The organism is Caulobacter sp. GW821-FHT09A05, assembly GCF_059418465.1.
Map to the genome: position 1 here is coordinate 1 of NZ_JBWKPX010000033.1, position 52,163 is coordinate 52,163.

General features: G+C 68.3%; 59 protein-coding genes, 2 tRNA genes and 2 pseudogenes. 53 read left to right on the top strand and 10 right to left on the bottom strand.

Annotated elements, in window-relative coordinates; genetic code table 11:
• Both AC07NX_RS22330 and rlmB read right to left on the bottom strand, forming a co-directional pair.
• Positions 1-518, bottom strand: a pseudogene (locus AC07NX_RS22330) (hypothetical protein); the annotation flags it as partial.
• 122 nt (positions 519-640) lie between these two features.
• Positions 641-1,459 (bottom strand): 23S rRNA (guanosine(2251)-2'-O)-methyltransferase RlmB, encoded by an 819-nt coding sequence (gene rlmB, locus AC07NX_RS22335; RefSeq protein ID WP_494644826.1) that lies wholly within the window; start codon positions 1,457-1,459, stop codon positions 641-643.
• A 171-nt stretch (positions 1,460-1,630) separates the two neighbouring features.
• On the opposite strand from rlmB, the gene AC07NX_RS22340 reads away from it, so the two are divergent.
• From AC07NX_RS22340 to AC07NX_RS22355, 4 genes are all read left to right on the top strand, one after another.
• A tRNA-Tyr gene (locus AC07NX_RS22340) sits at positions 1,631-1,716 on the top strand.
• Positions 1,717-1,792: 76 nt separating this feature from the next.
• Positions 1,793-1,866, top strand: a tRNA-Gly gene (locus tag AC07NX_RS22345).
• Positions 1,867-1,920: 54 nt separating this feature from the next.
• Positions 1,921-3,111, top strand: a complete 1,191-nt coding sequence (tuf, locus tag AC07NX_RS22350) for an elongation factor Tu (protein ID WP_035072114.1) — start codon at positions 1,921-1,923, stop codon at positions 3,109-3,111.
• A gap of 189 nt (positions 3,112-3,300) precedes the next feature.
• The gene (locus tag AC07NX_RS22355) at positions 3,301-3,774 is read left to right on the top strand and encodes a DUF5071 domain-containing protein (RefSeq protein WP_494644828.1); all 474 of its coding nucleotides are present in this window, start codon (positions 3,301-3,303) and stop codon (positions 3,772-3,774) included.
• Between the two features lie 9 nt (positions 3,775-3,783).
• Here AC07NX_RS22355 and AC07NX_RS22360 read toward each other — a convergent pair whose 3' ends face one another.
• Entirely contained in the window at positions 3,784-5,145 is a 1,362-nt protein-coding gene (locus AC07NX_RS22360; RefSeq protein WP_494644830.1) for a serine hydrolase, read from the bottom strand.
• A 93-nt stretch (positions 5,146-5,238) separates the two neighbouring features.
• Positions 5,239-6,906 carry an FAD-dependent oxidoreductase gene (locus AC07NX_RS22365; protein WP_494644832.1) on the bottom strand — a complete coding sequence of 556 codons (1,668 nt, stop codon included), beginning with the start codon at positions 6,904-6,906 and terminating at the stop codon, positions 5,239-5,241.
• A 132-nt stretch (positions 6,907-7,038) separates the two neighbouring features.
• Here AC07NX_RS22365 and fdhD point away from each other — a divergent pair, with 132 nt between their 5' ends.
• The 4 genes from fdhD to AC07NX_RS22385 all read left to right on the top strand — a co-directional run bounded on the left by fdhD (position 7,039) and on the right by AC07NX_RS22385 (position 12,338).
• Entirely contained in the window at positions 7,039-7,854 is an 816-nt protein-coding gene (fdhD, locus tag AC07NX_RS22370; RefSeq protein ID WP_494644834.1) for a formate dehydrogenase accessory sulfurtransferase FdhD, read from the top strand.
• Positions 7,854-10,154, top strand: coding sequence for an FdhF/YdeP family oxidoreductase (locus AC07NX_RS22375; protein WP_494644836.1), 2,301 nt, complete (start codon positions 7,854-7,856; stop codon positions 10,152-10,154). Before fdhD ends, AC07NX_RS22375 begins: the two co-directional genes overlap by 1 nt.
• Before the next feature lie 139 nt (positions 10,155-10,293).
• The gene (locus AC07NX_RS22380) at positions 10,294-11,133 is read left to right on the top strand and encodes a GIN domain-containing protein (RefSeq protein WP_494644837.1); all 840 of its coding nucleotides are present in this window, start codon (positions 10,294-10,296) and stop codon (positions 11,131-11,133) included.
• 203 nt (positions 11,134-11,336) lie between these two features.
• Positions 11,337-12,338, top strand: a complete 1,002-nt coding sequence (locus AC07NX_RS22385; RefSeq protein WP_494644839.1) for a glycoside hydrolase family 43 — start codon at positions 11,337-11,339, stop codon at positions 12,336-12,338.
• 101 nt (positions 12,339-12,439) lie between these two features.
• On the opposite strand, the gene AC07NX_RS22390 is transcribed toward AC07NX_RS22385, so the two are convergent.
• Complete coding sequence (locus AC07NX_RS22390) at positions 12,440-13,204, bottom strand: hypothetical protein (RefSeq protein WP_494644841.1); 765 nt, start codon at positions 13,202-13,204, stop codon at positions 12,440-12,442.
• A 666-nt stretch (positions 13,205-13,870) separates the two neighbouring features.
• Here AC07NX_RS22390 and rpsJ point away from each other — a divergent pair.
• From rpsJ to AC07NX_RS22530, 28 genes are all read left to right on the top strand, one after another.
• A complete protein-coding gene (rpsJ, locus tag AC07NX_RS22395) occupies positions 13,871-14,179 on the top strand; it encodes a 30S ribosomal protein S10 (RefSeq protein WP_004616952.1) in 309 nt (102 codons plus the stop codon).
• A gap of 14 nt (positions 14,180-14,193) precedes the next feature.
• Positions 14,194-14,961: a 50S ribosomal protein L3 gene (rplC, locus tag AC07NX_RS22400; RefSeq protein WP_310086988.1), complete on the top strand. Its 768-nt coding sequence runs from the start codon at positions 14,194-14,196 to the stop codon at positions 14,959-14,961.
• Entirely contained in the window at positions 14,961-15,599 is a 639-nt protein-coding gene (gene rplD, locus AC07NX_RS22405; RefSeq protein WP_145684457.1) for a 50S ribosomal protein L4, read from the top strand. Before rplC ends, rplD begins: the two co-directional genes overlap by 1 nt.
• Positions 15,599-15,895 (top strand): 50S ribosomal protein L23, encoded by a 297-nt coding sequence (locus AC07NX_RS22410; protein WP_029912290.1) that lies wholly within the window; start codon positions 15,599-15,601, stop codon positions 15,893-15,895. The genes rplD and AC07NX_RS22410 overlap by 1 nt, the downstream gene beginning before the upstream one ends.
• A gap of 3 nt (positions 15,896-15,898) precedes the next feature.
• The gene (gene rplB / locus AC07NX_RS22415) at positions 15,899-16,735 is read left to right on the top strand and encodes a 50S ribosomal protein L2 (protein ID WP_028041110.1); all 837 of its coding nucleotides are present in this window, start codon (positions 15,899-15,901) and stop codon (positions 16,733-16,735) included.
• A gap of 3 nt (positions 16,736-16,738) precedes the next feature.
• Positions 16,739-17,017 (top strand): 30S ribosomal protein S19, encoded by a 279-nt coding sequence (gene rpsS / locus AC07NX_RS22420; RefSeq protein ID WP_012285669.1) that lies wholly within the window; start codon positions 16,739-16,741, stop codon positions 17,015-17,017.
• A gap of 3 nt (positions 17,018-17,020) precedes the next feature.
• The gene (gene rplV / locus AC07NX_RS22425) at positions 17,021-17,401 is read left to right on the top strand and encodes a 50S ribosomal protein L22 (protein WP_012285670.1); all 381 of its coding nucleotides are present in this window, start codon (positions 17,021-17,023) and stop codon (positions 17,399-17,401) included.
• Positions 17,401-18,150 carry a 30S ribosomal protein S3 gene (gene rpsC / locus AC07NX_RS22430; protein ID WP_028041108.1) on the top strand — a complete coding sequence of 250 codons (750 nt, stop codon included), beginning with the start codon at positions 17,401-17,403 and terminating at the stop codon, positions 18,148-18,150. The genes rplV and rpsC overlap by 1 nt, the downstream gene beginning before the upstream one ends.
• Before the next feature lie 12 nt (positions 18,151-18,162).
• Positions 18,163-18,603: a 50S ribosomal protein L16 gene (rplP, locus tag AC07NX_RS22435; protein ID WP_012285672.1), complete on the top strand. Its 441-nt coding sequence runs from the start codon at positions 18,163-18,165 to the stop codon at positions 18,601-18,603.
• Positions 18,600-18,794: a 50S ribosomal protein L29 gene (rpmC, locus tag AC07NX_RS22440; protein WP_012285673.1), complete on the top strand. Its 195-nt coding sequence runs from the start codon at positions 18,600-18,602 to the stop codon at positions 18,792-18,794. Before rplP ends, rpmC begins: the two co-directional genes overlap by 4 nt.
• 10 nt (positions 18,795-18,804) lie before the next feature.
• Entirely contained in the window at positions 18,805-19,044 is a 240-nt protein-coding gene (rpsQ, locus tag AC07NX_RS22445) for a 30S ribosomal protein S17 (RefSeq protein WP_035080025.1), read from the top strand.
• A gap of 17 nt (positions 19,045-19,061) precedes the next feature.
• Positions 19,062-19,430 (top strand): 50S ribosomal protein L14, encoded by a 369-nt coding sequence (gene rplN, locus AC07NX_RS22450; RefSeq protein ID WP_007662742.1) that lies wholly within the window; start codon positions 19,062-19,064, stop codon positions 19,428-19,430.
• A complete protein-coding gene (rplX, locus tag AC07NX_RS22455; RefSeq protein WP_018061184.1) occupies positions 19,430-19,744 on the top strand; it encodes a 50S ribosomal protein L24 in 315 nt (104 codons plus the stop codon). The genes rplN and rplX overlap by 1 nt, the downstream gene beginning before the upstream one ends.
• Positions 19,737-20,294 carry a 50S ribosomal protein L5 gene (gene rplE / locus AC07NX_RS22460; RefSeq protein ID WP_018113051.1) on the top strand — a complete coding sequence of 186 codons (558 nt, stop codon included), beginning with the start codon at positions 19,737-19,739 and terminating at the stop codon, positions 20,292-20,294. The genes rplX and rplE overlap by 8 nt, the downstream gene beginning before the upstream one ends.
• Positions 20,295-20,315: 21 nt before the next feature.
• On the top strand, positions 20,316-20,621 hold the full coding sequence (rpsN, locus tag AC07NX_RS22465) for a 30S ribosomal protein S14 (RefSeq protein WP_018061186.1): 306 nt from the start codon (positions 20,316-20,318) through the stop codon (positions 20,619-20,621).
• 10 nt (positions 20,622-20,631) lie between these two features.
• Positions 20,632-21,030, top strand: coding sequence for a 30S ribosomal protein S8 (gene rpsH / locus AC07NX_RS22470; RefSeq protein ID WP_007662733.1), 399 nt, complete (start codon positions 20,632-20,634; stop codon positions 21,028-21,030).
• 18 nt (positions 21,031-21,048) lie between these two features.
• Positions 21,049-21,582: a 50S ribosomal protein L6 gene (gene rplF, locus AC07NX_RS22475; RefSeq protein WP_494644845.1), complete on the top strand. Its 534-nt coding sequence runs from the start codon at positions 21,049-21,051 to the stop codon at positions 21,580-21,582.
• A gap of 3 nt (positions 21,583-21,585) precedes the next feature.
• Complete coding sequence (gene rplR, locus AC07NX_RS22480) at positions 21,586-21,942, top strand: 50S ribosomal protein L18 (RefSeq protein ID WP_028041103.1); 357 nt, start codon at positions 21,586-21,588, stop codon at positions 21,940-21,942.
• 10 nt (positions 21,943-21,952) lie between these two features.
• A complete protein-coding gene (gene rpsE / locus AC07NX_RS22485) occupies positions 21,953-22,558 on the top strand; it encodes a 30S ribosomal protein S5 (protein WP_018113050.1) in 606 nt (201 codons plus the stop codon).
• Positions 22,559-22,561: 3 nt separating this feature from the next.
• The gene (gene rpmD, locus AC07NX_RS22490; protein WP_145684451.1) at positions 22,562-22,756 is read left to right on the top strand and encodes a 50S ribosomal protein L30; all 195 of its coding nucleotides are present in this window, start codon (positions 22,562-22,564) and stop codon (positions 22,754-22,756) included.
• Between the two features lie 126 nt (positions 22,757-22,882).
• Positions 22,883-23,368, top strand: coding sequence for a 50S ribosomal protein L15 (rplO, locus tag AC07NX_RS22495; protein ID WP_035080012.1), 486 nt, complete (start codon positions 22,883-22,885; stop codon positions 23,366-23,368).
• Positions 23,369-23,645: 277 nt separating this feature from the next.
• A complete protein-coding gene (gene secY, locus AC07NX_RS22500; RefSeq protein WP_494644848.1) occupies positions 23,646-25,004 on the top strand; it encodes a preprotein translocase subunit SecY in 1,359 nt (452 codons plus the stop codon).
• A gap of 131 nt (positions 25,005-25,135) precedes the next feature.
• Complete coding sequence (locus tag AC07NX_RS22505) at positions 25,136-25,705, top strand: adenylate kinase (protein WP_494644850.1); 570 nt, start codon at positions 25,136-25,138, stop codon at positions 25,703-25,705.
• A gap of 174 nt (positions 25,706-25,879) precedes the next feature.
• On the top strand, positions 25,880-26,248 hold the full coding sequence (gene rpsM / locus AC07NX_RS22510) for a 30S ribosomal protein S13 (protein ID WP_012285684.1): 369 nt from the start codon (positions 25,880-25,882) through the stop codon (positions 26,246-26,248).
• Between the two features lie 12 nt (positions 26,249-26,260).
• On the top strand, positions 26,261-26,650 hold the full coding sequence (rpsK, locus tag AC07NX_RS22515; protein ID WP_018112960.1) for a 30S ribosomal protein S11: 390 nt from the start codon (positions 26,261-26,263) through the stop codon (positions 26,648-26,650).
• A gap of 75 nt (positions 26,651-26,725) precedes the next feature.
• Positions 26,726-27,742: a DNA-directed RNA polymerase subunit alpha gene (locus AC07NX_RS22520; protein ID WP_018061159.1), complete on the top strand. Its 1,017-nt coding sequence runs from the start codon at positions 26,726-26,728 to the stop codon at positions 27,740-27,742.
• A gap of 243 nt (positions 27,743-27,985) precedes the next feature.
• A complete protein-coding gene (gene rplQ, locus AC07NX_RS22525; RefSeq protein ID WP_026176397.1) occupies positions 27,986-28,399 on the top strand; it encodes a 50S ribosomal protein L17 in 414 nt (137 codons plus the stop codon).
• A gap of 782 nt (positions 28,400-29,181) precedes the next feature.
• Entirely contained in the window at positions 29,182-30,369 is a 1,188-nt protein-coding gene (locus AC07NX_RS22530; protein ID WP_494644889.1) for a methyl-accepting chemotaxis protein, read from the top strand.
• A 10-nt stretch (positions 30,370-30,379) separates the two neighbouring features.
• Here the strand turns inward: AC07NX_RS22530 and AC07NX_RS22535 are convergent, their stop codons facing one another.
• Both AC07NX_RS22535 and AC07NX_RS22540 read right to left on the bottom strand, forming a co-directional pair.
• Entirely contained in the window at positions 30,380-31,195 is an 816-nt protein-coding gene (locus tag AC07NX_RS22535; RefSeq protein WP_494644853.1) for a DUF2705 family protein, read from the bottom strand.
• Complete coding sequence (locus AC07NX_RS22540; RefSeq protein ID WP_494644855.1) at positions 31,185-32,105, bottom strand: ABC transporter ATP-binding protein; 921 nt, start codon at positions 32,103-32,105, stop codon at positions 31,185-31,187. The genes AC07NX_RS22535 and AC07NX_RS22540 overlap by 11 nt, the downstream gene beginning before the upstream one ends.
• A gap of 180 nt (positions 32,106-32,285) precedes the next feature.
• Between AC07NX_RS22540 and AC07NX_RS22545 the strand changes: the two genes are divergently transcribed.
• The 12 genes from AC07NX_RS22545 to AC07NX_RS22600 all read left to right on the top strand — a co-directional run bounded on the left by AC07NX_RS22545 (position 32,286) and on the right by AC07NX_RS22600 (position 43,031).
• Complete coding sequence (locus AC07NX_RS22545; RefSeq protein WP_494644857.1) at positions 32,286-33,515, top strand: alkaline phosphatase family protein; 1,230 nt, start codon at positions 32,286-32,288, stop codon at positions 33,513-33,515.
• 98 nt (positions 33,516-33,613) lie between these two features.
• Positions 33,614-34,066: a VOC family protein gene (locus AC07NX_RS22550; RefSeq protein ID WP_494644859.1), complete on the top strand. Its 453-nt coding sequence runs from the start codon at positions 33,614-33,616 to the stop codon at positions 34,064-34,066.
• An 8-nt stretch (positions 34,067-34,074) separates the two neighbouring features.
• The gene (locus AC07NX_RS22555; RefSeq protein ID WP_494644861.1) at positions 34,075-34,434 is read left to right on the top strand and encodes an MmcQ/YjbR family DNA-binding protein; all 360 of its coding nucleotides are present in this window, start codon (positions 34,075-34,077) and stop codon (positions 34,432-34,434) included.
• The gene (locus tag AC07NX_RS22560) at positions 34,431-34,760 is read left to right on the top strand and encodes a metalloregulator ArsR/SmtB family transcription factor (protein WP_145684439.1); all 330 of its coding nucleotides are present in this window, start codon (positions 34,431-34,433) and stop codon (positions 34,758-34,760) included. Before AC07NX_RS22555 ends, AC07NX_RS22560 begins: the two co-directional genes overlap by 4 nt.
• Entirely contained in the window at positions 34,757-35,263 is a 507-nt protein-coding gene (locus AC07NX_RS22565) for an SRPBCC domain-containing protein (RefSeq protein ID WP_494644863.1), read from the top strand. The genes AC07NX_RS22560 and AC07NX_RS22565 overlap by 4 nt, the downstream gene beginning before the upstream one ends.
• A complete protein-coding gene (locus AC07NX_RS22570; RefSeq protein WP_494644865.1) occupies positions 35,260-36,507 on the top strand; it encodes a TCR/Tet family MFS transporter in 1,248 nt (415 codons plus the stop codon). The genes AC07NX_RS22565 and AC07NX_RS22570 overlap by 4 nt, the downstream gene beginning before the upstream one ends.
• 110 nt (positions 36,508-36,617) lie before the next feature.
• Positions 36,618-38,048 (top strand): Do family serine endopeptidase, encoded by a 1,431-nt coding sequence (locus AC07NX_RS22575; protein ID WP_494644891.1) that lies wholly within the window; start codon positions 36,618-36,620, stop codon positions 38,046-38,048.
• A gap of 105 nt (positions 38,049-38,153) precedes the next feature.
• Positions 38,154-39,521: a tetratricopeptide repeat protein gene (locus tag AC07NX_RS22580; protein ID WP_494644867.1), complete on the top strand. Its 1,368-nt coding sequence runs from the start codon at positions 38,154-38,156 to the stop codon at positions 39,519-39,521.
• 75 nt (positions 39,522-39,596) lie between these two features.
• Positions 39,597-40,898, top strand: coding sequence for a replication-associated recombination protein A (locus tag AC07NX_RS22585; RefSeq protein ID WP_145684433.1), 1,302 nt, complete (start codon positions 39,597-39,599; stop codon positions 40,896-40,898).
• Positions 40,895-41,668: a hypothetical protein gene (locus AC07NX_RS22590; RefSeq protein ID WP_494644869.1), complete on the top strand. Its 774-nt coding sequence runs from the start codon at positions 40,895-40,897 to the stop codon at positions 41,666-41,668. Before AC07NX_RS22585 ends, AC07NX_RS22590 begins: the two co-directional genes overlap by 4 nt.
• The gene (locus AC07NX_RS22595) at positions 41,665-42,498 is read left to right on the top strand and encodes an RluA family pseudouridine synthase (protein ID WP_494644871.1); all 834 of its coding nucleotides are present in this window, start codon (positions 41,665-41,667) and stop codon (positions 42,496-42,498) included. The genes AC07NX_RS22590 and AC07NX_RS22595 overlap by 4 nt, the downstream gene beginning before the upstream one ends.
• 20 nt (positions 42,499-42,518) lie before the next feature.
• Entirely contained in the window at positions 42,519-43,031 is a 513-nt protein-coding gene (locus tag AC07NX_RS22600; RefSeq protein WP_494644873.1) for a CC0125/CC1285 family lipoprotein, read from the top strand.
• Here AC07NX_RS22600 and AC07NX_RS22605 read toward each other — a convergent pair.
• The gene (locus AC07NX_RS22605; RefSeq protein ID WP_494644875.1) at positions 43,028-44,272 is read right to left on the bottom strand and encodes a hypothetical protein; all 1,245 of its coding nucleotides are present in this window, start codon (positions 44,270-44,272) and stop codon (positions 43,028-43,030) included. The genes AC07NX_RS22600 and AC07NX_RS22605 overlap by 4 nt on opposite strands.
• A gap of 278 nt (positions 44,273-44,550) precedes the next feature.
• Here AC07NX_RS22605 and crcB point away from each other — a divergent pair, with 278 nt between their 5' ends.
• The 4 genes from crcB (at position 44,551) to AC07NX_RS22625 (ending at position 48,434) form a co-directional block, all read left to right on the top strand.
• Positions 44,551-44,937 carry a fluoride efflux transporter CrcB gene (gene crcB / locus AC07NX_RS22610; RefSeq protein WP_494644877.1) on the top strand — a complete coding sequence of 129 codons (387 nt, stop codon included), beginning with the start codon at positions 44,551-44,553 and terminating at the stop codon, positions 44,935-44,937.
• Positions 44,934-45,923 carry an RluA family pseudouridine synthase gene (locus AC07NX_RS22615; protein ID WP_494644879.1) on the top strand — a complete coding sequence of 330 codons (990 nt, stop codon included), beginning with the start codon at positions 44,934-44,936 and terminating at the stop codon, positions 45,921-45,923. The genes crcB and AC07NX_RS22615 overlap by 4 nt, the downstream gene beginning before the upstream one ends.
• Before the next feature lie 73 nt (positions 45,924-45,996).
• Positions 45,997-46,203, top strand: coding sequence for a hypothetical protein (locus AC07NX_RS22620; protein ID WP_494644881.1), 207 nt, complete (start codon positions 45,997-45,999; stop codon positions 46,201-46,203).
• 134 nt (positions 46,204-46,337) lie between these two features.
• Positions 46,338-48,434 carry a putative bifunctional diguanylate cyclase/phosphodiesterase gene (locus AC07NX_RS22625; RefSeq protein ID WP_494644883.1) on the top strand — a complete coding sequence of 699 codons (2,097 nt, stop codon included), beginning with the start codon at positions 46,338-46,340 and terminating at the stop codon, positions 48,432-48,434.
• Here the strand turns inward: AC07NX_RS22625 and AC07NX_RS22630 are convergent.
• Both AC07NX_RS22630 and AC07NX_RS22635 read right to left on the bottom strand, forming a co-directional pair.
• Complete coding sequence (locus tag AC07NX_RS22630; protein ID WP_494644885.1) at positions 48,431-49,738, bottom strand: DUF1501 domain-containing protein; 1,308 nt, start codon at positions 49,736-49,738, stop codon at positions 48,431-48,433. The two genes, AC07NX_RS22625 and AC07NX_RS22630, sit on opposite strands and share 4 nt — an antisense overlap.
• Positions 49,735-51,136 (bottom strand): annotated as a pseudogene (locus AC07NX_RS22635) (DUF1800 domain-containing protein); the annotation flags it as partial. The pseudogene AC07NX_RS22635 and the gene AC07NX_RS22630, both read right to left, overlap by 4 nt.
• Positions 51,137-51,223: 87 nt before the next feature.
• Here AC07NX_RS22635 and AC07NX_RS22640 point away from each other — a divergent pair.
• The gene (locus tag AC07NX_RS22640; RefSeq protein WP_494644887.1) at positions 51,224-51,949 is read left to right on the top strand and encodes an ATP12 family chaperone protein; all 726 of its coding nucleotides are present in this window, start codon (positions 51,224-51,226) and stop codon (positions 51,947-51,949) included.
• Positions 51,950-52,163: the final 214 nt, after the last annotated feature.

The following is a 52,163-nucleotide window of genomic DNA, read 5'->3' on the forward strand; positions in this document are numbered from 1 at the left end:
GGCGCCGGCCTGGCCGCGGGTCGGGCTGCGACCGGGGCGGCGGCGGCGGCCCGAGGCGAGGCGGCGCGGACAGGCGCGACAGGAGTCGGCGCGGCATGGACCCGGCGGGCCGGAACGACCGGCGCGGGCCGCGCGTGGCGGATATGGGAACGGACGGCGGGGCGGGCGGGGGAAGGCGAGTCCTGCGGATTGGCGATCGGCGCCATGGCCGTGACCAGGGTCCCGTCGGGTCGGCGCCAGGTCTGCAGGGACGGCCCGGTCGCGACGACGGGGACCGGCGGTTCCGCGGCGCTGGGCGGGCCGCCCAGCAGGCCGTCGGCCGGCGCGCCCTCGGCGGCGGACGGCGCGTCCGTCGGACCGGGAGGCTGCGAGGTCTCGTAGCCCAATTCCGCCGGGGCGGCCGGCGGAGTCTGGACCGGCTCACGCGCGCCGCAACCGACGATCGTCAGGACGCTCGTCGCGCAGCCGGCCAGAACCACCGAACGGAGCGCCGCCGAACGGACTGTTATAGGCGCCATCGGCTCCCCCGATTTCCTGTCTTGAAGTTTCGCCAAGCTGAGCCTCGCGTCTCGGCTCGAGAAAACCACGTCGTGGCGATCAAATCAAAACGGTTAACAAGGATTTACGAACCGGTTTCTTCTCATGCGCGAACTTTCGACGCCTCATAGAGCGCCACCGCCGCCGCGGCGGACACGTTCAGGCTCTCGAAGCCGCCGGGCATGGCGATCCGGCCCATCGCGTCGCAGTGCTCGGCCACCAGCCGGCGCACGCCTTCGCCCTCCGACCCCAGCACCAGGACGGTGGGACGATCGTCCAGCACCTGGTCCAGCGTGCCCTCGGCCTCGCCGGCCAGGCCCACGGCCCGCCAGCCCAGGTCGGCCAGTTCCTCCAGCGCGCGGGAGAGATTGACCACGCGCGCGTGGGGGATCTTGTCCACCGCCCCGACGGCGGTCTTGGCCAGCACGCCGGTCAGGGCGGGGGCGTGGCGGTCCTGCAGAATCACCCCCTTGGCGCCGAAGGCGGCGGCCGAGCGGAAGATCGCCCCGATGTTCTGCGGGTCGGTGATCTGGTCCAGCATCACCAGCAGCCCCCGGGCGGGGGTTCCCAGGTCGTGGACGCTCAGCATCTCCGGCTCGTCGATCTTCAGGGCCAGGCCCTGGTGCACGGCGCCGGCCGGCAACTGACGGGCGATGTCGGCGCCCTCCATGATCTGCAGGAAGGGGGCTCGGCTCAGAGTCGGGGCGAGTCGCTTGGCGCGGTCCGGGGTGGCCAGAAGCCGTTTCGGAACGGGTCTGGCGGGGTTGGAAAGGGCTGCCTCGACGGCGTGAGTCCCCCAGATCCAGTCCTTGGCGTCGCCCTGGCCCTTGGAAAACTTGTTGTTTTCCCGAGGCTTGGAACGAAAATCACGTCCGGGCGAAGAAGGCTTTTTCCGGTCGTTGCGTTCGGAATGAGAGGACACTATAAGACGCGCTCCGATTTGGGGCCCTGAGGGTTTCCAAGAGCCAGGGCGGCGCTGCTTTAGCACCGTCTCACAGGTCTCGAGGAAGCTTTTGTTCCTTTTTCGTGACGGGCGGTCCGCCGCCGGTTTCGAGGATGGAAAGGCCGCTTTGAAGGAACTCTGTCGCGCGCTGGGGGAATGTCCCGAGTGGCAAAGGGGGGGGACTGTAAATCCCCTGGCGTACGCCTTCGTAGGTTCGAGTCCTACTTCCCCCACCACGCGCGACGAGAGCTCCCAAGAAGCCTGGGCCCCGAAGAAGCCAGACCGGGAGCCGATCGCGACCCCGCTAGCTTGGCGGGTATAGCACAATGGTAGTGCAGCAGCCTTCCAAGCTGAGGATGCGGGTTCGATTCCCGCTACCCGCTCCAGCTCCCAACACTGAAATTCCCTGAAACAAGCCCGCCGGCGCGAAGGTAGAGACGATGGCCAAGGAAAAGTTCGAACGTAACAAGCCGCACTGCAACATCGGCACCATCGGTCACGTTGACCATGGCAAGACGACGTTGACGGCCGCGATCACCATCATTCTGGCCAAGACCGGTGGTGCGACCGCGAAGAACTACGCCGACATCGACGCCGCGCCGGAAGAAAAGGCCCGCGGCATCACCATCAACACCGCGCACGTGGAATATGAGACGGCCAACCGTCACTACGCCCACGTCGACTGCCCCGGCCACGCCGACTATGTGAAAAACATGATCACCGGCGCGGCCCAGATGGACGGCGCGATCCTGGTGGTGTCGGCCGCCGACGGTCCGATGCCGCAGACCCGCGAACACATCCTGCTGGCCCGTCAGGTCGGCGTGCCGGCCCTGGTCGTCTACATGAACAAGGTCGACCTGGTCGACGACGCCGAGCTGCTGGAACTGGTCGAGATGGAAGTGCGCGAGCTGCTCAGCTCGTACGACTTCCCGGGCGACGACATCCCGATCACCAAGGGCTCGGCCAAGGTGGCCATCGACGGCGGCGACCCGGTGATCGGCGAGCAGTCGATCCTGGAACTGATGACCACGGTCGACACCTACATCCCGCAGCCGGACCGTCCGGTCGACCTGCCGTTCCTGATGCCGGTCGAAGACGTGTTCTCGATCTCGGGCCGCGGCACGGTGGTGACCGGCCGCGTCGAGCGCGGCATCGTCAAGGTCGGCGAGGAAGTCGAGATCGTCGGCATCCGTCCGGTCCAGAAGACGACCTGTACGGGCGTGGAAATGTTCCGCAAGCTGCTGGACCAAGGTCAAGCGGGCGACAACGTCGGCGTGCTGCTGCGCGGCACCAAGCGCGAAGACGTCGAGCGTGGCCAGGTGCTGTGCAAGCCGGGTTCGATCACCCCGCACACCAAGTTCGTGGCCGAAGCCTACATCCTGACCAAGGAAGAAGGCGGCCGTCACACCCCGTTCTTCACCAACTACCGCCCGCAGTTCTACTTCCGTACGACGGACGTCACGGGGATCATCAAGCTGCGCGAAGGCGTGGAAATGATCATGCCGGGCGACAACGCCGAGCTGGACGTCGAGCTGATCACCCCGATCGCCATGGAAGAGAAGCTGCGCTTCGCCATCCGTGAAGGCGGCCGCACCGTCGGCGCCGGCGTCGTCGCGAAAATCGTTGAATAACGATTTTCACGACCAGGCTTAGTGGCCAGAAACGCATGCGTTTCTGGCGCGCCAAGATCGTTGAGTAATCGATCGATCTCAGCGACCTAGCTGATCAGGCGAAGGCCCCGGAGGAAACTCCGGGGCCTTTTGCTTTGGAGTTTCGATCACGGAGAACCGATCTTTAGCCAAGCCGTGCTATGGGGCCACATGAACGACGCGCTGCAAGGCTTGTTGCCCAAGGATAAACTTGACGTGGATGCCGTGAGGCGGCTGTCCGCCAAGGGCTATCCCGCCATCGAGCCGATTCTGCCCGCCCTTCTGGAGTGGATGCAGGATTTGAATTGGCCTGTCGCACAGGCCTTGCATCCATTTCTGATCAGCCTCGGGGAACCTCTGGCGCCGCACATCCGATCGATCCTGCGGACAGACGACGACATCTGGAAGTACTGGGTTCTGATCTGCGTCGTGGCGGAGTCGCCCTCGCTGTTGTCGGCGCTCAAGCTCGAACTCGAACATTTGGCCAAAAAGCCGACCGACGGAGAACGCGAAGAACTGATCGATGAGCTGGCGCGAAACATGCTCCGGCGCCTCGACAACGGTTCAAGCCAAAGCGTCATGCCGGAGTCGTATCGGAAACATAACGAGGCGCTGCTGGGCCTGGAGCCTCACGAGCAGGACTAGGCTTGAGGTCTAAGGCTTCGCTTCTACCCTCGGCGCGGTCTTGTCCTTGCCGCCATGGTGAAGCACCAGCGCCGTGGCCGGGGCGTCACCGGTTTGGATGAAGCTGAAGGTGGCGCTGGCGGTCTTGGAGAAGAACTCGCCCGGCGCGCTGGCGTAGATCGGGAGAGGCGGTTCGTCCGGGCCCTGGCTGATCAGCTGCTCCCCCTGGCGGCGGATGGTAAAAGTGTAGGTCGGCGACAGGACGTAGGCGCCGACATAGCGATCGAGCGTCGCAGTGGACAACGCGACCACCTTCGGCGGCTGGTACGTTCCCACGCACAGTCCGGCCAGTTTTTCGGCCATGCTGTTGGACGGCGAGGCGTTGTAGTTGGACAGCACGACGGCCACCACGCCGTCCTTGGGATAGCGCACGATGCCGGTCGAGAAGCCGTTGATCCCGCCGCCGTGACCGACCCGCTCGTGGCCGGCCTCCTGGTCGATCCGCCAGCCATAGCCGTAGTGGTGGCCGTAGTCGGTGAACATCGCCTGGCGCGAAGCCGGGGTGAGGATTTTGCCATCGGCCAGGGCGCGGTCCCAGATCAGCAGGTCGTCGATGGTGGAATAGAGCGAGCCGGCCGCATAGGGCAGGGTCATGTCCAGATAGTCGGCGTTCTTCCAGCCGTCCTTGGAGCCCTGGTAGCCCGAGGCCCGGTGGCGCAGGATCATGCCGCTGACGTCGTAGCCGCTGTCCTGCATGCCCAGCGGCGCGAAGATGTGCTTGCCGACATAGTCGGCATAGGTCTCGCCCGAGACCTTTTCGATGACGTAGCCCAGCAGGATGTAGCCGGTATTGTCGTAGGCGTATTTCGCGCCCGGCTCGAACTCGAGCGGCATGTCGCGGGTCAGCTTGATGATTTCGTCGGGCGTCAGCGGCAGCTTGGAGTCCTTCGCGAAGAACGTGGGCAGGGCGGTGTAGCTGGGGATGCCGGAGGTGTGGGTCAGCAGGTGCTTGATCGTCACCTTGGCCCAGGCCGGCGGGGCGTCGGCGTAGTATTTCGAGATCGGATCGTCGACCGACAGCTTGCCCTGCTCGGCCAGCTGCAGGATCGCCGTGGCGGTGAACTGCTTGGTGATCGAGCCGAGGCGGAACTTGGTGTCGGCGGTGTTGGCGACATCCCACTCGCGGTCGGCCGCGCCGAAACTCTCGCGCCACACCGGCGCGCCGTCCTTGGCCACCAGGATCGAGCCGCTGAAGGTCTGGGCTTCCTGGTAAGGCCTGATCAGGGCGCGCGCCTGCTCGGCGTAGTCCGGCCCGGCGCAAGCGGGCGCGGCGGCGAGAGCGGGAGAGGCGGCCAGCAAGCAGGTCGCGCCGAGCACTATCGTCAACTTCATGAGATTGATCCCCTTGTCGATTGGACGATCGGCGTCCGGGCGACAAGGCGCAATTTAAGGATGCGTAATCTTGGCTTGTGGGGCGGCCGCGCTTCACGCCGTCGTCACCGGCTCGGCCAGGTAGGCGTGGATCGCGGCCACCACCTGGGCGCCTTCGCCGACCGCCGCCGCCACCCGCTTGACCGAGCCGGCCCGCACGTCGCCGATGGCGAATACGCCATGGCGGCTGGTCTGCAGGGACGGATGGCCTGGGGCCAGGTCCTGGCCGGTGCGCACGAAGCCGTGGTTGTCCAGCTCCACCCGGCACTCCCTCAGCCAGGCGGTGTTGGGCGCGGCCCCGATGAACAGGAACAGGTGGCTGATCTCGCAGCGGTCTTCCTCGCCGGTGTCGAGGTCGCGGTGGCGAATCGCGCGCAGCTGGCCGTCCTCGCCCTCCAGGGCGACGATCTCGTTGCGGGTGACGATCTCGATATTGGGCAGGCTCTTGATGCGGTCGATCAGGTAGCGGGACATGCTGGCGTCCAGGCTCTTGCCGCGGATCACCAGCCACACCTTCTTGACCTGGCTGGCCAGGTACACAGCCGCCTGGCCGGCTGAGTTGCCGGCCCCGACCAGCGCCACCTCCTGGCCGGCGCACAGCCGGGCCTCGAGCGGCGAGGCCCAGTAGTGGACGCTGCTGCCCTCGAACTGGTCCAGGTTGGCGATATCCAGCCGCCGGTAGCGGGCGCCGCTGGCGATCACCACGGTCCTGGCCTGGGTGGTCTCGCCGCTGACCAGCTTCAGGTGATAGCCGCCGAGGCCTCCGTCCTTTTTGGCGTCGCCGTCGCAGTCGAGCGTCGCTACCTCGTCGGGGATGGCCAGGTTGGCGCCGAACTTCTGGGCCTGGTTGTAGGCGCGGGCCATCAGGGCCATGCCCGATACGCCGGTGGGGAAGCCCAGATAGTTCTCGATCCGCGCCGAGGCCCCAGCCTGGCCGCCGAACGCCCGGGTGTCGAGCACCAGCACCGACAGGCCCTCCGAGGCGGCGTAGACCGCGGTGGCCAGGCCCGCGGGGCCGGCGCCGACCACGGCCACGTCGTAGACATGGTCCGGATCCAGCTCGCCGACCATGCCGATGCAGCGGGCCAGTTCGGCGTTGGACGGGTGGCGCAGCAACTGGCCACCGGGGCAGAGCACGATCGGCAGTTCAGCCTCGTCGATCGAGAAGCGCTCGATCAGCACCTTGGCGCAGTCGACGGTGTCGGGGTCCAGGTGTCGGTAGGGGTGGCCGTTGCGGCCCAGGAAGCCGGACAGGCGAATGACCACGCCGTCGGCGGCGCGGCCGATGATCACCGGGCCTCCAGCCCCCGTTTCCAGAAGTCCGACCCGGCGCAGGATCAGGGCCCGCATGATCCGCTCGCCCAGCTCGGCCTCGGCGATCAGCACCGCGCGCAGCCGATCGGGCTTGATCCGCAGCACCTCCAGGTCGGTCACGGCGTGGACGTCGACCAGGGACGGGCGGTTCGACAGCTGGGCTAGCTCGCCGATGAAGGCGCCGGGGCCGTGCTCGACGATCAGGTGGGTTTCGTCCAATGCGTCGCGGCGGGTGACCCGGGCGGCGCCCTCCAGCACCACCATGACCCCGGGCGAGACCTCGCCAGCCTTGGCCAGCACGGCGCCGGCCTTGGCGTGGGCCCTGTCGCCGAACCGGCGGATGCGGTCGATCTCCTCCGGCTCGAGGATGGGAAACATCTGGTCGCGGCGGGTGTCGATGATGGCCATGACCCTAGAGTGCTTCAGGATCGTCGTTCGGTCATCCGCCCGGCGTGACGGAATTTGAATGTTCGCGCCGTCGTGAACGGATCGAGGGCTTCGGGGTTGGAGATGGTGGCGACGAGGCGGTAGACTCCGGCCATGTCGAAAGCCGCCGCCCAACGCCGTTCCGCCGTCCAATGGCGCGTCGCGGCCGGGTCCGAGACCGTCGCCCGCGCCACGCCCCAGGAGGTCGCCGTGGGCCTGTCGTTCGACGGCCGGCCGCACACCGTGCTGATGGCCACCCCGGACGATGTCGAGGACCTGGCTCGCGGCTTCACCGTGACCGAGGCGGTGGCCCGCGCCGAGGACATTCTGGGCGTCGAGGTCAAGGAGACGGACCTGGGAATCCTGGCTGATGTCAGGCTCAGGCCCGGGGCGATCCAGCGGAAGGCGCGGCCGCGCACCCTGGAAGGGCGGTCCAGCTGCGGGTTGTGCGGCGTGCAGCGCCTGGCCGACGCGGTGCGGCCGCTGCCGCGCCTGCAGGGCGGCGCCAGGGTCACGCACCAGGCCGTGCAGCGGGCGGTCGACGCTCTGGACGACGCCCAGGCCCTGGGCCGCCTGACCCGCGCCACCCACGCGGCGGCCTTCGCGGACGGGGAGGGGACGCTGCGCCTGGTCCGCGAGGATGTCGGCCGCCACAACGCCCTGGACAAGCTGGCCGGGGCGATGGCGCGCGAGGGGCGCGATGCGTCCGAAGGCCTGGTGCTGGTCACCAGCCGCTGCTCGTTCGAGATGGTCGAGAAGACCGTGCGGATGGGGTGCGCGATCCTGGTGGCGGTCTCGGCGCCCACCGACCTGGCGATCCGTCGGGCCGAGGAGGCCGGCCTCACCCTGGCGGCCCTGGCCCGGGCGGACGGCCATACCGTCTTCACCCATGCCGAGCGCCTGCTCGACGTTGTTCCGGAGTGCGTTTGATGGCCGACGACGACGGCAAGCCGAACGTGGGCATTCCCGGCATCCATCGCTATGACGGCGCCGCCGGCGGCTGGGGCGCGCTGAAGGCGGTGGCCGGCGCGCTGAGCGACCAGGAGACGGTGATCGAGGGGGGCAAGACCCTGCTGCGCGCCAACCAGCCGGAGGGCTTCGACTGCCCCGGCTGCGCCTGGCCCGACCCCAAGCACACCTCGTCGTTCGAGTTCTGCGAGAACGGGGCCAAGGCGGTGGCCTGGGAGGCGACGACCAAGCGCGCCACGCCCGAGGTGTTCGCTGTCCATACCGTCGCCGAACTGCTGACCTGGAGCGACCACGCCCTGGAGGACCTGGGCCGGCTGACCCATCCCATGGCCTACGACCGGGCCACGGACCGCTTTGTTCCCATCGCCTGGGACGCGGCGTTCGCGCGCGCCGCCGACGCCTTGCGCGGGCTGGAGCACCCGGACCAGGCCGAGTTCTACGCCTCGGGCCGGGCTTCCAACGAGGCGGCGTTCCTGTTTCAGCTGCTGGGCCGGCGGGTGGGGACCAACAATTTCCCCGACTGCTCGAACATGTGCCACGAGCCGACCAGCGTCGGCCTGCCGGACTCCATCGGCATGGGCAAGGGCTCGGTGACGCTGGAGGATTTCGACCATGCCGACCTGATCCTCAGCTTCGGCCACAACCCGGGCACCAACCATCCGCGCATGATGACCACCCTGCGCGACGCCTCGCGACGAGGCGCGACGATCCTGGCCTTCAATCCGCTGAGGGAGCGGGCGCTGGAGAAGTTCGCCGCGCCGCAGGACCCGGTCGAGATGGCGACCCTGGGCTCGACCCCGATCGCCTCGGCCTACTACCAGGTGGCCATCGGCGGCGACGCCCTGGCGGTGCAGGGGATCATGAAGGCCGTGCTGGCCCTGGACGCCGAGAGCCAGGGGACGGTGCTGGACCGCGCCTTCATCGCCGAGCACACCGAAGGCTTCGAGACGGTCAGGGCCGTGGTCGAGGGCCTGACCTGGGACGAGATCGAGGCGGGCTCGGGCCTGACGCGGGTCCAGATCGAGGAAGCGGCCCGGGCCTATGCCGCCGCCAAGGCCACGATCCTCTGCTACGGCATGGGCCTGACCCAGCACCGCAGTTCGTCCAGCACCGTGCAGCAGCTGGTCAACCTGCTGCTGCTGAAGGGAAACATCGGCCGGCCGGGGGCGGGGATCTGTCCGCTGCGCGGCCATTCCAACGTCCAGGGTGACCGCACGGTCGGGATCTGGGAGAAGCCGTCGGCGGCGTTTCTGGACTCCATGGACCGGGTCTTCGCCTTCAAGTCGCCGCGCGAGCACGGCCATACCGTGGTGGAAACGATCGCGGCCATGGAGGCGGGACAGACCCGGGTGTTCCTCGGCCTGGGCGGCAATTTCGCGGTGGCCGCGCCCGATCCGACCCGGACCTTCGCGGCGATCCGGAAGGTCGGGCTGACGGTCCACGTCGCCACCAAGCTGAACCGGACCCACCTGCTGCACGGCGACGAAAGCCTGCTGCTGCCGTGCCTGGGCCGCACGGAGGTCGATGTCCAGGCCAGCGGCCGCCAGGCCGTGACGGTCGAGGACTCGATGTCGATGGTCCACGCCTCGCGCGGCCTGAACGCCCCCGCCTCGGCGCAGCTGAAGTCCGAACCGGGCATCATCGCCGGGATCGGGGCGGCGCTGTTCGGGCCCGGCGACATCGTCGACTGGCCCGGCCTGGCCGCCGACTACGACAGGATCCGCGACCTGATCGAGGCGGTCTTCCCCGAGGCCTTCGCCAACTATAATGAGCGCGTGCGCCAACCGGGCGGTTTCCGCCTGCCGGTGCCGCCGTCCGACCGCGTCTGGAAGACCCCCAGCGGCAAGGCCCAGTTCCTGGCTCATCGCCGCGACGGGCTGGACGCCCGGCGCGGCCAGGCCGACGTGCTGCTGCTGACCACCCTGCGCAGCCACGACCAGTACAACACCACCATCTACGGCCAGAACGATCGCTATCGCGGCGTGTTCGGCCGCCGCGACGTGGTGTTCGCCCATCCCGACGACATCGCCGCCCGCGGCCTGAAGGCCGGCGACCGCATCGACCTGACGGCGGCCTTCGACGACACCGGGCGACGCGCGGTGCGCGGCTTCACCCTGGTCGAGCGGGACATCCCGCGCGGCTGCCTGGCCGCCTACTATCCCGAAACCAATGTGCTGGTCGCGCTGGAGGACCACGACCGCCGCAGCGGCACCCCCGCCTACAAGTCGGTTCCGGTGCGGCTGGCGGCCCATGGGGGCTGAGGGGCGCGGGACCCCGACGGGACGCCGCTTCGATTGCGGCCCAATCATGACAACCGGGTCATGACCTCGAATTAAGTCGTTTCTCGATAAAGCCGCGGCTAGCCTTCCCTCAACAACGCCTTGCTTCGAGGGAACACCGATGCGCGCTCTTTTACTTCTGGCCACCGCCGCCACCGTCCTGGGCTTCGCCGGGGCCGCCGCCGCCGATCCGTCCGTGAAGATCAAGGACGCCGTGGCGCGGGTCGTCGTGGTGCCCGAGGCGCGCGGCGACGTGAAGGTCGAATTCCTGACCACCAACAAGAGCCTGCCGCTGAACATCCGCCGGGACGGGTCCGACGTGACGGTCGACGGCGGCCTGCGGCGGAACCGCATCAACGGTTGCAACACGGTGATGGGCAAGACCGTGGTCCATGTGCGCGGCGTCGGCGACGTGAAGTGGGAGGACATTCCGCAGATCGTGGTCCGCGTGCCGATGGACGCCGAGGTGGGCGCGGCGGGCGCGGTGTTCGGCAGCGTCGGCCGCACCGACCACCTGGAGCTCTCCAACGCCGGCTGCGGCGACTGGACCGTGGCCAACGTCAAGGGCAAGCTCGAGCTGAGCCAGGCCGGTTCGGGCGACACCAGGGCCGGCAGCGCCGGCTCGGCCGAGATCAACATCGCTGGCTCCGGCGACGTGAAGACCCAGGAGATCGGCGGCGACCTGGAGATCAACATCGCCGGCTCGGGCGGCGTCACGACCGCCAGCGTCAACGGCAAGCTCGAGGCCAACATCGCCGGTTCCGGCGATGTGACCGTCAACGGCGGCCGCTCGCGGTCGGTCGAGGTCAGCATCATGGGGTCGGGCAATGTCGATTTCGGCGGCGAGGCCGATGCGGTCGAGGTGTCTGTCGCCGGTTCGGGCGACGTGCGCATCGCCAAGGCCAACGGTCCGGTCCACAAGTCGGTCGCCGGATCCGGTGACGTGATCATCGGCCGCTAGCGTCGGTCCCGGGCCTACGGTCCGCTACGCGGTCCTCCGCGCGGGATGACGACAGTGGAAGGCGCGTTTCAATCGAGTCCAGACCCACGCGGCCACCGTGTCATCCCGGCCGTCCATTCGTCACGGCCGGGATGACAATAGTCTGAGTTAATGCTCTTTGGGTCGCTTCGCGGCAGGGCCGTGTTCGGATCGAAGGAAGCGGCATGAAACTGCAGATGCTGGCCCTGGCTTGCGCGCTCGCGCTGCCCGCTGTTTCGCAGGCCGCCGCGCCCAAGCCGCTCTATCGCGATCCCGTCACCGACGGCGCCGCCGACGTATCGATCGTGTTCGACAAGGCCCGCCATGAGTGGGTGATGTTCTACACCAACCGCCGCGCCACGATGAAGAGCTCCGACCCCAAGGACGTGGCTTGGGTGCATGCCACGCCGATTGGCCTGGCGACGTCCAAGGACGGCTTGGCCTGGACCTACAAGGGCGTGGCGAGGATCCCCGCCGCCTGCACGGGCCAGACCCTCTGGGCCCCGGAGCTTTATGCCGAGGGCGGGACCTATCACATGTGGCTGACCGTGGTGCCGGGCGTCTTCCATCGCTGGAACGAGCCGGGGGCCATGGCGCGGATCGTCCACCTGACCAGCAAGGACCTGAAGGCCTGGACCTGCGGCGAGACGCTGGACCTGGGCTCGGACCGGGTGATCGACGCCAGCGTAGCGAAGATCGGCGACCGCTATCGCCTCTGGTACAAGGACGAGCGCAAGGGCGCCCGGATCGTGACGGCGGAGAGCTCCGACCTGGTCCATTGGAAGCCCGCCGGCGATAAGCCGGTGGTCGACATGGCCGCCGAGGGGGCCAAGGTGTTCCGCTGGAAGGACGCCTGGTGGATGGTCGCCGACGCCTGGAAGGGCCTGATCGTGCTGCGCTCGGACGACGCCGAGACCTGGACCTTGCAGCCGAGCCGCCTGCTGGAGCAGCCGGGAACGCAGGCCACCGACACCGCCAAGGGCCAGCATCCCGACGTGGTGGTCAGCGGGGGCAGGGCCTTCCTCTACTACTTCGTCCACCAGTCCAACGAGCCGCAGGCCAAGGCCGACCCGTACTACGGGCAGCGCACCGTGATCCAGGTGGCGGAGCTGAAGGAGGCGGGCGGCGTGCTGTCGGTCGACCGCGAGGCGCCGGTGGAGCAGGGGCTGGTCGCGCCGGGGCGCTGAGGTTCGGCGAACCGCGCGTCCAAACATATATATAAAGCGAAAACGCCCCGGAGCCGAAGCTCCGGGGCGTTCCGTTGTCCGCTGATCGCGAACGGCGATCCTTAGCGGATGCCGAAGCCGAACAGGGTGTCGGCGTCGATCAGGTCGGCTCCCGAACGGTCGCGGGTCTTCAGGCTGCCGCCGAAGGTGTAGCGGAAGCCAACCTTCACGGCTTCCGAGTTCAGGTCCGCGAGGTCCTTGGACTCGGTGTGGGTGTACTTGCCGAAGGTCGACCAGCCGGTGTTGGCGAACTTGTATTCGCCGCCGATGTTGACGTCCCAGATGTCGGCTTCGTTGCCGGCGTCGCCGTCCAGCTTGGAATAGCCGGCGCCGGCGTCCAGACGGAAGTCGTCCGAGACGAAGTAGCGGGCTTCGCCGCGCACGGCGTACAGGTCGGCGTCCAGGTCGTTCGACTGGCCGTAGGCGACCAGGCCGTTCAGGGTGACCTTGTCGAAGTACTTGGAGGCTTCGCCGCCGACGGCCCACAGGGTGTCGTTCGACGGACGCGACAGGGCCGCGAAGCCGCCGACGCGCACGGTGCCGCCGGCGACCAGGGTCGTGGCGTGGGCGGCGGTCGAGGCGACGGTTTCGTCGCTGATGTCGTTGTCGTTGACCGAGACGTTGCCGTTCAGGGTGACGGTCCAGGCGCCGGTCGGGATGGCGACGTTGCCGTCGACCTTCACCGAGGTGCCATCGACGTCGACGCCGGTGGCCTTGACGTCGCTGTAGTTCACGGCGGCGCCGATCGAGCCGACGTTCTGAGCGAAGGCGGGAGCCGAGACGGCCAGCGCCAGGACGGCGGCGGCGGCGAAGAATTGGGTCTTCATAGTGGGTAATCCCCTTACTGTGTGGCCTCGATCGGCGGGCGGTCGTTTGGGGAGGGCCGCCCGTCCGTCGAGGAGCGGCGGATCTATGGAGCTTCGCCCGGGGCGGCAAGACCGTCTGGAGCGGTCAATAGAGAATTGATGCAGTTTTATGACACTTGCGAAGGCGAGTTAACGTCCCTATCGCATGCGCCCTCGCGTTCATGCTCCCACGCCGTCTTCCGAGCATGCTTCACATGACGGCGTTATATTGAAGCTGACCTGTCCCAAGTCTGGCGCCTCTCGATGGAGGCCGAGACCTGATCCTTCGTCCGGGGCGCGATACGCGCCCGGGCCAGGTCCTGGCGCTCCGGAACGTCCAGGAAGAAGGGGCGGGCGAGGGGAGGCGAACACCCCTTCGAAACCCGTCCCGAACCGCTTGACGAAACCGATTCCCGCACGTAAAAGCCCCCCTCTGTTGGACCGGCTGTGAGCTTTCGGGCTCAGACGCGGTTCGCGAACGACTGCTGATCGCGCCTTTTGGGGCGCAGTTTGCGGTCACAGGCCCTCTCGGGAGACCGGGCGGGCCAATTTGTTTTGCGGACGCTGCGTTCGGACCCCTCACGGGGACCGAGTTGGTCTTTGAAATGGTTCGAGACGCGGGCGCAGCCCACTAGGAAACCGAGCGATATGGATCGTCAGAACATCCGCATCCGGCTCAAGGCCTTCGATCACCGCGTGTTGGATCATTCCACGCGCGAGATCGTCAATACGGCCAAGCGCACGGGTGCGACGGTACGGGGCCCGATCCCCCTGCCCACGCTTATCGAGAAATTCACCGTCAACCGCTCGCCGCACGTCGACAAGAAGTCGCGCGAGCAGTTCGAGATCCGTACGCACAAGCGCGTCCTCGACATCGTTGATCCGACTCCGCAGACCGTGGACGCGCTGATGAAGCTCGACCTGTCGGCCGGCGTCGACGTCGAAATCAAGCTGTAAGGAGGGCCGAACAGATGACTCTCCCCGCTAATCGTACTGGCGTGATCGCCAAGAAGCTGGGCATGACCCGCTTCTTCGATGAAACCGGACAGCACGTCCCGGTCACCGTCCTGTCGCTGGACGGTTGCCAGGTCACGGGCCAGCGCACGGTCGAGAAGGACGGTTACACCGCCCTGCAACTCGGCGCCGGCGCCAAGAAGCCCAAGAACACCTCCAAGGCCCTGCGCGGCCACTTCGCCAAGAACGCGGTCGAGCCCAAGCGGATCGTCGCCGAGTTCCGCGTCGATGAAGCCGCTCTGATCGATGTGGGCGCGGAATTCACCGCCGACCACTACGTTCCCGGCCAGAAGGTGGACATCCAAGGCATCACCGTCGGTAAGGGTTTCGCCGGCGCCATGAAGCGCTGGAACTTCGGCGGTCTGCGCGCCACCCACGGCGTCTCGGTCTCGCACCGTTCGCACGGCTCGACCGGCAACCGCCAGGATCCGGGCCGCACGTTCCCGGGCAAGAAGATGGCCGGTCACCTGGGTCAGGAAACCGTCACCACCCTGAACGTCACCGTCTGGAAGGTGGACGTCGAGCGCGGCCTGATCCTGGTCAAGGGCGCCGTCCCCGGTTCGGAAGGCTCCTACGTCAAGGTTCGCGACGCGATCAAGAAGGCGGCTCCGGCCGACCTGCCGCGTCCGGGCGCCTTCCGCAAGGCTGGCGAGGCTCCGGCCGCCGCCGCTGAAACCCCCGCTGAGGAAGCCCCCGCGGCGACGACCGAAGAGGGCGAAGGCTAATGAAACTCGACGTCATCAAACTGGACGGCGGCAAGGCCGGTTCCGTTGATCTCGACGACGCCATCTTTGGCATCGCCGACATCCGCGGCGACATCCTGCAGCGCGTCGTCACCTGGCAGCTGGCCAAGCGCCGCTCCGGGAACCACAAGATTCAGGTCCGCAACGAGGTCTCTCGTACGGGCAAGAAGATGTACAAGCAAAAGGGCACCGGCTCGGCCCGTCACGGTTCGCGCCGTGCGGCCCAGTTCGTCGGCGGCGCCAAGGCCCACGGCCCTGTCGTCCGCAGCCACGCGTTCGATCTTCCCAAGAAGATCCGCGCCATGGCCCTGCGTCACGCCCTGTCCTCGAAGGCCAAGGCCGGCGCGCTGGTCGTGCTGGACAGCGCCGTTCTGAGCGATCCGAAGACGGCCGCCCTGCGCGCCAACTTCGATAAGATCGGCCTGAAGAACGCCCTGGTCATCGCCGGTCCGGAAGTGGACGCGAACTTCAAGCTCGCCGCCCGCAACATTCCGAACGTGGACGTGCTGCCGAACGCCGGCCTGAACGTCTACGACGTGCTGCGTCGCCAGACCCTCGTCCTGACCAAGGACGCGATCGAGGCGATCTCGGCCCGTTTCGCTGAGAAGGAAGCCGCGTAATGGCCGCTACCGCCCGCCACTACGACACGATCCTGTCGCCGGTGATCACCGAGAAGGCCACCCTGCTCAGCGAGCAGAACAAGGTCGTCTTCCGCGTGGCCGCCGATGCGTCGAAGGACGAAATCGCCGCCGCAGTCGAAGAGCTGTTCAAGGTCAAGGTCACCAAGGTCAACACCCTGGTCACCAAAGGCAAGACCAAGCGCTTCCGTGGCATCGTCGGACGCCGTTCCGACGTCAAAAAAGCCATCGTGACCCTGGCCGACGGCCAGTCGATCGACATCACGACGGGGCTCTAAGACATGGCCTTGAAGCACTTTAACCCGACCAGCCCCGGCCAGCGCGGCCTGGTGCTGATCGACCGCAGCGAGCTCCACAAGGGCCGCCCGGAAAAGAAGCTGGTCGAAGGTCTGACCAAGTCGGGCGGTCGCGGCGGCAACGGCCGCATCGCGGTCCGTTTCCGCGGCGGCGGCGCCAAGCGCCTGTACCGTCTGGTCGACTTCAAGCGTCGCAAGCAAGGCACGGCCACGGTCGTCCGCCTTGAATACGATCCGAACCGCACCGCCTTCATCGCCCTGATCAAGTATCAGGACGGCGAGCTGGCCTACATCCTGGCCCCGCAACGCCTGAAGGCCGGCGACGAAGTCGTCACCGCCGACAAGGTCGACGTGAAGCCGGGCAACGCCTCGCCGCTGCGCACCCTGCCGATCGGCACGATCATCCACAACGTCGAGCTGAAGCCCGCCAAGGGCGGCCAGATCGCGCGTTCGGCTGGCGCCTACGCCCAGCTGGTGGGTCGTGACGCCGGCTACGCCCAGATCCGCCTGAACTCGGGCGAGCTGCGCATGGTGCTGGACAGCTGCATGGCCACCGTCGGCGCCGTGTCGAACCCGGACCACATGAACGAAAACCTCGGCAAGGCCGGGCGTGTTCGTCACATGGGCCGTCGTCCTCACGTCCGCGGCGTCGCCATGAACCCGGTCGACCACCCGCACGGCGGTGGTGAAGGCCGCACCTCGGGCGGCCGTCACCCGGTGACCCCGGCTGGTAAGCCGACCAAGGGCGCCAAGACCCGCGTCAACAAGGCCACGGATAAGTTCATCATCCGTTCGCGCCACAAAGCGAAAAAGGGCCGCTAAGCCATGACCCGCTCCGTCTGGAAAGGCCCGTTCGTCGACGGGTACCTCCTGAAGAAGGCCGACGCCGCTCTCGCGTCGGGCCGCAAGGACGTCATCAAGACCTGGTCGCGCCGCTCGACCATCATGCCGCAGTTCGTCGGCCTGGTGTTCGGCGTGCACAATGGTCAAAAGCACGTTCCCGTCTCCGTGTCGGAAGACATGGTCGGCATGAAGTTCGGTGAGTTCGCGCCCACCCGCAACTTCCCCGGCCACGCCGCCGACAAGAAGGCGAAGAGGAAGTAGGCCATGAGCCAAGCTAAACAACCTCGCCGCCTGCCGGCCAATGAAGCGATGTGCAAGGTCCGCACCCTGCGCACCAGCGCCCGCAAGCTGAACCTGGTCGCCCAGTCCATCCGTGGCCTGAACGTCCAGCGCGCTCTGAACGAGCTCGAGTTCAGCCACAAGCGTATCGCTCAGGACGTCCGCAAGGCGCTGTACTCGGCCATCTCCAACGCCGAGAACAACCACAACCTCGACATCGACTCGCTGGTCGTCGCCGAGGCCTATGTGGGCAAGAACCTGGTGATGAAGCGCTTCTCGCCGCGTGCGCGCGGTCGGGCCACGCGCGTTGAAAAGCCGTTCTCCGAGATCACCATCGTGGTCCGCGAACTGGGTGAGGCCGCCTGATGGGTCAGAAAGTCAATCCGGTCGGGCTGCGGCTCGGCGTCAACCGTACCTGGGACAGCCGCTGGTTCGCCGACGGCGAGCAGTACGGCAAGCTCCTGCACCAGGACCTCGCGGTCCGTGCGATGCTGAAGAAGCGCCTGTATCAAGCCGGCGTCTCGCGCATCATCATCGAGCGTCCCCACAAGAAGTGCCGCGTGACCATCTACGCGGCGCGTCCGGGCGTGATCATCGGCAAGAAGGGCGCCGACATCGACAAGCTCCGCAAGGACCTGTCGGTGATGACCGAAGGCGAGGTTCACCTGAACATCGTCGAGATCCGCAAGCCCGAAACCGACGCCCAGCTGGTGGCCGAGTCCATCGCCCAGCAGCTCGAGCGCCGGATCGCCTTCCGTCGCGCCATGAAGCGGTCGATCCAATCGGCCGTCCGTCTCGGCGCCAAGGGCATCCGCATCAACGTGTCGGGCCGCCTCGGCGGCGCGGAAATCGCGCGGATGGAATGGTATCGCGAAGGTCGCGTGCCGCTCCACACCCTGCGCGCCGACATCGACTACGGTTTCGCGGAAGCCAAGACCACCTACGGCATCATCGGCGTGAAGACCTGGATCTTCAAAGGCGAAGTGCTGGAGCATGACCCGATGGCGCTCGACAAGCGTCTGGCGACCGAATCCGGCCCGGCCGGCGAGGGCGGCGGACGCGAGCGCGGCGATCGTCCCGACCGGGGCGACCGCGGCCGTCGCGATCGGGGCTAAGGATAGAGCGCTATGCTGTCACCGAAAAAAACCAAGTATCGCAAGCAGTTCAAGGGCCGCATCCACGGCACCTCGAAGGGCGGCACCCTGCTGAACTTCGGTTCGTACGGCCTGAAGGCCGTCGAGCCGGAGCGCATCACGGCTCGCCAGATCGAAGCTGCTCGTCGCGCCATCACCCGCCAGATGAAGCGTCAAGGCCGCGTCTGGATCCGTATCTTCCCGGACGTGCCGGTCACCGGCAAGCCGGCCGAAGTCCGGATGGGTAAGGGCAAGGGCGCCGTGGACCACTGGGCCGCTCGCGTGGCTCCGGGCCGCATCATGTTCGAAATCGACGGCGTGCCGGACGATATCGCGCGCGAAGCCCTGCGCCTTGGCGCCGCCAAGCTGCCGATCCGTACCCGCGTCGTCACCCGCATCGACGCTGGTGCGGCTCTGGAGGCCGAAGCGGCATGACCAAGATTCAAGACATCCGGGGCATGACTCCCGACCAACTCGCCGAGCAGCTGCTCAACCTGAAGAAGGAGCAGTTCAACCTGCGCTTCCAGGCGGCGACCGGTCAGGTGGAAAAGACCCACCGCGTCGGCGAGATCCGCAAGGAAATCGCCCGCATCAAGACCGTGCTGCGCGCCAAGGCCGCGGCTTAAGGAGAACGATATGCCCAAGCGTATCCTCGAAGGGGTTGTCGTCTCTGATAAGGGCGACAAGACCGTAGTGGTCAAGGTTGAACGGACCATCGTTCACCCGCTGCTGAAGAAGATCGTGCGTCGGTCCAAGAAGTACCACGCGCATGATGAGAGCAATGCGTACAAGGCGGGCGAAGTTGCCCGTATCATCGAGTGCGCTCCGAAGTCCAAGCTGAAGACCTGGGAAGTCCTTCCCAAGGCTTCTGCTTAATCTGGAAGGTTTGAACCATGATCCAGATGCAAACTAACCTGGAAGTCGCCGATAACTCCGGCGCCCGCCGGGTCATGTGCATCAAGGTGCTGGGTGGCGCGGGTCGTCGCTACGCCAGCGTCGGTGACGTGATCGTCGTGTCCGTGAAGGAAGCCATTCCGCGCGGCCGCGTGAAGAAGGGCGACGTGCTCCGCGCCGTCGTCGTTCGCGTGAACCAAGGCATGAAGCGTAAGGACGGGTCGCTGATCCGTTTCGACAAGAACGCCGCGGTCATCGTCAACAAGCAGAGCGAGCCGGTCGGCACGCGGATCTTCGGCCCGGTTCCTCGCGAACTGCGCGCCAAGAACCACATGAAGATCATCTCCCTCGCCCCCGAGGTGCTGTAATGGCTGCCAAGATTAAGAAGGGCGACCGCGTTGTCGTCCTGGCCGGCAAGGACAAGGGCAAGCAAGGCGCTGTGACCCAGGTTCTCCCCAAGGAGAACCGCGTCCTGGTGCAAGGCGTGAACCTGGTTCAACGCCACACCAAGCCGACCCAAGCCGAACCGCAAGGCGGCATCAAGAGCAAGGAAGCGGCGCTGCACGTCTCGAACGTCGCGCTCGTTGACTCCAACGGCAAGGCCACCCGCGTCGGCTTCAAGATCGAAGGCGACAAGAAGGTGCGCGTCGCCAAGACGACGGGCGAGGTGATCAATGGCTGATCAAGCTTACGAACCCCGGCTGAAGTCCGAATATCGCGCGCGCATCCGCGCCGCGATGAAGGAACAGTTCGGCTACACCAACGAGATGCAGATCCCCAAGCTGGACAAGATCGTCCTGAACATGGGCATCGGCGAGGCCGTGGCCGACTCCAAGAAGGCCCAGACCGCGCTGAAGGATCTGATGGCCATCGCCGGCCAGAAGCCGGTCGCCACGAAGGCCCGCAAGTCGATCGCCGGCTTCAAGCTGCGCGAAGGCATGGTGGTCGGCGCCAAGGTGACCCTCCGCAAGGACCGGATGTACGAATTCCTCGACCGCCTGGTCACGATCGCGCTGCCGCGCGTGAAGGACTTCCGCGGCCTGAACGGCAAGAGCTTCGATGGCCGTGGCAACTACGCCATGGGCCTGAAGGAGCACCTGGTGTTCCCGGAAATCAACTATGACCAGATCGAACAGATCTGGGGCATGGACATCATCGTCTGCACCACTGCGAAGACCGACCAGGAAGCCAAGGCTCTCCTGAAGGAATTCCAGTTCCCGTTCACCAATTAAGAGCGGGCAGGGAAACACACCATGGCCAAGAAAAGCGCCGTTAACCGTAATCTCGCGGTCAAGGCCCTCGTCAAGCAATACGCCGACAAGCGCGCCGCGCTGAAGGCGATCGCCAACGACGAAAGCCTGCCGCTGGAAGAACGCTTCGAAGCCCGCCTGAAGCTCGCGAAGCTTCCGCGCAGCTCGTCGGCTGTTCGCATTCGCAACCGCTGCGAAGTGACCGGCCGCCCGCGCGCCTACTATCGCAAGCTGAAGATGAGCCGGATTGCTCTGCGCGAACTGGGTTCGCAAGGGCAGATCCCCGGCCTCGTCAAGTCGAGCTGGTGAGGACGATCAGATGTCGATGAACGATCCCCTGAGCGATATGATCGCTCGCATCAAGAACGCCGCCACGCGCAAGCGCGCCAAGGTCGCGACGCCGGCTTCCAAGCTGCGCGCCCGCGTCCTGGACGTGCTGGCCGACGAAGGCTACATCCGCGGCTACTCGCTGGTCGAGAAGCCCGGTGCGTTCCCCGAATTCGAGATCGAGCTCAAGTATTTTGACGGTGAGCCCGTGATCGCCGAGATCAGCCGCGTGTCCAAGCCTGGCCGTCGCGTCTATTCGTCGATCAAGGACCTGAAGCCGATCAAGAACGGCCTGGGCATCTCGATCCTTTCGACGCCGAAGGGCGTCATGTCGGACTCCGCCGCACGCGACGCTAACGTCGGTGGCGAAGTCCTCTGCCGCGTCTACTAGGCGCGGGAGGGAAAGAGCATGTCACGTATCGGTAAGAAGGCCGTCTCGATCCCCAAGGGCGTCACCCTGACGCTCGAAGGCCAGACGGTGACGGCGAAGGGGCCCAAGGGCCAACTCTCCTGGACGGTTCCCGAAGAGATCGAAGTCAAGCAGGAAGGCGATGAGCTGACCCTGACTCCGCGGAACGAGTCGACGCGCGCCAAGTCGATGTGGGGTCTGTCCCGCACGCTGGTCGCCAACATGGTGCACGGCGTCACCACGGGCTTCGAGGAAACCCTCGAGCTGGTGGGCGTCGGTTACCGCGCCGCGATGAAGGGCACCGCGCTCTCCATCCAGCTCGGTTTCTCCCACGACGTGGACGTCGAGGCTCCGGCCGGCGTCACCTTCGCGGTGCCCAAGCAGACCGAAATCAAGATCGCCGGCGCTGACAAGCAGGCGGTCGGCGAGATTGCCGCGAAGATCCGCCGCATTCGTCCGCCGGAGCCCTACAAGGGCAAGGGCGTGCGCTATGCTGGCGAGAAGGTTCGCCGCAAGGAAGGCAAGAAGAAGTAAGCCATGGCGCTCTCACCTCGCGAATCCGCCGTGCGTCGTGCCCAACGCACCCGCACCCGCCTCAAGGCCCTGTCCAACGGTCGTCCGCGCCTGTCGGTCTTCCGTTCGTCCAAGAACATCTACGCCCAGGTCATCGACGATGAACGCGGCGTGACCCTGGCCTCGGCCTCCACCCTCGAGGGTGAAGGTTCGGCCAAGGGCGCGGACAAGGACGCGGCTGCTCTGGTCGGCAAGCTCGTCGCCGAACGCGCCATCGAAAAGGGCGTCAAGGACGTCGTCTTCGATCGCGGCGGCTACATCTTCCACGGACGGGTGAAAGCCCTGGCCGACGCCGCGCGCGAAGCCGGCCTGAACTTCTAAGGGAAACATCATGGCTCGTGGTGACCAACAGCGCGGTGAAGGCGGCCAACGCCGGGACCGTCGCGACCGCAACGCCCCCGAGGAGCGGGTCGACAGCGACATCGTCGAAAAGCTCGTCCACATCAACCGCGTCGCCGCCACCGTTAAGGGCGGCCGTCGCTTCAGCTTCGCTGCTCTGATGGTCGTCGGCGACCAGAAGGGCCGCGTCGGCTACGGTCATGGCAAGGCGCGTGAAGTGCCGGAAGCCATCCGCAAGGCGACCGAAGAAGCCAAGAAGACCATGGTCCGCGTCCCGCTCCGCGAGTCGCGCACCCTGCACCACGACGGCTACGGCCGTTGGGGCGCTGGCAAGGTCATGATGCGCGCCGCCCCTCCCGGCACGGGCGTCATCGCCGGTGGTCCGATGCGCGCGGTTCTCGAAACCCTGGGCGTCCAGGACGTCGTGGCCAAGTCGACGGGTTCCAGCAACCCGTACAACATGGTCCGCGCCACGTTTGAGGCCCTGAAGGTTCAATCGTCGCCCCGCCAGATCGCCGCCAAGCGCGGCAAGAAGGTCGGCGACATTCTCGGCCGCCGCGCCGACGGGGCCTCGGCTCCGGACGCCATCGAGGGCTAAGACATGGCTACTGCTAAGCAAGCTAAGACCGTGAAGGTTCGCCAGACCGGCAGCCCGATCCGTCGCAACGCCGTCCAGCGCGCGACGCTGGCCGGCCTGGGTCTCAACAAGCTGGGCCGCGAGTCCGAGCTGGAAGACACCCCGGCGGTCCGCGGCATGATCCGCAAGGTTCAGCACCTGCTGGAAATCGTCGAGTAGGTCTGCTACGAGACGTCGAAATCGCCACCCCGGTGAAAGCCGGGGTGGTTTTCGTTTTAAGTTTCTATCGTTTTCAAAGCCGAGTCCGGCCGCTGGCCGGGCGCAGATCTCCAAGGAGAGGCACACATGACCAAGCTGAATGAACTGGCTCCGGCTCCCGGCTCGACCAAGGGCCGCATGCGCATCGGCCGCGGCCCGGGTTCGGGCAAGGGCAAGACCGGCGGTCGCGGCGTGAAGGGCCAGAAGGCGCGCTCGGGCGTCGCCATCGCCGGCTTCGAGGGCGGCCAGATGCCGCTGCACATGCGCATGCCCAAGCGCGGCTTCAACAACCCCTTCCGCCTGGAGTTCGCCGAGGTGAACCTGTGGCGCCTGGAGCAGGCCGTGGCCGCCGGCAAGCTGAAGGCCGGCGCCGAGCTGGCCGCCGCTGAGCTGGTCGCCGCGGGCGTGATCCGCCGCGAGCTGGACGGCGTGAAGCTGCTGGGCAAGGGCGAGATCAAGACCGCCCTGAAGCTGACCGTCTATTCGGCGACCGAAGCGGCCATCAAGGCCGTGGAAGCCGCCGGCGGTTCGGTGACCGTGACCAAGAAGGCCAAGGCGCAAGCCGAAGCCTAAGGCCATAATGTCATCCCGGACGCGGCGCCCGTTCTGGGCGTCGTCGCCGGGATCGCGGGCAGGGCGGGGGAGACCCCGGCGGGCCCGCCGTTTCCCCCGGGATGACAGAATAACGAGGCTCGCCGTGACATCGCGGCGAGCCTCACCTATGTACGGCTCCGTACTCGGGCCTTGTCCGGCCCCGGCGATTCATCGCCGCCCGGATCCGGCTCGGATTTATGCTTGGAGCGCGACCAAGGCCGCGGACGCGGCGCGCGCTCTCGACGTGGGGATTTGAATGGCCTCGGCCGCCGAACAACTCGCAGCCAACATGAACTTCGGGTCCTTCCAGAAGGCCACCGAACTTCACAAGCGCATCTGGTTCACGCTCATCGCCCTGATCGTCTTCCGGCTCGGCACCTACGTGCCGATCCCGGGGATCAATCCGGAAGCCTTCGCCGCCGCGTTCTCGCAGCAGTCGAAGGGCATCCTGGGCATGTTCAACATGTTCTCGGGCGGCGCCGTCGAGCGCATGGCCGTGTTCTCGCTGAACGTGATGCCCTACATCAGCGCCTCGATCATCGTGCAGCTGATGGGCTCGGTGTATCCGCCGTGGGAGAAACTGAAGAAGGAAGGCGGCGAAGCCGGCCGCAAGACCCTCAACCAGTACACTCGCTACCTGGCGGTCATCCTGGCCATCGTGCAGTCGTTTTCGATCGCCGTGGGCCTGCAGAGCCAGCCCAACATGATCGTCGGCGGCATCGCCCCGGCGTTCTTCATCCTGTCGACCGTGGTGGCCCTGACCGGCGGCACCCTGTTCCTGATGTGGCTTGGCGAGCAGATCACCAGCCGGGGCGTCGGCAACGGCGTGTCCCTGATCATCTTCGCCGGCATCGTGGCCGCCCTGCCGTTGGGCGTGGCGCAGATGTTCACCCAGGTGCAGACGGGCGCGATGTCGGGCTTCGCCCTGTTCGCCGTGGCCGTGCTGGCCGTGGCCGTGATCTTCTTCATCGTCTTCATCGAGCGGTCGCAGCGCCGGTTGCTGGTGCACTATCCCAAGCGCCAGCAAGGCAACCGGATGATCGGCGGCGACACCTCGTTCATCCCGCTGAAGCTGAACACCGCCGGCGTCATTCCGCCGATCTTCGCCTCCAGCCTGCTGCTGCTGCCGACCACCGCCATGGGCTTCCTGGCGACCGCCAACCTGCCCAACTGGCTGCAGTGGCTGCCGACCGTGGTCGGCGCCCTGCAGCACGGCCAGCCGCTGTTCATGGTGCTGTACGCGGCCCTGATCATCTTCTTCTCGTTCTTCTACACCTCGGTCGTGTTCAATCCCGACGAGACGGCGGAGAACCTGCGCAAGTACGGCGGCTTCATGCCGGGCATCCGTCCGGGCAAGCGGACGGCGGAATATCTGGACTATGTCCTGACCCGCCTGACGGTGATCGGCGCGGCCTACATCACGGCCGTCTGCATCCTGCCGGAACTGCTGATGAGCAGCATGGGCCCGACCAAGTTCGCCCTGGGCGGCACCTCGATCCTGATCGTCGTGACCGTGACCATGGACACGGTGGCCCAGATCCAGTCCCACCTGCTGGCGCACCAGTACGAGGGCCTGATCAAGAAGTCGAAGCTGCGCGGCGGCAAGGGGCGCTAACCCCTTCTCGCGCGACATAAGACGAGCGCGGAAGCCGGTTTGTCACAAACCGGCTTCCGTTTTCATCGAACCCACTCTAGGTCTGGGCGGGGCGCGGGCGGCAGACCCGCGGAAACGCAGGAAGCGCATTGATGAACTTGATCCTGTTCGGGCCGCCTGGAGCGGGCAAGGGCACCCAGGCCAAGCGCCTGGTCGAGCAGCGGGGCATGGTCCAGCTGTCGACCGGCGACATGCTGCGCGCCGCCATCGCCTCGGGCTCCGAGCTTGGCCAGAAGGTCAAGGGCGTGCTGGATCGCGGCGACCTGGTCACCGACGAGATCGTCATCGCCCTGATCGAGGAGCGCCTGCCCGAAGCCGAGGCGGCCGGCGGCGCGATCTTCGACGGCTTTCCGCGCACCATCGCCCAGGCCGAGGCCCTGGATTCCATGTTGGCCAAGCGGGGGCAGAAGATCGACTCCGTTCTCCGACTCAAGGTAGACGAGCCCGCCCTGATCGAACGCATCACCAAGCGATACGCCGAGCAGGGACGTTCGGACGACAATCCCGAAACCTTCGTGAATCGCCTGGACCGCTACAACGCCGACACGGCGCCGCTGCTTCCGTACTACCGGGAACAGGGCAAGCTGTCGGAAGTCGACGGCATGGGAACCGTGGAAGCGGTCGCCCACGCTATCGACGCCGCGCTTTCGGTCGTGGCTTGAGACTTCGTTGGAATCCTCTCGATTGAGCGGATTCCGCCATTGACGGACGCGCAACTATCCCTATAACGGGGCGCTTCCGCGAAAGGGCGCGATCTGTGCGCGCCGGACTGGGTCGAAAGACCGGGCCGGGCGCGCCGTTCGCGTCTTTAGTGCGTGACTAGGAGAACATTAGACGTGGCCCGTATCGCAGGCGTCAACATCCCGACGAACAAGCGCGTTTTGATCGCGCTTCAGTACATTCATGGCATTGGCCAGAAGTCCGCTCGTGACATCGTCACCAAGGTGGGCATCGACGACGCTCGCCGGGTCAACCAGCTGACCGACGCCGAAGTGCTCGCGATCCGTGAAACGATCGACAAGGACTTCACCGTCGAGGGCGACCTGCGCCGCGAAAACTCGATGAACATCAAGCGCCTGATGGACCTGGCCTGCTATCGCGGCCTGCGTCACCGCAAGGGCCTGCCGGTCCGCGGTCAGCGCACGCACACGAATGCTCGTACCCGCAAGGGTCCGGCCAAGCCGATCGCCGGCAAGAAGAAATAAGGTAGCCTGACGATGGCCAAGGAACCGGCTCGCGTTAAAAAGCGCGAACGCAAGAACATCACCTCGGGCGTGGCGCACGTGAACGCCTCGTTCAACAACACCATGATCACCATCACCGACGCTCAGGGGAACACCATCTCCTGGTCGAGCGCCGGCATGATGGGCTTCAAGGGCTCGCGCAAGTCGACCCCGTACGCCGCTCAGATGGCTGCGGAAGACGCGGGCAAGAAGGCCGCCGAGCACGGTGTGAAGACCCTCGAGGTCAACGTGTCGGGTCCGGGTTCGGGCCGTGAGTCGGCCCTGCGCGCCCTCCAGGCCGCCGGCATGACCATCACGACCATCCGCGACGTGACGCCGATCCCGCACAACGGTTGCCGTCCGCCCAAGCGTCGTCGCGTCTAGTACTTTTTAGACCCAATTCTCCTTCGCCGGCTGCGCAAAACGCGGCCGGCGAGCCGCGTTCAAGGGATCGACCACGTGATCGAAAGAAACTGGAACGAGCTGATCCGTCCTGAGAAGCCGCAAATCGAGACTGGCGCCGACGCGACCCGCAAGGCTCGCATCGTGGCTGAGCCGCTCGAACGCGGCTTCGGTGTGACGCTCGGCAACGCTCTCCGCCGCGTCCTGCTCTCCTCGCTTCAGGGCGCCGCCGTCACCGCCATCCAGATCGATGGCGTCGTACACGAATTCTCCTCGCTCGAAGGCGTCCGCGAAGACGTCGTCGACATCGTCCTGAACATCAAGCAGCTGGCCGTGCGCATGCACGCCGAAGGCCCCAAGCGCATGACCCTGCGCGCCACGGGCCCCGGCCCGGTGACCGCCGGTCAGATCGAAACCCCGGCCGACATCGAGATCCTGAACCCCGACCACGTGTTGTGCACGCTGGACGACGGCGCCTCGGTGCGCATGGAGTTCACGGTCAACACCGGCAAGGGTTATGTCCCGGCCGACCGCAACCGTCCGGAAGACGCGCCGATCGGCCTGATCGCCGTCGACGCCCTGTACTCGCCGGTCAAGCGCGTCGCCTATCGCGTCGAGCCGACCCGTCAGGGCCAGTCGCTGGACTATGACAAGCTGATCCTGGAAGTGGAAACCAACGGCGCCGTGACGCCGGTGGACGCGGTGGCCTACGCCGCCCGCATCCTGCAAGACCAGCTGCAGATCTTCATCACCTTCGAAGAGCCCAAGGCCAAGACCGCCGACGAGGCCAAGCCGGAACTGCCGTTCAACCCGGCCCTGCTGAAGAAGGTGGACGAACTGGAACTGTCGGTCCGCTCGGCCAACTGCCTGAAGAACGACAACATCGTCTACATCGGCGACCTGATCCAGAAGACCGAAGCCGAGATGCTGCGCACGCCGAACTTCGGCCGCAAGTCCTTGAACGAAATCAAGGAAGTGCTGGCCGGCATGGGCCTGCACCTGGGCATGGACGTGCCGAACTGGCCGCCCGAGAACATCGAAGACCTGGCCAAGAAGTTCGAAGACCAGATCTAAGACCGTACCGCCGAGCCCGTCTGAACGGGCTCGGTCTTGAGAAGCCGGAAAATAGCCTAGCTATTTTCCGGGCGCGCTTAATCCGGGCCGTTCCTTCGGGGGCGGCCTGGGCCTTTTGAAGCCGCAACAGCGGTGGAGGGCCCCGGCGCTTCGTTCTGAACCCGGCCGGGACGCCGCTGGGATTGGTGACAATCAGCGCTTCTTTCTCGCGCTACAGCGGGCCAAGGCCCAGGAGAGACCACAATGCGTCACGGTAAAGCTCACCGTAAACTGGGCCGTACGTCCGCTCACCGCACCGCCATGTTCGCCAACATGTCGGCCTCGCTGATCAAGCACGAGCAGATCGTCACCACCCTGCCCAAGGCCAAGGAACTGCGTCCGTTCGTCGAAAAGCTGGTCACCCTGGCCAAGCGCGGCGACCTGCACGCCCGCCGTCAGGCCATCTCGACCGTCCGCGACGTCGAGCAGGTCGGCAAGCTGTTCGCCACCATCGGTCCCCGCTACAAGGACCGCCAGGGCGGCTACATCCGCGTCCTGAAGGCCGGCTTCCGCTACGGCGACAACGCGCCGCTGGCCGTCATCGAGTTCGTCGACCGCGACGTCTCGGCCAAGGGCAAGGACTCCGGTCCGGTGTTCACCGCCGACTCGGAAGACTAAGGATTTTCAGCCTCGGCTGACGGAAGAGGCCCCGGAGCGATCCGGGGCCTTTTTTGCGTTCGGCTGCCCGCCGACGGTTGCGTCGAATTGCCGCTGTCGCAATGGTAGAGGTTTGTTCACCTCGCCGTCGCATCCTTCGTGGTTAAGAACTCGGGGGAGGGATGGAGATGAAGATCTCCGGCGTCATGCGCGCTTTTGGCGGCGCGCTCGCGGTCGGCGTGGTCCTGGCCGGCGGCCTGGCCCTGTTCGCGATCGAGGGTCTGCGGGTCGGCGGGCCGCTGTTCCGCCAGATCGTCGACAACAAGGACATCGTCGCCGACATCCTGCCGCCGCCGCTCTATGTGGTCGAGGCCGATCTGGTCGCCACCAAGCTGGTGGCCCATCCCGAGACGGTGGACGCCGCCGCCGACAAGCTGGCGGCCCTGCGCAAGGACTACGACACCCGCCGCGCCTACTGGACGACCGCGCCGATCGATCCGGCCATGCGCGAGGTGCTGGTCGACCAGTCCGCGGCCCCCGCCATGGCGTTCTGGCGCGAGATCGACCAGGAGATCGTGCCCGCCGTCCGGGCCGGCGACCTGGAACGGGCCCGGCGGGGCCTGGCCCGGGCCGACCTCGCCTACGAGGCCCATCGCGCCGTGATCGACAAGGTCGTGGTCATGGCCAACCGCGACGCCGCCGCGGTCGAGGCGCGGGCCGTGGCCCAGACCCGCCTGGCCTTCGTCCTCCTGGCCGGGGCGGGGGCGCTGGTGCTGCTGGTGGTCGGCGGGGGGATCGTCCTGATGAGCCGCCGCATCGTCCGGCCGATCCAGGCCATGACCGGCTTCATGGGCCGGCTGGCGGCCGGCGACTACGACCGCGCCGTGCCCTTCGCCGGGCGGGGCGACGAGATCGGCGAGATGGCCAATTCGGTGGCGGTGTTCCGCGAGGCGATCGTGGCGCGTCAGGCCGCCGAGGATCGCATCGCGGTGGAACGCGACGAGACCGAGGCCGCCAAGGCCCGGCACGACGCCGAACGGCAAGCCGAGGAGTCCGGGCGCCTGCAGGTCGTGGAAGCCCTGGGCGCGGCCGTGGCCCGGCTGAAGGCCGGGGATCTGACCGCACGCCTGGAGACGGCTTTCCCCCGGGCCTACGAAGGCCTGCGCGGCGACTTCAACCGGGCGATCGCGGGGCTCGAGGCGGCCATGTTCGAGGTCGTCGGCGGCGCGGGCGGGTTGCGGGCCGGAGCCGGCGAGATCAGCCACGCCATCGGGGACCTCTCGACCCGCACCGAGCGACAGGCCGCCAGTCTCGCCGAGACGGCCGCCGCCCTGGGCCAGGTCAGCGCCAGCGTCAGGCGCACGGCCGAGGGCGCCAACGAGGCCAACGCCGCCGTGATCGACAGCCGCGCCGTCGCCGATCGCTCCAGCCAGGTGGTGGGCCGCGCGGCCCAGGCCATGAGCCAGATCGAGGGTTCGTCGGCCAAGGTCTCCCAGATCCTGGGCGTGATCGACGAGATCGCCTTCCAGACCAATCTGCTGGCCCTCAACGCCGGGGTCGAGGCCGCCCGGGCAGGCGATGCGGGCCGGGGCTTCGCGGTCGTGGCCCAGGAGGTGCGGGCCCTGGCCCAGCGCTCGGCCGAGGCCGCCAGGGAGATCAAGGGGCTGATCTCGGAATCGTCCGACCATGTCCGCTCGGGCGTGACCCTGGTCGGCGAGGCCGGCGCGGCCCTGAACGACATCGTCGAGCGGGTGGGGCGGATCGGCGGCCTGATGGAACAGATCGCCCAGTCCAGCCGCGAGCAGGCCGCGGGCCTGGCCGAGGTCGACCTGGCGGTGGGCCAGATGGACCAGGTCATCCAGCAGAACGCCGCCATGGCCGAGCAGGCCACCGCCGCCAGCCGCGGCCTGGCCGACGACGCCGTGCGCCTGGAGGCCCAGGTCGAGCACTTCCAGGTGTCGAGCGGGCAGGACGCCTGGGCGGCGGCCTAAGGCTGGGCTCCTATTCCTTCGTCAGGTCCTGCCGCCGGAACAGCGTCACCGCGGCGCCGGCCAACACGGCCAGCCAGGCCAGCAGCAGCACCAGGGCCAGGCCGGCGGGGCTCGCCTCGGGCCGCATCTCGTCGGGCGCGGCGACGAAAGCCTTGAGGATGCGGCCCGCATAGGCCGGGATCGCCAGGCTCTTCCAGGTCGTGGCCTGCATCGTCGCGGCCAGGGTCGATTGTACGAACACCACGACCAGGCCGGCGATCACCGCGCCCATCGTCGACCGGGTGAGAACGCCGACCAGGCCGGCCAGGGCGCCGACCAGCATCACCTCCAGCCAGGTGATCACGAAGACGCCGGCGAAATGGCCCAGGAAGGCCGAGCCGCCTGGCGGCGTCACCAGTCGGGTGTGGTTGACCAGGCTGCCGAACAATCCCGCCAGAACGGCCGTGAAGGCCGTGAGCAGCAGGCTCCAGGCCGCGACCTCGGCGAAGACCAGCAGCTTGGCGGCCAGCAGGTTGGTTCGGCTGTTGCGCGGGGTGACCAGGCGCCAGGTCTCCCAGCGATAGTCGCCGGCGAAGATGGCCGCCGCGCCGATCAGCAGGAACAGGGCGGTGAACGGACCCGAGGCCCCGGCCACCGCGCCCATGGCCCGGTTGGCCAGGTCGGTCGTCTCGCCGGGCATGGGCCTGTTGATCACGAACCGTACGAACAGGTCGCCGGCCATGCTGAACAGCATGGCGACCAGGGGCGCGAAGGCGAAGCCCCAGAACAGGGCGGTCCGGTCGCGAGACAGGCGGAAGCGCTCGGCGGCGACGGCGTCAGCGAGCATCGGCGAGGTCCCCAGTCTGGGTGTTCGAGGGTTCGAGGGCGCCCAGATAGGCGCTTTCCAGGTCGCCCTCGCGCCAGCGGGCCTCGGTGATCTCGACTCCCGCCTCGACCAGGGCCCGGATGAGGGCGGGCGTCTCGGCGCGCAGGACGTCGGCCAGCACCGCGTTCGGGCCGTCGGCCTGGCCCTTGTCGCCCAGCACCGACAAGGCCTTGTCGGCCGGCGAGACGGTCAGGCGCAGGCGCGGCTTGCCCCCGGACAGGGCCTCGACGTCGCCCTCCGCGGCCAGCTTGCCCTTGGAGAAGATCGCCACCCGGTCGCAGACCCGGCGGACCTCGTCCAGTTGGTGGCTGGCCAGGATGATCGTCACGCCCTCCTTGTCGGCCAGGTCGCGGATCAGGGCGCGGATCTCCTGGATGCCGGCCGGGTCCATGCCGCTGGTCGGCTCGTCCAGGATCACCAGCTCCGGACGGGTGAAGAAGGCCGCGGCCAGGCCCAGGCGCTGCTTCATGCCCACCGAGAAGGTCCCGGCCTTGCGGTCGGCCGCGCCGCCCAGGCCGACGCGCTCGAGCCAGTAGTCGATGTCGGCGGAGCCTGTGGCGCCGCTTTCCATCGCCAGCATCCTCAAGACGTCGCGGGCGGTCAGGTAGGGCGGATAGCGCGGGGTCTCGATCATCGCCCCGGCCCGGCGCAGGGACGAGGCCTGGCCGGCCGGGGCGCCGAACAGCCGCGCGGTCCCGCTGGTGGGCCGCACCAGGCCCAGGGCGATGCGGAACAGGGTGCTCTTGCCGGCCCCGTTGGGGCCTAGCACGCCGAACACGCCGCCGGCCGGGATGCGCAGCGACAGGCCGTCCAGGGCGCGCACCGCGCCATAGGTCTTGACGAGACTCTCGGCCTCCAGGGCGAAGCTCATGCGGAGCAGGTTCCGGTGGCGGTCATGCGGGCGACTCCCTGAAAGTTGCGGCGACTATGGCCGGGCGGCCGAGTCCCGCCAAGTTAAGTCGCGGTCATGCGTGGCGGGCTGTCACGGGACTGGGCTATAGGGCGGGCGTCCCAGTACGAGGTGCGCGTGATGGTCGTTGTGTGTCGTTGGATGGTTCTGGCCGCGGCCCTGATGCTGGGAACCTTCGCCGCGACCTCGCGGGCGGAGGCGGCCAAAGCGCCCGCGAAGCCGGCCCTGACCATCCTGATCTCGCTGGACGGCTTCCGGCCCGACTATCTGGACCGGGGAAACACCCCGACCCTGAGCGCCCTGGCGGCCGACGGCGCGCGCGGAGGCATGCGGCCGTCGTTCCCGTCCCTGACCTATCCCAACCACTACACCCTGGTGACCGGCAAGCGGCCCGACCACCATGGCATGGTCAACAACACGCTGGAGGACGCGGCCATCCCCGGCGCCAGCTTCAGCATGTCCAACCACGGAGCGGTCGGCGATGGGCGCTGGTGGGACCAGGCCAAGCCGATCTGGGTCAGCGCCGAGCAGCAGGGCGTTCACGCCGGCATCCTGTTCTGGCCGGGGTCCGAGGCCGAGATCGACGGCGTGCGGCCCAGCCGCTGGAAGGTGTTCGACATGAAGATGTCGTCCAACGACCGGGTCGACACCCTGTTGTCGTGGATCGACGCCCGGGACCCGCCGCTGGGCTTCGCGACCCTCTATTTCGACCGCACGGACACCGAAGGCCACCACTATGGGCCGGACTCGCCGGAGGTGAACGCCGCCGCCGCGGAGGTGGACGCGGCGATCGGCCGGCTGGTCGAGGGGCTGAAGGCGAGGGGGCTCTACGCGACCACCAACCTCGTCGTCGTCGCCGACCACGGCATGGCGCCCCAGCCGCTGAGCGGCCTGGTCGACGTGGCGACCCTGGTCGACCCGGTCAAGGTCAGGTTCGTCAGCACCGGCTCGGTCGTCGGCGTGCGCGCCTTGCCCGGGTTCGAGGGGGAGGTGGCGGCGGCGATGCTCAAGGCCCATCCGCACCTGACCTGCTGGAAGAAGAGCAGCATTCCGGCCCGCTACGGCTACGGGACCAATCCGCGCGTGCCGCCGATCGTCTGCCTGGCCGACCGGGGCTGGTACTTCGCCACCGCCAGCGCCCTGAAGAAGCGGCTGGCGGAGCATCCGCGCGACGGCGGGGCCCACGGCTACGACCCGTTCGACCCCACCATGCGGGCGGTGTTCGTCGCCCACGGCCCGGCCTTCAAGTCGGGCGTCGTGCTGCCGGTGTTCGACAATGTCGACGTCTATCCGCTGCTGACCCGCCTGATCGGCGTGAAGGGCGACAAGGGCGATGGTTCGCTGGGGCCGCTGAAGGCGGCGTTGCGGTAAAGGTCTTGGTGAGCGGCGGCGGTTCTGCAACAGCGCCGCTTGCCTATATAGTTTCGATATGCGTTAAATATTACGGATACTGGAAACGGAGTTTGGCCATGAACCGCACGGCCCTGACCTCGGCCCTCTGTTATCGCGACCCCAAGGCCGCGCTGACCTTCCTGGAGGCGGCGTTCGGCTTCGAGCTGGCGATGCTGATCGAGGACGCCGAGGGGAAGGTGGCCCATGCGGAGATGAGCTTCGGCGACAGCGTGGTGATGATCGGCGGCGAGTGGAGCGCCCAGCACAAGAGTCCCGCCTCGGTCGACGGGTTCAACACCCAGAGCGTCCACATCCATCTCGAGGGCGACGTCGACGCCCATTGCCAGCGGGCACGGGCGGCCGGGGCCGAGATCCTGATGGAGCCGGCCGACCAGTTCTACGGCGACCGCACCTATCGCTGCCGCGACCCGGAGGGCCATTTCTGGACGGTGGGCGCGCCGGTCCGCGCCGTCGGCGTCGAGGAGGCCGAGGCGACGTCCGGCCTGAAGGTGGTCAAGGGCTGGGCGTGACCACATCGATGACGTCCGATGATTTCCGCCGCCTGGCCCTGGCCCTGCCCGAGGCCGTCGAGAGCTCGCACATGGGCACGGTCGACTTCCGGGTGGGGCGGATCTTCGCCACCCTGGGCTATCCCAACGCCGCCTTCGGCATGGTGTCGTTGACCCGCGACCAGCAGGAAATGGTGGTGGGCGTCGAGCCTCAGATGTTCCGGCCCGTGCCCGGCGCCTGGGGCCTGAAGGGCGCGACCCTGGTCGTGCTGGCCGAGGCCGACGAGCCGACCCTGCGCGGGGCGCTGGAGGCGGCCTGGCGGCTGAAGGCCAACAAGCGGCAGATCGCCTTGCTGGAGGCCGGCCGAGCCCCGGCCGGGTCGGCGTGAGCGCCTCGCTCGACGCCACCCTGGCGGCCCTGGCCGATCCGCACCGGCGGGCGACCGTCGACTTGCTGCGCCAGGGACCGCGTCGGGCGGGCGAGCTGGCCCAGGCCGCCGGCCTGTCGGCCCCGGCCATGAGCCGCCACCTGCGCGCCCTGCGCCTGGCCGGCCTGGTGGAGGAGACCCATCCGCCGTTCGACGCCCGGGTGCGGGTCTACGCCCTGCGCGCCGCGCCGATGGCCGAGCTCAAGGCCTGGGCCGAGGCGGCCGAGGGCCTGTGGAGCGACCAGCTTCTGGCGCTGAAGGCGCATGTCGAAGGGGACGGCGCATGAGCGCCAAGGTGCTGGTGGCCCTGCGCGTCAAGGCCTCGCCGATGCGGGTCTTCCAGGTGTTCACCGCCGACATCGGCGCGTGGTGGCGGCCCAACGCCCTGTTTTCGTTCACGCCGCGCTCGCCCGGCGTGCTGGCTTTCGAGGACGCGGGGCAGAGGATGCGCCTGGTCGAGCGCCTGCCGTCGGGCAAGGTGTTCGAGATCGGCCCCGTCCGCGTCTGGGACCCTGGGGAGCGGCTGGTGTTCGGCTGGCGCCAGGCCAGCTTCGCGCCCGGCATGGACACCGAGGTCGAGGTTCGCTTCGAGCCAGTGGCCGGCGAGACCCGGGTCACGGTCGAGCATCGCGGCTGGGACACGGTTCCGGTCGAACACGTGGCCCGGCACCGCTTCCCGGACGCGGTCTTCCTCCAGCGCCATGCCGAGTGGTGGCGCGCGCTGCTGACAAGTCTCGCCAGCCGGGCGGCTATGGACGTAGAACAACCCGCCAGGGAGGGCGACTCATGACCAGAGCCATCAGCCGAAACCACCGACAGGCCGCGCTCGGCTTCATCTTCGTCACCGCCTGCCTGGACGTGCTGTCGCTGGGAGTGATGATCCCCGTGCTGCCCGAGCTGATGAAGCGCTTCAACGGCGGCGACACCGCCTCGACCGCCCTGTGGGTGGTGCTGTTCGCCACCACCTGGGGCGTGATGCAGTTCTTCTGTTCACCGATCCTGGGCCTGATGTCCGACCGTTGGGGCCGCCGGCCGGTGATCCTGACCTCGATCTTCGGCCTGGGCGTCGACTTCCTGTTCATGGCCTTCGCTCCGACCCTTTGGTGGCTGTTCGTCGGCCGGGTGTTCAACGGCATGACGGCGGCCAGCTTCTCGACCGCCGGGGCCTATGTCGCCGACGTCACCAAGCCCGAGGACCGGGCCAAGGGTTTCGGCCTGATGGGAGCGGCGTTTGGAGTGGGCTTCACCTTCGGCCCGGCCCTGGGCGGCTGGCTCTGGCAGTTCGACCATCGCCTGCCGTTCCTGGTCTGCGCGGGTCTGGCCCTGTGCAACTGGCTGTACGGCTTCTTCGTGCTGCCGGAATCGCTGCCGCCCGAGAAGCGCGTGCACCGCTTCGACTGGAGCAAGGCCAATCCGTTGGGCTCGCTGAACCTGCTCAGGAGCAAGCCCGACCTGCTGGGCCTGGCGGGGGTGGGCTTCCTGTTCCAGCTGTCGCACAACGTGCTGCCCAGCGTCTTCGTGCTGTACATGGGTTTCCGCTACCACTGGTCGACCGCGGTGATCGGCCTGACCCTGATGGGCAGCGGCGTGGCCGGCATCCTGCTGCAGAGCTTCGTGGTCGGACCGGTGGTCAAGCGGGTGGGCGAGCGCGGGGCGCTGCTGATCGGCCTGTTCTCGGGCTGCGTCGGCTTCATGATCTACGGCCTGGCGCCGACGGGGTGGCTGTATCTGTGCGGCTTGCCGATCTTCGCCTTTACGGGGCTGATCCAGCCCGGTCTGCAAGGCCTGATGACCCGCCGGGTCCAGCCCTGGGAGCAGGGCCAGCTGCAGGGGGCGAACTCGGCCATGATGGGCGTCACCGCCATTGTCGGGCCGTCGCTCTACCTGCTGCCGTTCTCCTGGGCGGTCCGTCACGACGCCACCGTGCACCTGCCCGGCCTGCCGGCCCTGATCGCCGCGGCCCTGCTGGCGGTCGCCACCGTATTGGCGATCCGCGTGGCGCGTCCGGTCGCGGTGGAACCGAGCGTCGCCTGACGGTCTTTGAACAGCGGCGGCCGGGCTTCACGCCGAAATCCCGAACCTTGGCCGCCATCAATGCGCCCGAAAGCTCGGCTGATCTCGCGCGTCGAAATTCACGGAGTTTCCTGACAACCATGCGATCCTATCGCGTCGTGCTTCCCGCCCTGGCCCTGCTGGCCGCCTGTTCGCCGCAGGGGCCTTCCAAGGCCCAATCGATCCCGGACCTGGCCCAGCCGACCCGCCGCGCGCCTACCGATCCAGGGTCGCTGAAGGCCTCGTTCTCGCCGGTGGTCAAGAAGACCGCCCCGGCCATCGTCAACGTCGCCAGCCGCCGGGTGGTGCGCCAGCGCGTCGACCCGTTCTGGGACTTCTTCATGGGCGGCGGGGGCGGGGCTCCGCGCGAACAGGTGCAGGGCTCGCTCGGCTCAGGCGCCATCGTCCGCGCCGACGGGGTGATCATCACCAACCACCACAATATCGAGAACATGAGCGACATCACCGTGCAACTGGCGGACCGTCGCGAGTTCCCGGCCACGGTGCTGCTGGACGATCCGCGCTCCGACCTGGCGGTGCTAAAGATCGACACCAAGGGCGAGCGCCTGCCGGTAATCGCCATCGATGACCAGGAGCAGCTGGAGGTCGGCGACCTGGTCCTGGCCATGGGCAATCCGTTCGGGGTCGGCCAGACCGTGACCAACGGCATCGTCTCGGCCCTGGCCCGCACCGACGTGGGCGCCGCCGAGTTCGGCAGCTACATCCAGACCGACGCGGCGATCAATCCGGGCAATTCCGGCGGGCCGCTGGTCGACATGGACGGCGACCTGATCGGGGTGAACACCTTCATCATCTCGCGCTCGGGCTCGTCCAGCGGTGTCGGCTTCGCCATCCCGGCCGCCGTGGTGCGCCAGGTGGTCAACACCGCCCTGGGCGGCGGCCACAGCGTGGTGCGGCCCTGGCTGGGCGTGAAGGGCCAGCCGGTCACCGGCGACATCGCCCGCAGCCTGGGCCTGGCCGCGCCGCGCGGCGTGGTGATCTCCGACGTCTATCCCGGCGGCTCGGCCGAGCGCGCCGGCATCCGCGACGGCGACGTGATCCTGTCCATCGACGGCCAGGCGGTGAACGACGAGGGCGGCGGCGCCTTCGCCATCGGCACCCACAAGGTCGGCGACCGGGTGCAGGTCCTGATCAACCGAAACGGCAAGGAACAGACCCTGACCCTGCGCGCCGAGGCCGCCCCGGAAAGCCCGGCCCGCGACGAGCGGGTGCTCAAGGGGCGCAACCCGTTCGACGGCGCCACCGTGGTCAACCTGTCGCCGGCCGTGGCCCAGGACCTGAACGTCGACCCGTTCGCCGGCCGCGGCGTGCTGGTCACCAAGATCGGCCAGGGCTTCGCCCTGAACGCGGGCCTGCGTCCGGGCGACTTCGTCCGCGAGGTCAATGGCCGGGCCATCAACACCACCGCCGATCTGGCGGCGGCGTCGAACACGCCGAGCGCGGTCTGGACGGTGACGATCGAGCGCAACGGCCAGCGGATCACGGCGCGGCTGCGGGCTTAGGGGCAGGGCTTGGAAGGTGCAGGCAAGGCCTCGCACCGCGCAAGGCGTCGCGCTAATATCGGAACGTTCGAGCCGTGGGGGCGCCGGACGAGATCCGGAGCGGCCTTGTACAAGTTGATGATTGCCTGCGCGGCGCTGGCCTTCTGCGTCGCCAGCCTACCGGCTCAAGCCGCTCCGCCGCCGTCCGCCGCAGTCCAGGCCCGACGAACGGCCGAGGCCCTGTATGATCAGGCTGGGCGGCAGTGGGAAGCGTCCGACGTCGAGGGGGCTCGAGAGAGTCTGGACGCCGCTCTCAAGCAAGACGCGACCTTCGACCCGGCGAGGCTGGCCCGCGTGTACGCGCTGGCCAGCCTCGGCCAGATGGACGCGGCCTTGGCGGATCTCGTCGTGCTTGAACCGAGGATGGTGCGCGAGAAGTTTCTTGAGGTGAAGGGCGAGGCCCTGCTGGAGAGCGGCCGCTATCGAGAGGCGATCGCCACCTATACCGACCTGATCCTCCTGAAGCCGAACAGCGCCGATGCCTATCGCCGGCGCGCCCATGCACGGCAGGCTTCGGAGGTGGACAGCGACATGCCCGCCGCTTTGGCCGACTACGCCAAGGCGCTGGAGCTGGATCCCAGCATGCTCCGTGTCTACGCGCTACGCGGCGAGATCCTCAGTGCGCAGCGCGACGAGAAAGCCACCGAAGAGAACTATCAAGCGTGGCTGGCGCACGCGCCCAACGACGCCCAGGCCCACGCGGCCTACGCCGGTGCGCTGGAGCGGCTAGGCAAGATCGACAAGGCTCGGGGCGAGATTGACAAGGCCCTTGCCCTGGGACCCGACGCCCAAGCCTATCTGACCCGAGCGCGCCTCACGCCCGACGACCAGCGCGACGTCTTCCTCGCCGATATCGACAGGGCTCTGACGCTCAAAACGTCGGACACCTTCGCCTATGAACTTCGCGCTCAGCGGCGCTATCGCTGGGGACAGAAGGATTTGGCCATGGCCGACATCGAAGCGGCGCTGAAGGCCTGGCCCCAAAGCTACGGCGCGCGGCTGATGCGCTCGCGCATGAACCAAGACGCAGGGCGATACGATCTGGCCATCAAGGATCTGGATGTGCTGATCTCGCGCGAGCCTGACCGAAGTTCGCTTCACAACAGTCGCTGCTGGGCCCGCGCGCTGGGCAATATGGAGCTCGACAAGGCTCTGGTGGACTGCGAGACGGCGTTGAAATTGTCGCCCGGCAGCGCTGCGATCCTTGACAGCCGGGGGTTCGTGAAGCTGCGGCAAGGCGACCTCGCTGGCGCGGTTGTCGATTACGACGCCGCGCTGGGAACGAGGCCCGGCCAGGCCAGCTCGCTGTTTGGCCGCGGAGTGGCCAAGCGGCGGCAAGGCGCCCGGACCGCAGGAGACCTCGACTTGGCCGCCGCGCGCAAGATCCAGCCGGACATCGACAAGGAGTTCGCCGGCTATGGCGTGACGCCCTAGCGGGAATGGCAAGGGGAGCACCACGCCTAATGCGCAGCGTTCGCCCTGCGCGCCGGCGCCTGTTAGAACACGCCCATGTCCGATCTATTCCAAGCCGCCGGCCTGACGCCCCATGCGCCGTCGCCGCTGGCCGACCGCCTGCGCCCCCAGAGCCTCGACGAGGTGGTGGGCCAGGAACACCTGCTGGGGCCGGACGGCCCCATCGGCCGCATGGCGGCCGCCCGCCGCCTGGCCTCGATGATCCTCTGGGGCCCGCCCGGCACCGGCAAGACCACCATCGCCCGCCTGCTGGCCAAGGCCGGCGGCTACGAGTTCCAGCAGATCTCGGCGGTGTTCTCCGGCGTCGCCGACCTGAAGAAGGCCTTCGAGCAGGCCCGGGTGCGTCGCTCGGCCGGCCAGTCGACCCTGCTGTTCGTCGACGAAATTCACCGCTTCAACCGCGCCCAGCAGGACGGCTTCCTGCCGTTCGTGGAGGAGGGGATCGTCACCCTGGTGGGCGCCACCACCGAGAACCCGTCGTTCGAGCTGAACGGCGCCTTGCTGTCGCGCTGCCAGGTGTTCGTGCTCAAGCGGCTGGACGAGGAGGCGCTGGAGGCGCTGCTGGTCAAGGCCGAGACGGCCGAGAATCGCAGGCTGCCGCTGGACGACGAGGCGCGCGGGGTCCTGGTCGCCATGGCCGACGGCGACGGTCGCTACCTGCTGACCCTGACCGAGACCCTGCTGGCCATCGGCACGGACACGCCGCTGAACCCGACCCAGCTCACCCAGTTCCTGCAGAAGCGCCGCCCGGCCTACGACAAGAACCGCGAGGAGCACTACAACCTGATCTCGGCCCTGCACAAGTCGGTGCGCGGCAGCGATCCGGACGCGGCGCTGTACTGGCTGGCGCGGATGCTGGAGGGCGGCGAGGACCCGCTGTTCATCGCCCGGCGCCTGGTGCGCATGGCGTCCGAGGACATCGGCGCGGCCGATCCCCTGAGCCTGCTGCTGACCACGGCCGCCAAGGACGCCTACGACTTCCTGGGCAGCCCCGAGGGCGAGCTGGCCCTGGCCCAGGCCGTGGTCCACATGGCCAGCGCGCCCAAGTCCAACGCCGTCTATAACGCCTACAAGGCCGCCCGGCGTCTGGCCAAGGAGACCGGCAGCCTGATGCCGCCGGCCCACATCCTCAACGCCCCGACCAAGCTGATGAAATCGCTGGGCTACGGCGACGGCTACGCCTACGACCACGATGTCGAGGGCGGGGTATCGGGCCAGAACTACTTCCCCGACGGCATCGAGCGCCCGACTCTCTACGAGCCCAAGCCGATCGGCGCAGAGGCCAAGGTCAAGGAGCGGCTGGACGCCTGGAATCGCCTGCGGAGAGACGGCAAGTGAAGCTTACCCCCGCGGTCCGCGTGACCGCCGCGATCGCCCTGGTCCTGCTGCTGGCCGGCGCGGTGCTGCTGTGGCTGGCCGCGGTCACGCCCTGGCACACCGACTCGAACGCCTATTTCGCCGAACTCCGGAGGCTGCGCGCCACGCTCTATTTCGGCCAGCCCGACGCCGAGACGTTCAAGGCCGCCACCGCCCGGTTCGGGGCCCTGCAGGCCCAGTACGCGACCCGCAAGTGGCTGTACGCCGACCTCGCCTACGCCTGCTTCGGCCTGGGCGCCTGCGCGGTCGTCGTTACGGGCCTGGCCATGCGGTTCGGAGCTCGGCTGCTGCGGACGCAGAAGAGCGCCCTGGTTGTGCTGGGCGTCACGCTGCTGACCCTGGCCGCCACCCTGACCGGACTGGCGGCCGATCCGCTGCACCGGTTCTACCGCGAGCAGTTGCCCGAATGGTCCGACACCCTGGAGATCCCGCTGGCCGGGGCGCTGGTGGCGATGATCCCGATCGCGACGATCACCCTGCTGCTGGTCCTGCCGCCGCTGGTCTTCCGCCGGCGGGCCAGCGGGCCGCTGCTGGTGTTCACCCGGCCGCCGCACTGGCCGGCGATCGTGGCCAACACGGTCTACGCCCTGCCTCTGGCCTTCGCGGTGTTCCTGATGACCAGCTTCGCCTCGCGCGGCGGCTGGGCCCTGGCGCCGGCGGGGCTGATGCTGCTGTGGCTGTTCCTGAACGGCCGGGCGCTGTGGATCGCGCCGAAGGGAGAAGCCGCATGAGCCGTCCGCCCCCCGGCAAGCCCGATCGGCGCCCGCCGGGCGTCGCCAAGCCGAAGGCGTCGGATACGCCCATCGCCCTGACCCCGGAAGAGATCGCCTTCACCCGGTCGCTGGTGATTCACGAGGACGACAGCGTCTTCGTGCTGAACAAGCCGGCGGGCCTGTCCAGCCAGGGCGGGCGCATCCAGGCCCATACGCTGGACGACCTGCTGTGGGCCCTGGCCCGGCGCGACCGGCCGCGACCGCGCCTGATCCATCGCCTGGACCGCGACACCTCGGGCGTGATCCTGACCGCTCGCACCAAGCCGGCCGCCACCTTTCTGGGCAAGGCGCTGATGGGCAAACGGTTCCGCAAGACCTACCTGGCCATCGTCACGCCCGGCGCGCCCGAGCCGCGCGGCGGCCAGATCGACGCGCCCCTGCGCCGCGAGTCGATCGGGCGCGAGGCCTATATGCGGGTCTGCGCGGCCGACCATCCCGACGCCGAGGCCGCGCGCAGCCGCTATCGCACCCTGGCCGCCACCGACGGCGCGGCGCTGGTCGAGCTGAGCCCCGACACTGGCCGCATGCACCAGCTGAGGGTCCACATGGCCTCGATCGGCCGGCCGATCGCCGGCGACAGCCGCTATGGCGGGGCGCTGGTGCTGGGCGGGGCGCCCGTGCCGCGCCTGATGCTGCACGCCGCCCAGCTGGTCTTCCCGCACCCGGAAGGCGGCGAGCGGCGGATCAACGCGCCGATCCCCGGCGACATGCGCGCGGTTTTGACTAAGCTGGGCCTCGAGGTTCCCGAACGGCTCGTCCCGGAACAGGGACGACCGGAAAGCCGTTAAGCCTGGCAGGAGATTTCGCCATGAAGCGTCAGAACATCAAAGGGCTGATCGCGCTCGCCTTTTCCGCCGCTCTACTGACCGCCTGCGCCACCTCGCCGACACTCTACGGGCCGCAGACCGCGCCGCGCGGCGCCGGCTATTCGGAGTATCGCCTGGAGGCCGGCCGGTACCGGGTCACCTTCCAGGGCAATCCCGGGGCGCCGGTCAACCAGGTCTCGGACTACGCCCTGTTGCGCGCGGCCGAGCTGGCCCTGCGCGACGGCTACGACTGGTTCCGGGTGGCCGACCGCGTGACCCAGCAGACCGGCTCCGGCCGCGGCTCCAGCCTGTCGATCGGCGGCGGCTCGGGCAGCTATGGTCGCCGCAGCGGGGTCGGACTGGGCGTGGGCACCAGCTTCAACCTGGGCCCGGGACCGGCGGTGAGCAGCTCGATGGAAGTGGTGTTCGGCAAGGGCCAGCCGCCGCGCGACGCCGACGTCTACGACGCCCGCGCCATCGTCCGTACGGTGGGGCAGGGACGGGCGGCGGTCTAACCCGCCGCCTTCTTCGTCCCGGTCGCCGCGACCGGATAGGCCGCGCGCAACGCCGCGTGGGTCAGGCCGGCGGTCTCGGCGGCGGCGAAATAACCCTCGGCCGGCAGCCCCTGCAGGGCGACCATCGGGGCCAGGCCCCGGGCGTCGCGTCCGAAGGCCATGATGTCGGCGGCGATCTTCTCGGCCGGCCCGCCCAGGTCGCTGGCGTCCAGGGTCAGGCCCTGCAGGCGGGCGTCGCGCAGCGCGCGCAGCGCTTCCTTCTCGGGCGGCACGCGGGCGATGACGCCCCGGGTCAGGGCCTTGAGCAGGCCGACCACTTCCAGCAGGCGGCCGGCGGGCGTGCCGCGCGTGACGTCGACCAGCTCCATCATCACCCCGCCGCGCAGCAGCGCCAGGGACAGGCCCGAGGTGCCGGTCAGCATGTCGCGGCCGCGTTGGGTGCCCAGGGTGCGGAACGAGGCGGGCACGATCAGGTCGGGCCGGTCATGGCCCTGCGAGGCGCGGGCGAAGACGGCGGCGTATTTCAGGGCCGCCTCGTCGATGAAGGCGGCGTCGCGGTCGGGCAGGCGCGAGACGGCGCGGGCGCTGATCTGCTTGCCCGAGCCCAGGTGGGTGACCACCGGCTCGATGCGCACCGCCGTGGCGATGTTGCGCTTGAGGCTGATCACGTGCTCGAGGGTGAAGTCGACGCGCAGGGCCGCGCCGCCGGCGGTGGTGAAGGCCACGGGCGTGCGCCGGGTCTCTTCCAGCGGATCGATGTCGAAGCGGATGGGCGAGCGGGTCGAGTCGCGGCGGGCCCGAGCGGCCAGGATCACCGCGGCGTCGACCGGGCGGCAGACCAGGCCGCCGGCCTCGACGCCGATCACGGCGCGCACGCCCAGGTCGGTGGGCTCGGCCGCGCCCAGCAGATGGGTCAGCACGTCTTCCAGGATGCGCACGCTGGTCGCCTGGGCGGCCAGGCCCTGGTCGTTGTTCATGGCGATCAGGAAGTCTTCCTCGCCGATCCGGGCGCGCAGGTCGCTGCGGTCCAGGTGTTCGGCCAGCTTGCGCTCGACATAGGTCCAGACGTCGACGCGCTTCTTGTCCCACCAGTCGCCGGCCCAGCGGCGGATGGCCTTGACGCTGATGACGTTGACCGAGCCTCGGGCGATCAGTTCCGACCCCGCCAGCCGCTGGAGTACGGGTCCGCTGAGAGCCAGGTGCTCGTTTCGGTCGTCACTATGCATCGAATCGAAGGGCATGTTCGCCTTGGCGCGGGAGGAGCCCATAGGATGCCTTTTACAGCCTTAACGGTCGGTGCAGGAACACGGTTTGCAAACGAGGTTACCGTAACGCGATCAAACGTTAAGATGCCCATTTCCCGGGCCTTTTGGCGGCATTCGAAGGCCGCTTTAAGGCTCTTCGGGGCAGCGTAAGCCATGATGACGGCGGATCGGCGTTAACCCTTCGCCGAACTTGCGCGCGAAAGCGGTTTCAGGCGTGGCTTGGCGTTCGCGACCGCGCGGCGCATAAGGGCCCGATGACCAAACTCCTCCTTGTCGCCGCCGGCGGCGCCCTGGGCTCCGTCGCTCGCTATCTGGTGGGGGTCCAGGCCCTGCGCCTGCTCGGATCGAACTGGCCCTATGGCACCTTCATCGTCAACCTGACGGGCGGGCTGCTGATGGGCTTGCTGGCCGCCTGGCTGGCCCTGCGAGGCGGCGCGCAGCAGGAGCACTGGAGGGTGCTGCTCGGTGTCGGCGTCATGGGCGGCTTCACCACCTTTTCGGCCTTTTCGCTGGAGACCGCGCTGATGATCGAGAAGCGCGCCTACGCCCAGGCCTTTACCTATACGACCGCCAGCGTGATCCTGTCCGTGGCGGCCATTTTCGCGGGCCTCTTGATCGCCCGCAGGATCTTTTCGGCATGAAAGAAGTACGTACGATCTATGTGGACGCCGGCGAAGACGGCGTCCGCCTGGACCGCTGGTTCAAGCGCCGCTGGCCGCACCTGAACCATATCCAGCTCAACAAGCTGTTCCGCTCCGGCCAGGTGCGGGTCGACGGCTCGCGCGCCAAGGCCGACACCAAGCTGGCGGCCGGCAGCCAGATCCGCGTGCCGCCGCTGCCCGACGCCCCCGACCCCGCCGATAAGGGCAAGCTGTCGCCGCGTGACATCGCCTTCGCCAAGTCGCTGGTGCTGTACGAGGACGAGGAGGTCCTGGCCCTGAACAAGCCCGCCGGCCTGGCCGTGCAGGGCGGCACCAAGACCACCCACCACATCGACAAGCTGCTCAGCGCCTGGGGCGAGGGCGTCGACCGGCCCAAGCTGGTCCACCGCCTGGACCGCGACACCTCCGGCGTGCTGCTGCTGGGCAAGACCCCGGCCGCCGCCGCGCGCCTGTCGGGGGCCTTCGCCAAGCGCCGGGCCCAGAAGACCTACTGGGCCATCGTCGCCGGCAATCCGCACCCGACCGAGGGCGTGATCGAGCTGCATCTGGCCAAGCGCGGCGTCGGCGACCGCGAGTTGGTGGTCCCCGCCGAACCCAAGGACGCGGACGCCCAGCCGGCCGAGACCGAGTTCGTCTCGATCAGCCGGGCCGGCCCGCGCGTCACCTGGATGGCGCTGCGCCCGCACACCGGCCGGACCCACCAGCTGCGCGCCCACATGAAGGCCATCGGCCACCCGATCCTGGGCGATCCCAAGTACAGCGACGACAAGTCCGCGCCGCTGTCGGAGGGGCTGAAGCTGCAGTTGCACGCGCGCTCGATCATCCTGCCGCACCCGACGGTCGGAACCCTGGCTATCGAGGCGCCGCTCAGCCCCGAGATGAAGGCCGGCTTCGCCAAGTTCGGCTTCTCGGAGGACGAGGCCGAGTACGACCCGTTCGCCCGGCGGCCGGCCAAGCGTCGGTAGGGCCGCGCGGCGGAGCGCTTGAGCGCTCTCATCGGCTGTGACAAGGTTTTTCCTCAACCTTGAGGAATGCGTCATGGCCTTTGTGAGCTTCACGCGTCCGGACGACTCGCCGGTGTCGATCAACACCGTCGAGGTGCTGAGTTTCGCGCCTGTGCCGACGGACGGACCCCTGACGGGACCGTTGAAGACCGGCACGCGGATCGCCTTCAGGAACGGCAAGCACCAGGACGTCAAGGAACTGGTCGAGGCGGTCGAGCGCAAGCTGAACGCGGCGGAGTAGGGCCCCGCCCCCCGTATCCGACCTGACCCGAGCCCTGATGCGACGTTGCACCGCAGGCGGGCGGGCCGGTTCGTCATCAACTTATTAGCGACGATCGCCGACCCTGCCGTCGAGGGCAGACGGGAGTTTTCGCCATGAGTTCGAAGGTCATCGCGTTGGATGTCGCGGAGTGGCGGTCGACCGCCGTGTCCACGGCCGAAACGGCGCTGCGAACCACGTTGAGCGCCTCGCCGACCCCCATCGTGCTGTTGGACCTGGACCTGCAGCCCCTGCTGTTCAGCCAAGGCTGGCTCGATCAGACGGTGACCTCGCCGTCGCAGAGCGTCCAGCCCCTGGTCCTGAACGCCGACTTCGTCGGGGCCGCCGGCCGTTGCCTGGCGTCTGGCTCGGTGGAGACCTGCCGCGTCGAAATCCCCACGGACGCCGCGGCCACGCGCTGGTTCAGCTTCGAGCTCAGCCCCTGGCCGCGGGGTTCATCCTACAGCCGTTTCGTCGTCGTCGGGCGCGAGGTGACCGAGGCGGTCCTGGCGGCGCGCGATGCCGAGGCGGCGGGCCAGCGCCTGGCCGAGCAGAACGCGCGCTTCGACGCGGCCCTGAGCAACATGCCGCACGGGCTTTGCATGTTCGACGCCGAGAAGCGCCTGATCCTGTGCAACACCGCCTATCGCCGGCTCTACGACCTGCCGGACGCGCTCAGCGCCCCGGGGACGCCGCTGGACGAGATCCTGGATCATCGCCGCTCGATCGGCAAAGGCCCCCGCAGCTTCGCGGCGTTCTACGCCGCCACCGTCGAGGCCGCCCTAAGCGGGGCGGCGGCGACGCGCGACGTGGAACTGACGGACGGGCGCACCATCCGCATCACCCACAACCCGATCGCCGCCGGCGGCTATGTCGCCACCCACGAGGACGTCACCGAGTCGATCCAGGCGGCCGCCCAGATCGAGTTCCTGGCCTTCCGCGACCCCCTGACGGGCCTGCCCAACCGCGCGGCCTTCCAGCGCGCCTATGACGACGCCGTGGCCGCCGCCGAACGGGGGGAGATGTTCGGCCTGATCATGCTCGACGTCGATCACTTTAAGGACGTCAACGACACCCTGGGCCACGACGCAGGCGACGCGTTGCTGAAGGCGCTGTCCGGGCAGCTCAAGCGGGCCTTCCGGCACAGCGACACCGTGGCGCGCCTGGGCGGCGACGAGTTCGCCATCGTGTTGCGCGACCTCAAGAGCGAGGCGGACATGACGCGCCCGATCGAGGTGCTGCAAGGCCTGCTGCGTACGCCCATCGAGCATGCCGGCCAAAGCTTCACCATCTGCGCCAGCATCGGCGCGGCGGTTCATGGCGACCCGGACGACGATCCGACCCATCTGCTCAAGAACGCCGATGTCGCGCTGTATCAAGCCAAGTACGACGGCCGCAACCGCAGCGTCGTCTTCCGGCCGGCGATGCGGACGGAGGTCGAACAGCGCGTCGAGCTGCTGCGCGAGGTTCGCCTGGCCATCAGCCAGGGCGAGTTCGACCTGTTCTACCAGCCGGTGGTCGACCTGGCCGCCAACACCGTGGCCGGCTTCGAGGCCTTGATGCGCTGGAACCACCCGGAGCAAGGCGTCCTGCCGCCGGCCGCGTTCATGGCCGCGTTCGAGGACAACGACCTGTCGCTGCAGCTGGGCGAGGTGGCCTTCGAGCGCGCCCTGGGCCAGATGCGCGCCTGGCTCGACCAGGGCGTGGAATTCGGCCGCGTCGCCATCAACATCTCTTCGGCCCAGTTCCGTACGGGACGCCTGGCCGCCGAGATCGCCGCCAAGCTGGAGCGCTGGAAGGTGCCCGCCGATCGCCTGACCATCGAGGTCACCGAGAACGTCTATATGGGCTGGGGCGCCGAGGTGGTCAGCGACACCGTCAAGCAGCTGCACGACAGCGGCGTGCTGATCGCGCTGGACGACTTCGGCACCGGCTACGCGTCGCTGGCCAACCTGCGGCAGTTCCCGATCGATCGCCTGAAGATCGACAAGTCCTTCGTCCAGAACAGCCAGGACGACGCGATCGTCCGCGCGGTGATCAACCTCGGCTCCAGCATGGGCATGAAGGTGGTGGCCGAAGGGGTCGAGCGGCCCGACCAGTTGGCGGCCCTGACGCAATATGGCTGCGACCAGGTGCAGGGCTATCACTTCGCCCGGCCGATGCCGGCGACCGAGGTGGCCGGCTTCATCGACGCCTTCTCGACGCGCGGCTAGACCAGCCCCGTCACCGGCTTGGCGTCGGCGCTGTCGGGGAAGACCTTGGTTTCCAGGGCCGCGCGGTCGACGCCCATGTGATCGGCCAGCACGCCCTTGAACAGGCCGCGCAGGTCGAGGGTGGGCCGGACGTCGCGGTTCTCGAACAGGGCTTCCTGTCTCAGCGTCGGCCAGTCGCCGACGATGCCGCCGGCCTTGAGGCCGCCGCCCAGCACCAGGGCGGTCGAGCCGGTGCCGTGGTCGGTGCCGCCCGTGCCGTTGACCCGCGCGGTGCGGCCGAACTCGGTCGCGGCCACCACCACGGTGTTGCTCCATTCGCCGCCGAGGCCGGTGTTCAGGCCGTCCAGCACGGCGTCCAGATAGGACAGGCGGGTGTTCAACTGGCCGACCTGGCCGGCGTGGGTGTCCCAGCCGTCCAGCGAGACGGCGGCGATGCGCGGTCCGCCGTCCTGCACCATGAAGCCGGCCAGGGTCGCGCCCAGCTTGCGGGCGGCCTCGCGGCCCTGGCGCTGTCCGGCGATGGCCCGGGCGTCCTGGGTCATGGCCGTGGGAGCCATGGCCGGCGGCGCGGCGACTTGGGGCGCCATCCCGGAAGCGTTCATCGCGGTCGTGTCGGCTGAGACCGAAATGGGCGCGGGGTTGAGCGCGGTCATCGCCGCCTGGGCCATGGCCTCGGTCTCCAGCCCCCGCGCGAAGGCCGGCCCCATCAGCGGGTCGGCCTTGTACAGGTCCTGCAGCAGGGTGGGCAGGCGGGCGGTCTCGTCGACGCCCTTGCCCGGCGACCAGCTGGCGGCCTGGACCTTGCCGCGCAGGATCAGCGGCGCGGTGGCGCCCACCGACAGGCCCTCGACCTTTGACGGCCCCATCACCTCCAGCGTGCGGTTCAGCCAGCCGGTGCTGACGCCATAGACCTGGGCTGCGCCGGTCTCCAGCACGTCCTGGGCCTCGAAGTGCGAGCGGGCCCGGTCGGGGCTGGCGACGGCCGGGGCGATGCGAGCCTGGCCCTTCATCGCCAGGGCGTGCACCGACTCCAGGGCCGGGTGCAGGCCGAAGGTCCCGTCCAGCTTCAACGCCTGGTCGGGCGTCACCGCCACCGCGCCGCGCAGGGCGGCATAGTCGGGATCGCCGACCGGCGGGCTGACGGTCAGGCCGTCCATGCCGCCCCGGCAGATGACCACGACCAGCTTGCGCATGGCCATCGGCCCGTCGGCTGCGGCGAAGGCCGAGCCGCCCAGGAAGCTGACGGAAACGCCCAGGCCGGCGGCCTGCAGCAGCAGCGAGCGACGAGAGACTTGGGCGTTCATCGGCGTTGGAACTCCGGGCTCATCAGCAGCAGGGCCATGGCCTCGCGGCGGGTCTCGGCCCGGGCCACGGCCTTGGCGACCGGCGGGGTCAGGCGCGCGCCCAGGGCGGTCCGGGCCAGCAGGTTGGGATCCAGGCGGTCGGCGACCACGGCGGCGAAACCCTCGCTGAACCGCAGGCGCTTGATCAGGGCGTCGGGCGCGCACCAGACCTGGGCCTCGTCCGCCCAGCCCTTGGGCGAGGGGGGCGAAAACGGCTTCTGGCCCAGTCCCGTCAGCACCGGCGCCAGCTTGTCGATCCCCGACGGCTGGGCGTCCACGGCCCGCCAGGTCGAGATCGCGAACTCGTAGGGAGTCTTGAATTTGGCGGCGGCGGGGTCCCAGGCCTCGGGCGCGGCGACCAGGGCGCGGGCCACCTCGTCCAGGCGGCCGCCGCTGTCGAGGTAGGTCTTCTGCAGTCTCGCCACCAGGTCGGGGGGCGGCCTGTCGCTGACGAAGTGAACGGCCAGCTTGGTCGCCAGGTGACGGGCGGTGTGCGGGTTGGCCGCCAGGTCGCGCATCACCGCCAGGGCCTGGGCCTGGCCCTCCTGCGGATAGCGCCGGCCCATCACCGTCCGCGCGCCCGGCTCGTGGGCGTTGTCGCGGAACAGGAACCGGTGCGGGTTGGCGTCCTTCGGCCGGCCGACGCTGAATCCGGTCATGGCCCGGGCGAACTCGGTGACGTCGGCCTGGCGGTAGCCCGCGTCGACCCCGACCGTATGCAGCTCCAGGATCTCGCGGGCCAGGTTCTCGTTCAGCCCGGCCGCCTTCTTGCCGGTCTTGCGCTGGTATTGCGACGCCCGGCTGTCGGGACCCACCGACTGGGCCTGGTCCAGGTACAGCAGCATGGCCGGCTGGGTGGATGAGGCGACCAGCAGGTCCTCGAAGCGGCCGAACACGTGCGGGCGGATCGCTTCCTGCTCGAACGGCCCCGCCACCGAGCCGACGGCCAGGCTGGTCGCCGAAACGGTGAAGTGGTTGGCCCAGAACAGCGCCCAGCGCTCGCGGAACGCCGCGTCGGTCGTGGCGCCCAGCCGGGCCCGGGCCAGGAAATCGTCGCCGGCCTGCTGGCGCAGGTCCTTCTGGGCGTCCCTGACGGGCGGAGCCTTGGGATCTCCCATCGCCTTGGCGTCGCGCTTCTGCATCTGGTAGTCGCTGACCTCGGCCAGGCGCTGGGCCGAGTCTTCGCCGCCCCGCGGCTGGTCGGCGCCTTCGGGGCGGATCTGGGCCGTCAGGAAGCCGCGCGGGTCGTCGCGGGCCGCGTCGATCTCGCCGGGACGGGCGCCCAGGCCGAAGCGGGTCGCGGCGATGGCCGCCATCATGTCGTTGGAAGGCAGGCTCACGCCGTTTGTCTCCCTTGCGTCACCCGGTCTTGCCTTGGGCGCGTTGTTTGCCCATTCAACGGCTTGAAACCGCTGTTTTGATGTCTGGACTGAAAAGAAGTTCGCCTTGGCCGACAAGCCCGACCTGCTGCAACGTCCCCGCCGCTTCTACAAGGCGGCCACGGCGGGCCCCGTGGACGGCGGTTTCGCCGTGCTGCTGGACGGCCGCACGCCCAAGTCGCCGGCCCGGTCGCCCCTGGTCCTGCCGACCCGGGCGCTCGCGGACCTGGTCGCCGCCGAGTGGGAAGCCCAGGTCGAGGTCATCGACTCGACGGCCATGCCCGCCACCCGTCTGGCCTTCACCGCCATCGACCGGATCCGCGAGACCCGCGCCGAGGTGGCGGCCGAGGTCGCCGCCTACGCCGGCACGGACCTGTTGTGCTATTGGGCCGATCACCCCACGCCGCTGGTCGAGCGCCAGAAGCGCGACTGGGGCGGCATGCTGGACTGGGCCAGGGCCGAACTCGACCTTCACCTGACGCCGGCTTCGGGCGTGATCCACACGGCCCAGTCGCCGGCCGCCCTGGCCAGCGTTGAGGGCCTGGCCCTGACCCTGGACGACTTCACCCTGGCCGGCGTGGCCTACGGCGCGGGCCTGTTCGGCTCGACGGTCCTGGCCCTGGCCCTGCGGGCGGGCAGGGTCACCGGCCGCAAGGCCCTGGAGCTGTCGCGGCTGGAGGAGATCTTCCAAACTGAAACCTGGGGGCAGGACGCCGAGGCGGTCGCCCGGGCCGAGGCCCTGGCGGTGGAGGCGCAGGTTCTGGAGCGCTGGTTCGCGGCCCTTCGGCGCTGACCTCGCCCCGAACATTCAGGCCCTTGGTCGGGCGGCGGTCGCCGCCGTGGCGCCGCGAGGGACGCCTTGTCAGGGAAAGCTCGCGTCATTAGGGCTCGGCCCATAAGGTGGGATAACCGCCCGGTGAGAGAGCAGGGGAGCGTTTCCGCGTGCAGCACATACTCGAGGAACTGGATCGCCGTCGCGAGCAGGCGCGGGCCGGGGGCGGGGAGGC

Coding starts and splice junctions, on each gene's coding strand:
- tuf (WP_035072114.1), top strand. CDS start 1,921: ATGGCCAAGGAAAAGTTCGAACGTAACAAGCCGCACTGCAACATCGGC.
- rplC (WP_310086988.1), top strand. CDS start 14,194: ATGACTCTCCCCGCTAATCGTACTGGCGTGATCGCCAAGAAGCTGGGC.
- AC07NX_RS22505 (WP_494644850.1), top strand. CDS start 25,136: ATGAACTTGATCCTGTTCGGGCCGCCTGGAGCGGGCAAGGGCACCCAG.
- rpsJ (WP_004616952.1), top strand. CDS start 13,871: ATGGATCGTCAGAACATCCGCATCCGGCTCAAGGCCTTCGATCACCGC.
- AC07NX_RS22410 (WP_029912290.1), top strand. CDS start 15,599: ATGGCCGCTACCGCCCGCCACTACGACACGATCCTGTCGCCGGTGATC.
- AC07NX_RS22555 (WP_494644861.1), top strand. CDS start 34,075: ATGACGTCCGATGATTTCCGCCGCCTGGCCCTGGCCCTGCCCGAGGCC.
- AC07NX_RS22360 (WP_494644830.1), bottom strand. CDS start 5,145: ATGAAGTTGACGATAGTGCTCGGCGCGACCTGCTTGCTGGCCGCCTCT.
- AC07NX_RS22530 (WP_494644889.1), top strand. CDS start 29,182: ATGAGCCGCCGCATCGTCCGGCCGATCCAGGCCATGACCGGCTTCATG.
- rplQ (WP_026176397.1), top strand. CDS start 27,986: ATGCGTCACGGTAAAGCTCACCGTAAACTGGGCCGTACGTCCGCTCAC.
- rplP (WP_012285672.1), top strand. CDS start 18,163: ATGCTGTCACCGAAAAAAACCAAGTATCGCAAGCAGTTCAAGGGCCGC.
- rpsN (WP_018061186.1), top strand. CDS start 20,316: ATGGCCAAGAAAAGCGCCGTTAACCGTAATCTCGCGGTCAAGGCCCTC.
- rplD (WP_145684457.1), top strand. CDS start 14,961: ATGAAACTCGACGTCATCAAACTGGACGGCGGCAAGGCCGGTTCCGTT.
- AC07NX_RS22390 (WP_494644841.1), bottom strand. CDS start 13,204: ATGAAGACCCAATTCTTCGCCGCCGCCGCCGTCCTGGCGCTGGCCGTC.
- rpmC (WP_012285673.1), top strand. CDS start 18,600: ATGACCAAGATTCAAGACATCCGGGGCATGACTCCCGACCAACTCGCC.
- rplN (WP_007662742.1), top strand. CDS start 19,062: ATGATCCAGATGCAAACTAACCTGGAAGTCGCCGATAACTCCGGCGCC.
- rpmD (WP_145684451.1), top strand. CDS start 22,562: ATGGCTACTGCTAAGCAAGCTAAGACCGTGAAGGTTCGCCAGACCGGC.
- AC07NX_RS22540 (WP_494644855.1), bottom strand. CDS start 32,105: ATGAGCTTCGCCCTGGAGGCCGAGAGTCTCGTCAAGACCTATGGCGCG.
- rpsQ (WP_035080025.1), top strand. CDS start 18,805: ATGCCCAAGCGTATCCTCGAAGGGGTTGTCGTCTCTGATAAGGGCGAC.
- rplO (WP_035080012.1), top strand. CDS start 22,883: ATGACCAAGCTGAATGAACTGGCTCCGGCTCCCGGCTCGACCAAGGGC.
- secY (WP_494644848.1), top strand. CDS start 23,646: ATGGCCTCGGCCGCCGAACAACTCGCAGCCAACATGAACTTCGGGTCC.
- fdhD (WP_494644834.1), top strand. CDS start 7,039: ATGTCGAAAGCCGCCGCCCAACGCCGTTCCGCCGTCCAATGGCGCGTC.
- AC07NX_RS22375 (WP_494644836.1), top strand. CDS start 7,854: ATGGCCGACGACGACGGCAAGCCGAACGTGGGCATTCCCGGCATCCAT.
- AC07NX_RS22625 (WP_494644883.1), top strand. CDS start 46,338: ATGAGTTCGAAGGTCATCGCGTTGGATGTCGCGGAGTGGCGGTCGACC.
- rplF (WP_494644845.1), top strand. CDS start 21,049: ATGTCACGTATCGGTAAGAAGGCCGTCTCGATCCCCAAGGGCGTCACC.
- crcB (WP_494644877.1), top strand. CDS start 44,551: ATGACCAAACTCCTCCTTGTCGCCGCCGGCGGCGCCCTGGGCTCCGTC.
- rplX (WP_018061184.1), top strand. CDS start 19,430: ATGGCTGCCAAGATTAAGAAGGGCGACCGCGTTGTCGTCCTGGCCGGC.
- rpsE (WP_018113050.1), top strand. CDS start 21,953: ATGGCTCGTGGTGACCAACAGCGCGGTGAAGGCGGCCAACGCCGGGAC.
- AC07NX_RS22630 (WP_494644885.1), bottom strand. CDS start 49,738: ATGAACGCCCAAGTCTCTCGTCGCTCGCTGCTGCTGCAGGCCGCCGGC.
- AC07NX_RS22615 (WP_494644879.1), top strand. CDS start 44,934: ATGAAAGAAGTACGTACGATCTATGTGGACGCCGGCGAAGACGGCGTC.
- AC07NX_RS22535 (WP_494644853.1), bottom strand. CDS start 31,195: ATGCTCGCTGACGCCGTCGCCGCCGAGCGCTTCCGCCTGTCTCGCGAC.
- AC07NX_RS22365 (WP_494644832.1), bottom strand. CDS start 6,906: ATGGCCATCATCGACACCCGCCGCGACCAGATGTTTCCCATCCTCGAG.
- AC07NX_RS22605 (WP_494644875.1), bottom strand. CDS start 44,272: ATGCCCTTCGATTCGATGCATAGTGACGACCGAAACGAGCACCTGGCT.
- rplB (WP_028041110.1), top strand. CDS start 15,899: ATGGCCTTGAAGCACTTTAACCCGACCAGCCCCGGCCAGCGCGGCCTG.
- rpsH (WP_007662733.1), top strand. CDS start 20,632: ATGTCGATGAACGATCCCCTGAGCGATATGATCGCTCGCATCAAGAAC.
- AC07NX_RS22565 (WP_494644863.1), top strand. CDS start 34,757: ATGAGCGCCAAGGTGCTGGTGGCCCTGCGCGTCAAGGCCTCGCCGATG.
- AC07NX_RS22385 (WP_494644839.1), top strand. CDS start 11,337: ATGAAACTGCAGATGCTGGCCCTGGCTTGCGCGCTCGCGCTGCCCGCT.
- AC07NX_RS22595 (WP_494644871.1), top strand. CDS start 41,665: ATGAGCCGTCCGCCCCCCGGCAAGCCCGATCGGCGCCCGCCGGGCGTC.
- rpsC (WP_028041108.1), top strand. CDS start 17,401: ATGGGTCAGAAAGTCAATCCGGTCGGGCTGCGGCTCGGCGTCAACCGT.
- AC07NX_RS22380 (WP_494644837.1), top strand. CDS start 10,294: ATGCGCGCTCTTTTACTTCTGGCCACCGCCGCCACCGTCCTGGGCTTC.
- rplV (WP_012285670.1), top strand. CDS start 17,021: ATGAGCCAAGCTAAACAACCTCGCCGCCTGCCGGCCAATGAAGCGATG.
- rpsK (WP_018112960.1), top strand. CDS start 26,261: ATGGCCAAGGAACCGGCTCGCGTTAAAAAGCGCGAACGCAAGAACATC.
- rplE (WP_018113051.1), top strand. CDS start 19,737: ATGGCTGATCAAGCTTACGAACCCCGGCTGAAGTCCGAATATCGCGCG.
- AC07NX_RS22585 (WP_145684433.1), top strand. CDS start 39,597: ATGTCCGATCTATTCCAAGCCGCCGGCCTGACGCCCCATGCGCCGTCG.
- rpsS (WP_012285669.1), top strand. CDS start 16,739: ATGACCCGCTCCGTCTGGAAAGGCCCGTTCGTCGACGGGTACCTCCTG.
- AC07NX_RS22600 (WP_494644873.1), top strand. CDS start 42,519: ATGAAGCGTCAGAACATCAAAGGGCTGATCGCGCTCGCCTTTTCCGCC.
- AC07NX_RS22620 (WP_494644881.1), top strand. CDS start 45,997: ATGGCCTTTGTGAGCTTCACGCGTCCGGACGACTCGCCGGTGTCGATC.
- AC07NX_RS22570 (WP_494644865.1), top strand. CDS start 35,260: ATGACCAGAGCCATCAGCCGAAACCACCGACAGGCCGCGCTCGGCTTC.
- rplR (WP_028041103.1), top strand. CDS start 21,586: ATGGCGCTCTCACCTCGCGAATCCGCCGTGCGTCGTGCCCAACGCACC.
- AC07NX_RS22550 (WP_494644859.1), top strand. CDS start 33,614: ATGAACCGCACGGCCCTGACCTCGGCCCTCTGTTATCGCGACCCCAAG.
- AC07NX_RS22355 (WP_494644828.1), top strand. CDS start 3,301: ATGAACGACGCGCTGCAAGGCTTGTTGCCCAAGGATAAACTTGACGTG.
- AC07NX_RS22545 (WP_494644857.1), top strand. CDS start 32,286: ATGGTTCTGGCCGCGGCCCTGATGCTGGGAACCTTCGCCGCGACCTCG.